Below are 55,900 nucleotides of genomic sequence, written 5' to 3' on the forward strand. Positions count from 1 at the left end.
CCCCCCCTGCCCCCCCGCGGGGGTGTGTTTTTTTCGGGGCAAAACCCCCAAACCCCCCCCCCCCCCCGGCGGCGGCGAAGGTAAAGGGCTTCCTAAAGGTCTTCGTCCCGGCGTTTGCGCTGCTGTTCGGCCAGCTGGCGCAGGAAGTCGGGGTCGTCGTCCGGGGCGAGGGGGGCGCGGCGCGGTGCCGAGGGCACCCCGATCCGCTGGCCGGCGAACGACCGCCACAGGAGCAGGGCGACGACCAGCGCGCCGACCGCCGCGAGCAGAGCGAGCATGCCGGATCCTTCCGTATGGCTGCCTGTCCCCCGAGGTTAACCTCTCCGGCCGTGTGGTGGGCCTGAAGCCGACCGGAAGAGCACGAAGGCCGTGTCGGGGACGGGGTGGTTCCCGTACCCGACACGGCCCTGGCGTCCGGATGGTTCAGGCGGTGCGCGCCGGTTCGCTGGCGTCGGTGGTCAGCTCGGCGAGGAGATCGTTCACCTCGGCCTCGCGGAACCGCCGGTGTCCGCCCGGCGTGCGGATCGAGCCGATCCGGCCTGCGGTCGCCCACCGGGTGACCGTCTTCGGGTCTACGCGGAACAGGGCTGCCACCTCGCCAGGGGTGAGCAGACGTCCGCCCATCGTCGCGGTCATTTTCCGCCTCCTTCACGAACTCACTGCTATACCGGAGGCGTCCGGGCCCTTCTGGACCGTCGCGCCGGGGTAGCCAACAAGGCAATCGTTGCACTTCACCCGCCAGGTACTCGAACGGTTGTCTTTGAGTAAAGAGCCCTTAAAGGTCAAAACGGACAGGTTGCGCACGCTCGGCAACTACCCGTCGGTGACCTGACGAGCCAAGATGTCGCTCCGCCGGGCTACCGGGCGCGAGGCGTGGTGCCAATGGGGGATTGTCCAACCGCATAGAGTGATCCCGTGGATCAGTTGGACCGGAAGATCATCGCAGCGTTGCGCATCAACGGACGGGCCACTTACGCCGACCTCGGCCGGGCCGTCGGGTTGTCCGCCTCGTCGGTGCACGAGCGCGTGGGCAAACTGGAAGCCGCCGGCGTGATCACCGGCTACCACGCGGTCGTCGACCCCAGCTCGGTCGGCCTCGGCGTCACCGCCCTCGTCGGCATCCATCCCACCGACACCGCGACCGAGGACGACGTCGCCGACGCGCTCGGCGAGCTCGACGAGGTCGAGAGCTGCTACGCGGTGGCCGGCGACGAAGCGTTCGTCGTCAAGGTGCGGGTGCCGACCGTCGACGAGCTGGAACGCACCCTCGGCCGGCTGCGCCGCATCCCCGGCGTCGGGCGGACGAACACCACCGTGGTGCTCTCGACGCGGTTCGAGGGCCGCCCGAACAACGCGGGCCTGCAGAAGGACCGCGCGGGCGGGGCGTAGCCTGCGTTGATGTGAGCGACGAGAAGGCCCCGCAGCTGGCCCGTGACCTGACGCTGTACCTGCTGGCGCGGTTCGTGCTGGTCGCGGTGATCGCGTGGGCACTGTCCCTGGCCGGGGTGCCGCTGCTGGTGGCCCTGCTCATCGGCCTGGTTGTCGGGCTGCCGCTCGGCCTGCTGCTGTTCCGCTCGCTCAACGCCCGCGTCACCGCCGGGCTGGCGAAGCGCAACGAGAAGCGGGCCCGCGCCCGTGCCGAGCTGCGCGCGCAGCTGCGCGGCGACACCGCCGGGCAGTCCGAGTGAGCCGCCCGCACAACCGCAGCTGGGTCCGCGAGGCCGTCCGGATCATCGAGGCCGACGCCAACCGCAGCGCCGACACGCACCTGCACGTCTTCCCGCTGCCCCCGGAGTGGGGCATCGACCTCTACCTCAAGGACGAGTCGGTCCACCCGACCGGCTCGCTGAAGCACCGGCTGGCCCGGTCGCTGTTCCTCTACGGGCTGGTCAACGGCCAGATCGGGCCGGACACCGTGCTCGTCGAGGCCTCCAGCGGCTCGACTGCGGTGTCCGAGGCCTATTTCGCCCGGATGCTGGGGCTGCGCTTCATCACCGTCGTGCCGCGGCGCACGTCGAAGGAGAAGATCGCGCTCATCGAGTTCTACGGCGGCGAGTGCCACTTCGTCGACCAGGCCCCGGCGATGTACCCCGAGGCCGAGCGGCTCGCGGCCGAGTGCGGCGGGCACTACCTCGACCAGTTCACCTACGCCGAGCGCGCGACGGACTGGCGCGGGAACAACAACATCGCGGAGTCGGTGTTCGCCCAGATGCGCTCGGAGCGCCACCCGATCCCGAAGTGGATCGTCGTCGGCGCCGGCACGGGCGGCACGAGTGCGACGTTCGGCCGGTACGTCCGCTACAAGCGCCACACGACGAAGATCTGCGTCGTCGACCCGGAGAACTCGTCGTTCTACGGCGCCTGGGAGACCGGCGCGCTGGACTACGGCACCGGCATGCCGTCGCGGATCGAGGGCATCGGGCGGCCGCGCTGCGAGCCGTCGTTCGTCCCCGGCGTCATCGACGAGATGTTCCAGATCCCCGACGCGGGGTCCCTGGCGGCCATCCGGCTGCTGCGCGAGCGCACCGGGCACTGGGCGGGCGGCTCGACGGGCACCAACCTCTACGGAGCGTTCCGGCTCATCTCCCGGATGGTCGAGGACGGCCAGGCGGGCAGCGTGGTGACGCTCCTGTGCGACGGCGGCGAGCGGTACGCGCACACCTACTACAACGACGAGTGGCTGGCCGAGCAGGGCTTGGACCTCGCGCCGCACACGGCGTTGTTCGAGGAGTTCCTGACGACGGGGAAGTTCGTTCCGGAGAGCTAGAGGTTCAGCGCGACCGCGGTGACCACGGACCACACCAGCATGGCCAGGCCGGTGTCCCGCAGGGCGGGGATCAGCTCGCGCCCGGTCTTCCCGCCGTGGACCGCGCCCACGGCCGGGAGCAGCAGGCCGATGGTCAGCACCGCCACCGGTGCCGTCGGATAGCCGATGAAGACGAACGACAGGCTGATCAGGTACGGCACCGCGATCAGCGCGAGGTAGAGCCGCCGGGTGCCCTTGTCGCCCAGGCGGGTGGCCAGGGTGCGCTTGCCGGACTCGATGTCCGTGGGGATGTCACGCAGGTTGTTGGCCGTCAGGACCGCCGTCGAGAAGCAGCCGACCGCGACCGCGCACGCCAGCGCCGCCCAGCTCACCCGCCCCGCCTGGACATACACCGTGCCCAGCACGCCGGCCAGGCCGAAGAACACGAAGACGGCGATCTCGCCGAAGCCGTAGTAGCCGTAGGGCTTCTTGCCGCCGGTGTAGAACCACGCGCCGAGGATGCACAGCGCGCCCATCCCCAGCAGCCACCAGCGCCCGCTGAGCGCCACCAGGAGCAGGCCCAGCACCCCGGCGAGGCCGAGGGAGACCAGCGCGGCGGTGAGCACGGCCTTCGGCGCGGCGACACCGGAGCCGACCAGCCGCAGCGGGCCGACGCGGTGCTCGTCCGTGCCGCGGATGCCGTCGGAGTAGTCGTTGGCGTAGTTGACGCCGACGATCAGCGAGAGGGAGACCAGCAGCGCCAGCGCCGAACGCCACCAGGAGAACGCGTCCAGCGCGATCGCCGCGCCGGCACCCGCCACCACCGGCGCCACCGCGTTGGGCAGCGTCCGCGGCCGGGCACCTTCGATCCACTCGCTCAAGCTCGCCATGGCGCCATTCAACGCCATGGTGATCTACGGGCGAGCCGGAACCCGGGAACTCAGTCGCCGCCGGGCAGCTGCCAGACGAGGGACCCGCTGCTGGGGTCCACGCCCTCGGCGAGTGCCGCTCCCGCGGGCAGCAATACGCCCAGCGTGACGGCCGTGGCCACGAGTGCAGTTCTGAACCAGCGCGTCATGGTGAGTAGCCAAGCGGGCGCACCCTGTATGTGTCAACGAAGTGCCACCATTCAGCCGGTCGGACGCGCCCCCAGCCGGGCCCGTACCGCCGCCCGGTCGACCTTGCCCGGCCCGCGCAGCGGCAGCTCGGGGCCGAATTCGATGCGCTTCGGGGTGGCCGCCGCGCCGAGTTCCGCGCGGACCGCCGCCCGCAGGTCGCCGTGCTCACCCCGTGGGACGACCAGCGCCACCACGGCCTCGCCCCACTCCGGGTCCGGCACGCCGACGACGCACGCGTCCCGCACCCCCGGCTGCGCGCAGAGGCACCGCTCGACCGCGGTCGCCGACACCTTCACGCCGCCGGTGTTGATCATGTCGTCGGCCCGGCCGAGGACCTCGACGCGGCCGTCGTCGTGGCGGACGCCCCGGTCGGACGTCGTGAACCAGCCGTTCGAGAAGGACTCCGCCGTCAGGTCCGGCCGCCGCCGGTAGCCGTGCGCGAGGACGTCGCCGGCGATCCGGATCCGGTCACCCGAGACGTCGACGCGGACGCCGTCGAGGGGGACTCCGTCGTAGACGCAGCCGCTGGCCGTCTCGCTCATCCCGTACGCCGGCACGATGCGCACCCCGGCGTCCGCGGCGCGCTCGCGCAGGGCCGGCGAGGTCGCCGCGGCGCCCACCACGATCGCGTCGAACGTCTTCGCCGCGGCCAGCCCCGCGCCGCCGTCGTCGAGCAGGCGGACCAGCTGGGTCGGCACCAGCGCCGTGTACCGCGGGCTGCCCTTCAGCCGGGCCGCCGCGGCGGCGAAGTCGTCCGGGCGGAAGCCGGTGCCGGGCAGCAGCGCCGGGGTCGTCCCGGCCAGCAGCGACCGGACCAGCACCTGCAGCCCGCCGATGTAGTGCGCCGGCGTGGCCAGCAGCCAGTGCCCCGGCCCGCCGAGCCGGGCGTGCGTGGCCTCGGCGGACGCGGTCAGCGCGCGGGCCGACAGCAGGACGCCCTTCGGTGCGCCGGTCGAGCCCGATGTGGCGATGACCACGGCGGTGCCCGGCTCGGCGGGCTCGTCCGGCGCCATCGCGTCGCGCAGCGCGGGATCGGTGAACGGCAGCACCGCCGGGCCGCCGCCCAGCGCGGCCGCGACGGCCGCCTTCAGCGTCTCGAGCGCTTCGGGCGAGCCGTCGAGGTGGACCGGGAGCAGCTCAGTAGTAATAGGGGACGTCCTTGAAGTCGGGGTCGCGCTTCTGGAGGAAGGCGTCACGGCCTTCGACGGCCTCGTCCTGCATGTAGGCCAACCGGGTGGTTTCGCCGGCGAACAGCTGCTGGCCGACCAGGCCGTCGTCGGTGAGGTTGAAGGCGTACTTCAGCATCCGCTGCGCCGTCGGCGACTTGCGCGTGATCTCCCAGGCCCAGGTCAGCGCCTCTTTTTCCAGGTCGGCGTGCGGGACGACCGCGTTGACGGCCCCCATCTGGTGCATCTGCTCGGCGGAGTACTCGCGGCCGAGGAAGAAGATCTCCCGGGCGAACTTCTGCCCGACCATCTTCGCCAGGTACGCCGAGCCGTAGCCGCCGTCGAACGAGCCGACGTCGGCGTCGGTCTGCTTGAACTTCGCGTGCTCGGCCGAGGCGAGGGTGAGATCGCACACGACGTGCAGCGAGTGCCCGCCGCCCGCGGCCCAGCCCGGCACCACCGCGATCACGGGTTTCGGCATGAAGCGGATGAGCCGCTGGCACTCGAGGATGTGCAGCCGGCCGGCCCGCGCCGGGTCCACCGTGTCGGAGGTCTCCCCGCTCGCGTACTGATACCCGGACCGTCCGCGAATACGCTGGTCACCACCGGAGCAGAACGCCCACCCGCCGTCCTTGGGCGACGGGCCGTTCCCGGTGAGCAGGACACAGCCGACGTCGGCGCTCATCCGGGCGTGGTCGAGGGCGCGGTAGAGCTCGTCGACGGAGTGCGGGCGGAAGGCGTTGCGGACCTCGGGGCGGTCGAACGCGATGCGCACCACGCGTTTGCCCCCGCGGCTCTCAGCGGAGCGGTGGTAAGTGATGTCGGTGAAGGCGAAACCTTCGACCTCGGTCCACGCGGCCGGATCGAACAGCTCGGAAACTCGGGCGTCATCCACGTTTGCGAGGATAGGACGTGTGGACATGAACGATCGCTACCCAGGGGCGTGCCGGTGAACCCTTCCACCGCGCAGGCCAGGGTGATCGTCGACGAGCTCGTCCGCAACACCGTTTCGCACGTCGTCCTCTGCCCGGGCTCCCGCAACGCGCCGCTGTCGATCGCGCTGTACGACGCCGCCGCCGCGGGCAAGCTCCGGCTGCACGTCCGCATCGACGAGCGCGGCGCCGCCTTCCTCGCCCTCGGCATCGCCGCGCGCACCGGCCGCCCGGTCGCCGTGCTCTGCACGTCCGGCACCGCGGCCGCGAACTTCCACCCGGCGGTCCTGGAGGCCGACCGGGCCGGCGTCCCGCTGATCGTCATGACCGCCGACCGGCCGCCCGAGCTGCGGGCCGCGGGGGCGTCGCAGGTCATCGACCAGCACCAGCTCTACGGCGACGCCGTCCGCTACTTCGACGAGCTGGCCGTCGCCGAGCGGCGGGCCGGCCAGAACTCGTACTGGCGGAGCCAGATCTGCCGGGCCTGGAACGCCGCCTACGGCGAGTGGCGCTGCGGGCCCGTGCACCTGAACATCCCGTTCCGCGAGCCCCTCGTGCCGGACCTCGACGACGACGGCGAGTGGTACGAATCGCTCGACGGCCGTCCCGACGGCTCCCGCTGGACCGAGCTGCCGGACTTCGGCGCGCTGCCGTCGTTCGTCGTGCCCTCGGCGCGGCACGGCCTGGTGATCGCGTGCGACACCGGCGTCCAGGCAGCCAGCGAGTGGGCCGAGCAGCACGGCTGGCCGGTGATCTCCGAAACCGGCGGGATCGGGCTGTCCGGCGGCACGGCGATCTCCTCCGGCGCGTGGCTGCTCGGCGTCGAGGAGTTCATCTCGCGGCACAAGCCGGAGCAGGTGCTCTGCCTCGGCCGTCCGACGGTGTTCCGGCAGATCCAGCAGGTGATCTCGGACCCCGGTGTCGAGGTGCTGCTGGTGCGCCCGGACTCGGACTGGCCGGCGCCCGCGCACAACGTCCGGCAGGTCGGGCAGTGGTTCGACGAGCCGACCAAGCCCGCCGACCCGGAGTGGCTGGCGAGCTGGCGCCGGGCCGACGCGGCGGCGGCGGCCGCGGTCGCCGACACGCTGGCTTCGGAGACGTGGCCGTCCGGGTTGCGGGTGGCGACCGAGCTGGTCGACGCGCTGCCGCCGGACTCGCTGCTGGTCGTCGGCTCGTCCAACCCGACCCGGGACGTCGCGCTGGCCGGCCGCCTGCGCCCGGACGTCCTCGTGCACCGCAACCGCGGTGTCGCGGGCATCGACGGCACGGTCTCGACGGCCATCGGAGCCGCGTACGTGCACCGAGGCCCGTCGTACGCGCTGCTGGGCGACCTGACGTTCCTGCACGACGCGTCCGGGCTGCTGACCGGGCCCGCCGAGCAGCGGCCCGACCTGACGATCGTGGTCCTCAACGACGACGGCGGCGGCATCTTCTCGCTGCTGGAGCAGGGGGCGCCGGAACACTCGGCCAGCTTCGAGCGCGTCTTCGGCACCCCGCACGGCGCCGACCTGGGCGCGCTGTGCGCGGGCTACCGCGTCCCGCACGTCGTCGCGGAGACGCTGACGGAGTTCCGGGCGGCCCTGGAACCCGCGCCGGGGCTGCGGGTCGTCGAGGTGCGGGTGGACCGCTCGCGGCACCGCGACCTGCACGGCCGCCTGCGGGCGGCGGTGTCCGCGGCTGTCTCCGCGGGGTGACGTCAACCGCTTTCCGGGTGTAATCCCAGTAGGCAAGAAACCTCCCTTCGGCTGTTCCTGGGGTGTGCCCGGCTGGCTACGTTCGAGCGCGCTGCTTCTCACTCCTTCAGGAGGAAAACGAATGCGTGCAAGAACGCGCACCGGCCTCGGTGCGCTCGCGGCCGGCGTCGTCTCGGTGCTGCTCGCCGGCACCGCGAGCGCGGCGCCCGCGCCCGGCGCTCCCGGCGTCGGCGACCCGTACTACCCGAACGCCGGCAACGGCGGCACGGACGTGCTGCACTACGACATCCGGCTCTCCTACCAGCCGGCGACCGACCTGCTCTCCGGCACCACCACGCTGCTGCTCACCGCGACGCAGGACCTCTCGCGGTTCGACCTCGACTTCGCGCTGAAGGCGTCGAGCGTGCGGGTGAACAACCGGCCGGCGCGGTTCGCGAACCAGAACGGCAACGGCGAGCTGGTCATCACGCCGGCGCAGCCGCTGCTCAAGGGCCAGACCGCGACCGTCGTCGTCGCCTACGCGGACACGCCGTCGACCGAGAAGGTGGACGGCCTCAACGCGTGGAAGAAGGGGTCCTTCGGGGCGCTGGGCATCGACGAGCCGCAGAGCTCCGCGTGGTGGTTCCCGGCCAACGACCACCCGACCGACAAGGCGACCTACGACGTCACGATCGAGGCGCCGGACGGCAACGCCGCCATCTCCAACGGCACGCTGGTCCGCAAGTCGAAGCAGCGCGCCGGCTGGACCCGCTGGCAGTGGCGCAGCACCAAGCCGCAGGCGACCTACCTGACGTCGTTCATCGTCGGCAAGTACGAGGTCGTCGAGTCGACCACGCCCGACGGCAAGCCGTTCATCAACGCTTACGGCGCCGACCTCGGCGACTCGCTGTACGCGGCGAAGGCCAGCGTCGAGCGGACGCCGGAGATCAACGAGTTCCTGGCGACGCAGTTCGGGCCGTACCCGTTCGAGGCCCAGGGCGGCGTCGTGACCAGCGGCATCGGGTTCTCCCTGGAGAACCAGACCCGCCCGACGTACGGGGCGCGCAACTTCCGCTTCGGCTCGAACACGACGTTGATCGCGCACGAGAACGCCCACCAGTGGTTCGGCGACGACGTCTCGCTGGGGCGCTGGAGCGACATCTGGCTCAACGAGGGCTTCGCGTCGTACGCGGAGTGGCTGTGGTCGGAGCACGAGGGCGAGGGCACGGTCGCCGAGCTGGCCCAGTACACGTACGACTCGAACCCGGCCGACGGTGACCTGTGGAAGCTCGTCCCGGCCGACCCGGGCGCGGACAACCAGTTCGACAACGCCGTGTACGACCGGGGCGCGCTGGCGCTGCAGGCGCTGCGGACGGCCGTGGGTGACCAGGCGTTCTTCGAGATTCTGAAGACGTGGCTGGCGCAGAAGGCCGGGTCGCACGGGCGGATCCTCGAGTTCATCGCGCTGGCGGAGAAGATCTCGGGCAAGCCGCTGCACGACCTGTTCCAGACGTGGCTGTACACGGCGGGGAAGCCTTCCGTGGGGCCGAACGGTGCTGCCGCCGCCGCCGCTCGTGTTGCCTCGGTGAAGCCACGCTCGTACGACCAGATCCAGCAGAACCACCGGTTCCTCCACGCCGAACACGCGGGTTGAGCGGGACCGCTACGCTCGCGGCGTGAGCACGAGAGGTGAGCGGGCGAGGCGCGTCGGGTGGTGGACCATCCTCGGCGTTGCCTCGCTGCTCACCGTGATGTGCGTTTGCCTGCTGTTCGCGGCTGTCCGGAACGACAGCGCCATCTCGGCTCAGCTGGGTACGGCTACGGCCACCGTGGACTCGGTGGCTTTCGATCGGACGATCATCCACTTCGAGACGCCGGACGGGATCGTGCACAGCCCGGCCAACGGGGTGCTGTATCCGGATGGGCTGGCTGCCGGGCAGCTGGTGCGGATCGAGTACGACGCGTCGGATCCTGAGCTGGCTCGGGTGGCTGGGCGGTCCGCTGCTTTGACGTTGCTGCCGCTGGGGAGTTTTGTGTTCTTCACCTGGGTGGTGGCTGGGCCGGCGCTTTGGTGGATTCGGCGGCAGAACAAGCGGGCGAAGGTTGCGGCCTGAGGTGTTTCCGCTCCTCGCCCTCGACCGACCGGACAGCTCCCCGCCACACCCTGGGGGCCGTGCCCTGTTCCAGTTTATCGGCGGCCGGCTTCACAACCGGGTGACGCGGCGAATCTGTGGACAGCCGGACCCGATGTGGACAACTCGGCCCGGGCTGCCGATCCAGCCGTAGCTCAGCCCGCCGTCTTCAGCCAGTGGCTCCGGGTGATCTCGTACTCCACCTCGCCCTGCTCGGCGCCCTCGATCGGGTCGTCGTACTCGGCCGCCGAGGTGAATGCCCTTGCGAACGTCAGTCCCGCCGAGGCCATCGTCGCCCGGGATGGCTTGTTGACCGCCATCGTCTGGGCGAAGATGCGATCCAACCCCAGCTCCTCGAAGCCGTACCGAAGCAGCTCAAGCGACCCTTCCCGGGCGTAGCCCTGCCGCCAGTGGCGGCGCAGCAGGCGGTAGCCCAGCTCTGCCTCGCCTTCGACGTCCGGCTGGTCCGGGCCGTGTGGTGGCCGCAACAGCCACCACCCCACGAAGTCCGCACCCGCGAATCCCATCCAAAACCCGAACCCGGGCGCGGTCGCCATCCGGCGGATGTGCGCCCGCTCGACTTCGGTGCGCGTCGAGGCGCGGCCGGTGAGATACCTCATCACCTCGGGGTCGGAGTCCAGCTCGTACTCCAGCTCCAGGTGCTCGTCGGCGAGGGGCACCAGCGTGAGCCGCGGGGTGTGGAGGGTCGGCATGCTTCGATCTTCACCCCACGCGCAACCCGATTAGCCCGCCGTCTCCTGCCACCAGCCGAGGACCTCGTCCGCCACCCCGGGGGCCGCCACCAGCAGGCCGTCCGTCGGCAGTGCCGTGTCCTCGCCGTGCTTGTCCAGGACCACCGCTCCCGCCTCGATGGCCATGGCCACCGAGCCCGCCACGTCCCACTCGTGATAACTGTGCAGCACCGCCGCCGCCGCGTGACCCAGTGCCACCTGGGCGATCGACAACGCCGCCGAGCCGAGCACGCGCACCCCCGCGTGGGCCGCCGCCGCTCGCTCGATGAAGCCGCCCATTCCCGGCCAGGGACCGGTGCGGGCCAGCTCCGTGCACACCAGTGCCCCCGCCGTCACGCAGCGGTCCGCCAGCTGGATCGGCTTGCCGTTCGCGCGGGCTCCCCGGCCGCGCGCCGCCGCGTAGATCTGGGCGCGGTACGGGTCCGCCACCACCCCGACCACCGGGCCCGCCGCGTCCACCAGCGCCAGGCTGTACGCGCACCACGGCACTCCGGCCACGTAGTTCGCCGTGCCGTCCACCGAATCCACCACCCAGCGGTACTCCGCGACGTCCGCTCCGTGATCCGCGCCGAACTCGTGGCCCACCACCGGGATGCCCGGGAACTCCGCCGTCAGGACGCGCCGCGTGTGGCGCTCCAGAATGCGATCCGTGTCGGTGACCCAGTCGAACGGCGAGTCCAGCGTGGACGGGTGGGCGCCGCGGCCGGCGGTCGCGGTGATCACGTCGGTGGCGTCGTTGGCCAGCCGCCCGGCCACTTCGAGCGCCCTCGACAGCAGGCCGGGCTCGACGGGCCGCGGCGGCCGGGAGGACAAGAGGGTCATGCCCGCCTAGTCTGGGCCACCCTGGTTTCCGGCACGCGACCTTGAGATGACATGTCGTAGCCGATCTGTTCCGGCAGCGTTGGCCCGCGTGTCACACCACCGCCAGGATCGGGTGCGATCGTCCAGGACGTGCGAGTCGCCATAGTCACCGAAAGTTTCCTGCCCCAGGTGAACGGCGTGACCAACTCCGTCCTGCGGGTCGTCGAGCACCTGCGCGAACGCGCGCACGACGTGCTGATCATCGCGCCCGGCCCCGGCCCGGACTCCTACCGCGGCGCCCCCGTCATCCGGATCCCCGCGCTCGACGTCCCCGGCGTCAGCTCCCTGCCGATCGGCCTGCCGACGCGCACGGTGCTCACCGCGCTGGCCGCGTTCGGTCCCGACGTCGTGCACCTGGCCTCGCCGTTCGTCGTCGGCGCGCGCGGGCTCGCCGCCGCGAGACGGCTGCGCGTCCCCGCGATCGCCGTCTACCAGACCGACATCGCCGGGTTCGCCGCCGCGTACGGCTTCGGCCTCGCCGCCCGCGCCGCGTGGCGGTGGGTGCGGCGGCTGCACTCGCGTGCCGACCGGACCCTCGCGCCCTCCAGCGACTCCGTCGAACAGCTGCGGCTCCACGGCGTCCCGCGGGTGCACCGCTGGGCGCGCGGGGTCGACATCGACCGGTTCTCGCCGTCGCACGCCGACCCGGCGCTGCGGGCCGAGCTGGCGCCGGACGGCGAGCTGCTCGTCGGGTTCGTCGGCCGCCTGGCGCCCGAAAAAGAGGTCGACCGGCTGGCCGCGCTCGCCGGGGTGCCGGGGATCCGGGTGGTCGTCGTCGGCGACGGGCCCGAACTCGAAAACCTCAGGGAACAGCTCCCCGGCGCGGCCTTCCTCGGCGCGAAGTACGGCGAGGACCTCTCGAAGGCGTACGCCAGCCTCGACGTCTTCGTCCACACAGGACCGCACGAGACGTTCTGCCAGGCGGTGCAGGAGGCGATGGCCTCCGGGCTGCCGGTGCTCGCCCCGGACGCCGGTGGCCCGAAGGACCTCGTCCTGCCCGGCCGCACCGGCTACCTGCTGCCCGCCGACCGCGAGCGGTTCGGTCCGGCGCTGGTCGAAAAGGTCGACGCCCTCCGCGACGCCGCGTTGCGCGCGAGGCTCGGCGAAAAGGCGCGCAAGGTCGTGCTGGGCCGGACCTGGCCCGCCGTCTGCCACGAGCTGCTCGGGCACTACGAAGCCGTGCGGGGCCGGGCCGCCCGCGCGGCCTGACGTGCACATCGTCCAGCTCGCGAACTTCTACGGGCCGCGCTCGGGCGGGCTGCGCACCGCGCTGCACCACCTCGGCGCCGGCTACGTCGCGAGCGGGCACGAGGTGACGCTCGTGGTGCCCGGCCGCCGGTACGCCGACGAGGTGCTGCCGACCGGCGTGCGCCGGTTTTCCCTGCCGGCGCCGCGGATCCCGGGCACCGGCGGCTATCGCGCCGTCGACCCGCACCGGGTCCGCGCGGTGCTGCGCAAGCTCGAACCGGACCGCCTGGAGGTGTCCGACCGGCTGACGCTGCGGGGGATGGGCGGCTGGGCGAGCCGCCACGGCGTCCCCAGCACGGTCATCTCCCACGAGCGCCTCGACCGCCTGCTGGAGCAGTTCCTGCTACCCGAGCCGGTGGCGCGCCGCGTCGCCGACGCCGCCAACCGGCGGATGGCCGCGAGCTACGACACGGTCGTCTGCACGACGGCGTTCGCGCGCGCGGAGTTCGACCGGATCGCGGCGCCGAACGTCCGCCGCGTCCCGCTCGGCGTCGACCTCACGACGTTCCGGCCCGCCCTGCGCGACGACGGCCGGCGCGCCGGCCTGGCCGCCGGCGCGGACGCCCTGCTCGTCCACTGTGGACGTTTGTCGCCGGAGAAGCACGTGGAGCGCAGTGTGGACACCGTCGCCGCGCTGACCGAGGCCGGGGTGAAGGTCCGGCTGGTGGTGGCCGGCGACGGGCCCCGGCGGCGGGCGCTGGAACGCCGGGCCCGCGGCCTGCCGGTGACGTTCCTCGGGTTCCTGTCCGGCCGCGGCGACGTCGCGCGGCTGCTGGCGAGCGCGGACGTGTCCCTGGCGCCCGGGCCGCACGAGACGTTCGGGCTCGCGGCGCTGGAGGCGCTGGCGTCCGGGACGCCGGTGGTGGTGTCGGCGTCGTCGGCGCTGCGGGAGATCGTGCGGCCGGGCTGCGGGGCGGCGGTGGCCGACCACGCGCCCGCGTTCGCCTCGGCCGTGACGGACCTGCTGGACCGCCCGGAGGAGGCCCGGCGGGCGGCGGCGCGCGCGAGGGCGGAGGAGTTCACCTGGCCGGCGGCCGTGGCCGGGATGCTGGCCACCTTCACCTGAGTCCGGTTTGCCCGTTTTCTGTACGCGATTTGTACGCCGGTTGATCATGATCCACTTCTCGACGCGAGAAGGGACTTTCCGGTGGAGTTCGAGGTGCTCGGTCCGATCACCCTGGTCTCCGGCGCACGGGCGATCCCCGTGCCCGGCCGGCTGCGGCGCATCCTGCTCGGCGTGCTCCTGGCCGACGCCAACCACTACGTCCGGGCCGACGTGCTGGCCGACGCGCTGTGGGACGGCGACCCCGACCGGCGCGCGGTGCCGAAGCTGCACTGGCACGTGCACAAGCTGAGGTCGGCGTTGCCGGAGCGCGAACGGCTGCACTCCGGGCACGGCGGCTACCGGCTCGTCGTCGGGCCGGGCGAGCTGGACGCCGAGCGCTTCGAAGTGCTCGCCGTGCGGGCGGCGGAGGAGCCGCGGCCCGCCGAGCGGACGGCGCTGATCCGCGAGGCGCTCGGGTTGTGGCACGGCACGCCGTACGGCGGCCTGGACGTCCCGGTCCTGGCGGACGAGGCCCTGCGGCTGACCGAACGCCGCCTGGTCCTGCTCGAACAGCTGCACCAGGCCGAACTCGACCAGGGCAGGCACGCCGCCGTCGTGGCCGAGCTGGCCGGGCTCGTGCGGCGGTACCCGTTGCGCGAGCGCCTGCACTACCTGCTGATGCTGGCCCTGTCGCTCGACGGGCGGCGGGCGGAGGCGCTGGACGCCTACCGCGGCGCCCGCCGGGTGCTGGTCCGGCAGCTCGGCCTGGAGCCGGGCCGCGCGCTGCGGGACCTCGAAAGCCGGATCCTGGCGGACGGGCCCGTGGTCCGCGCGGCCACGGGCCCGTCCGGCGTGGATCAGATGACGCGCAGGTAGAGGTACACGTGCGAGCCGGAGCGGGACTTGTTGAACTCCTTCTTCGTGCCCTCGCCGCCGGCGCGGACGGTGCCGAAGTTGGTGCCGTCACCCCAGGTGCCGTAGACCTCGGCGGCCTTGCCGTCGGCGTCGGTGTCCTTCACCCAGCCGTTGACCGAGACCTTGCCGGCGGTGCAGGTGATCGTCCACGCGGCGGAGCCACCGCCGACCGAGGGGCTGAACTTGTCACCGCAGGTGCCCTGGATCGTCACCACACCGTCGGTGCCCGCCAGCGCGGGAGCCGAGGTGATCAGGGAACCACCGACGACGGCGCCGGTCAGCGCGGCCACGGCCGCCGCCTTCTTGACGAAGCTCATCTCGTAGTGCCTTTCTCGGGGTTCGGCGGGCTGTTCGACCGCCGTGAGGAAGACACTGCCGAGGTCGGCTTTGCTGTTACTTTGCCACCGCTTTGCTCTGGCTTTGCCCGGCCACCGCCACCCTCAGCGGGCGGGCTTCGCCAGGCGTCTAGCCCACCCCGCCCCACCGCCACCCTCAATGGACGGGCTTCGCCCGGCTGTCTAGATTCGGGTCATGTCACGCGCAAGCCTGGACAAGGACCCGCACGAAGTCGCCGCGATGTTCGACGGCGTCGCGTCCGGGTACGACCGGGCGAACTCGTTCATGACGTTCGGCTTCGACCGGCGCTGGCGCACGACGACCGCCCGCGTCCTCGACGCCCGCCGCGGCGAAAAGGTCCTGGACCTGGCCGCCGGCACCGGGGTGTCGACCGTCGAGTACGCCCGCGGGGGCGCCTGGTGCCTGGCCGCGGACTTCTCCTTCGGCATGCTGCGCGCCGGCCTGCACCGCAAGGTCCCGATGGTCGCGGCCGACGCGCTCAACCTGCCGTTCGCGGACGAGAGCTTCGACGCCGTGACGATCTCCCTCGCGCTGCGCAACTTCGTCGACCCGAAGGCAGCGCTCGCCGAGATCGCCCGCGTGGTCAAGCCGGGCGGCCGGCTGGTGATCTGCGAGGTCTCGACGCCGCCGTTCGCGCCCATCCGGTTCGTCCACCGGCGGTTCGTCCTCAAGCTGCTGACCTGGGTCGGCAGCCGGACGTCGTCGAACCCCGAGGCCTACAAGTACCTGGCCGAATCCATGCTGACCTGGCCCGACCAGCGCACCCTCGGCGAGATCATCGCGAGCGCGGGCTGGACCGACGTCGAGTGGTTGAACCTCACATTCGGGGTCGTGGCGATCCACCGCGCGCGAAAGCCTGCCTAAACTCGCGTCCATGAGTCGACGCACCGCAGACCAGGACGCCGAAGTCATCGTCGTCGGCGCCGGACCCGCAGGGTCCACCGTGGCCACCTACCTGGCCCGCGCGGGCGTCGACGTCCTGCTGCTGGAGAAGACCGAGTTCCCCCGCGAGAAGGTCTGCGGCGACGGCCTGACCCCGCGCGGCGTCAAGCAGCTCATCGACCTGGGCATCGACACCAGCGAGGACGCGGGCTGGGTGCACAGCCGCGGCCTGCGGATCCTCACCGGCGACCTGACGCTGGAACTCGACTGGCCGGACCTGACGAGCTACCCGCCGTACGGCGTCTCCCGCATCCGCCACGACTTCGACGACCTCCTCGCGAAGCTCGCCGTGAAGGCGGGCGCGCGGCTGTACGAGCGCACCACCGTCACCGGCGCGATCACGAACGCGAGCGGCCGCGTGGTCGGCGTCGAGGCGAAGGTCGGCCCGGAGCGGACGCCGGTGCACTACCGCGCGCCGCTGGTCCTGGCCTGCGACGGCGTCTCCGCGCGGCTCGCGCTGAGCGTCGGCATCCAGAAGAACGAGAAGCGCCCGATGGGCGTGGCCGTGCGCCAGTACTACAAGAGCCCGCGCCACGACGACCCGTTCATCGAGGGCCACCTCGAGCTGTGGGACCGCTCCGACCCGCGGAACCCGAAGCTGCTGCCGGGTTACGGCTGGGCGTTCCCGCTCGGCGACGGCACGGTGAACGTCGGCCTCGGCATGCTCTCGACGTCGGCGTCGTTCCGGAACACCGACTACCGCGCGCTGCTGCGCCAGTGGCTCGACGGGACGCCGGAGGAGTGGGGCTACCGCGAGGAGAACGCGATCGGCAAGGTCGGCGGCGCCGGCCTCCCGATGGGCTTCAACCGCACCCCGCACTACCGCGACGGCCTGCTGCTGCTCGGCGACGCGGGCGGCATGGTCAGCCCGTTCAACGGCGAAGGCATCTCGGCCGCCATGGAGTCCGCGCAGATCGCCGCGGAGGTCGTCGTGCAAGCGCTTGCCCGGCGCGAAGGGCCTTCGCGGGAGCGGGCGCTGGCGGCGTACCCGCGCGCGGTCGGCGAGCTGATGGGCGGCTACTACGCGCTGGGCAACGTGTTCGCGAAGATCATCGGCAAGCCGAAGATCATGCACGCCTGCACCAAGTACGGGCTGCGGATCAACAAGCTCCTGCCGCTGGTCTACAAGGGCCTGTCGGGCTGCTACGACGCCAAGGGCGGCGACGGTGTCGACCGCCTCATCGCGGCCCTCGCCCGCGCCACCCCCTCCCCCCGCTGACCCCCGCTCCCAAGCGCCCCAATGTGGCCTTGGTTGCGTTGAACGCACCGAAGGCCGCCTTGGGTGCGTTGAACGCACCGAAGGCCACATTGGGGCGCTCTTGCGCGCGCGGACACACGAGTGGCCTAACAAGTTGGCCGTGCGGTCAGTGGGATAGATCACAGGTCAGCGCCCCGTTTTGTCCGTCCGGAACGTGATCTTGAGGCCTCTTCGCGCAGGTCGCGCGGGCGCCGTCGGCGCGTCGTGACAACGATGGCGATCGAAGTTAGGCGACCCTTATAACACGGGGTACTAGGGACAAGAGTGTGAGTCGCGTCCTAGACTCCCCCCATGCTTTGTGAATCCCTTCACATCCACGACGAGTGGCTTGTGAACTATTTCACAAGCAGATCCCGGTCCAGCCACGGGCCGTAAGGAGACCCTGACCCTCGGCGGTGTGACCCAGGTCCCTTAGGGTGCCGACGAGGCCCAGCGGTTCCCCACCACAAGCACAACCGCAGCGGCGCGGAAAGGATGGCGAAGACCCCGTGCTGACGTTGCTGACCCGGACCGACACGGTGCAGCTGGCGCAAGAGGCCCCGAGCCTGAAGCCCTACCTGCCCCTCGTCTTGTTGTTCGTGCTGGCGCTGGCGTTCGCCGTGCTGTCGGTCCTGCTGGGCCCGCTCGTCGGCCCCAGCCGGTACAACAAGGCCAAGCTCTCCGCCTACGAGTGCGGCATCGAACCGTCCCCGCAGCCGCTCGTCGGCGCCGGGCGGATGCCGGTCGCGTACTACATCACCGCGATGCTGTTCATCCTGTTCGACATCGAGATGGTCTTCCTCTACCCGTTCGCCGTGCAGGCGGACGCGCTGGGCACGTTCGGCCTGGTGGAGATCCTGCTGTTCATCGCGACGGTCGGCTTCGCGTACGCCTACGTGTGGCGGCGCGGCGGCCTGGATTGGAACTAGACCCATGGGCCTGGAAGAAAAACTCCCCAACGGCGTCCTGCTGGCCAGCCTCGAAGGCCTCGTCAACTGGTCGCGCAAGAACTCGCTGTGGCCCGCCACCTTCGGTCTCGCCTGCTGCGCGATCGAGATGATGACGGTCGGCGGTTCCCGCTACGACATCGCCCGCTTCGGCATGGAGCGCTTCAGCGCGACGCCGCGGCAGGCCGACCTGATGATCGTCGCCGGGCGCGTCACGCAGAAGATGGCCCCGGTCCTGCGCCAGATCTACGACCAGATGGCCGAGCCGCGCTGGGTGCTCGCGATGGGCGTCTGCGCCTCCTCCGGCGGCATGTTCAACAACTACGCCGTGGTCCAGGGCGTCGACCACATCGTGCCGGTCGACATGTACCTGCCCGGCTGCCCGCCGCGGCCGGAGATGCTCCTGGACGCGATCCTCAAGCTGCACGCCAAGATCCAGGACGAGCCGATCAACGCCCGCCGCGCCGCCCTCCGCGCCGCGAGCGGGGAGCGCACCGAGCTCGTCGCGTCGTCGATCAAGTACGCGAAGAAGTAAGCGATGACTGAAGAGAAGCCCCAACCCGGCGAAGAGCAGTCGAGCGCCGAGCGCGCCGAAACCGGTCTGACGGCGAAGGGACCCGGCTCGGCCGAAGCAGTCGTCACCGGCCGCGAACGCCGAGGCATGTTCGGCGTCCAGGGCTCAGGTGACACCTCCGGCTACGGCGGCGTCCGGCTCCCGGCGTACAGCCCGCCGCCGGCCGAGCGCCCGTACGGCGGCTGGTTCGACCAGTTCGCCGACGAGTTCTACGCCGCGCTGGCCGAGCGCAAGATCCCCGCCGAGGCGATCCTGCAGACGACCGTCGACCGCGGCGAGATCACCTTCTACGTCGCCCGCGAGCACCTGCCCGCCATCGCGCAGACCCTGCGCGACGACGGCGGCCTCCGCTTCGAGCTGCTGTCGTCGGTGTCCGGTGTGGACTACGGCGTCGACGTCCCGCAGCGGCTGCACGCGGTCTACCACTTCACGTCGCTGACCTACCGGCGCCGGATCCGGCTGGAAGTCACCCTCGACATCGAGGACGCGCACGTGCCGTCGCTGGTCGGGATCTACCCGACCGCCGACTGGCAGGAGCGCGAGACCTGGGACATGTTCGGGATCGTCTTCGACGGCCACCCGGCACTGACCCGGATCCTCATGCCGGACGACTGGGACGGCCACCCCCAGCGCAAGGACTACCCGCTCGGCGGGATCCCGGTCGAATACAAGGGCGCGGAGATCCCGCCGCCGGACCAGCGGAGGTCGTACTCGTGAGCACCGAGAACCTGTCCGACGTCACGACCGGTACTTCGACCACCGAGACCGGCAGCGACAGCACGGACAACGCGAACTACGCCGACTCCCGCGACACCACCGAAGGCCGCGTCTACACGGTCTCCGGCGGCGACTGGGACGACGTCGTCGCCGACGCCCAGCACGACGAGCGCATGGTCATCAACATGGGCCCGCAGCACCCGTCGACGCACGGCGTGCTCCGGCTCGTGCTGGAGATGGAGGGCGAGACCGTCACGCAGCTGCGGTCGGTCATCGGCTACCTCCACACCGGCATCGAGAAGAACTGCGAGTACCGGACCTGGACCCAGGGCGTCACCTTCGTGACGCGCATGGACTACCTGGCCCCGCTGTCGACGGAGATGGCGTACTGCCTCGGCGTCGAGAAGCTGCTGCAGATCGAGGCCCCGCGGCGCGCGCAGCTGCTGCGCGTCATGCTGCTGGAGATCAACCGGATCGGCTCGCACCTGGTCTACATCGCCACCGGCGGCATGGAGCTCGGCGCCACCACCGCGATGACGCTCGGCTTCCGCGAGCGCGAAGAGGTGCTGCACCTGCTGGAGCACCTGACCGGCCTGCGGATGAACCACGCGTTCATCCGCCCCGGCGGCCTCGCGCAGGACATGCCGGACGACTACGTCGAGGTCGTCAAGACCTTCATCAAGACGATGAAGGAACGCCTGCCGCTCTACGACAAGCTGTTCACCGGGCAGCCGATCTGGCGCAACCGGCTCAAGGGCGTCGGCTACCTGCCGGTCGACGCGTGCCTCGCACTCGGCGTCACCGGCCCGGTGCTGCGGTCCGCCGGCCTGCCGTGGGACCTGCGCAAGACCGAGCCGTACTCCTGCTACGACGAGTTCGACTTCGACGTCCCGGTCGACAACGGCGCCGACTGCTGGTCGCGGTACCTGATCCGCGTCCACGAGATGCACGAGAGCCTCAAGATCATCGAGCAGTGCCTCGAGAAGCTCGAGCCGGGCCCGGTCATGGTCGAGGACAAGAAGATCGCCTGGCCCGCCCAGCTGTCCATCGGCAGCGACGGCATGGGCAACTCGCTCGAGCACGTCAAGAAGATCATGGGCCAGTCGATGGAGTCCCTGATCCACCACTTCAAGCTGGTCACCGAGGGCTTCAAGGTCCCGCCGGGCCAGGTCTACGCGCCGGTCGAGTCCCCGCGCGGCGAGCTGGGCGTGCACCTGGTCTCCGACGGCGGCACCCGGCCGCTGCGGGTCCACGTGCGCGAACCGAGCTTCGTGAACCTGCAGTCGATGCCCGCAATGGCCGAAGGCGGCCTGGTCGCGGACGTGATCGCCGCGATCGCCTCGATCGACCCCGTCATGGGGGGAGTGGACCGATGACCACAGCAGTTCCCGAGCCGGGCCCGAACTACTCCGCGACGACGCACGCCGCGGCCGGGCCCGACGTCGACGTCGTCGCCATCGCGCCGGACCCGGAGATCGCCGCCGGCATCATCACCGAGACGCCGCTGGAAGACATCTTCGACGCCGACATCCACGCCAAGGCGCAGGAGCTGATCGCGCGTTACCCGATGTCCCGCTCGGCGCTCCTGCCGATGCTGCACCTCGTGCAGTCGGTGCAGGGCTACGTCAGCCAGGAGGGCATCGCGTTCTGCGCGAAGCAGCTCGACCTGTCCGACGCCGAGGTCAGCGCGGTCGCGACGTTCTACACGATGTACAAGCGCAAGCCGTGCGGCGAGCACCTGGTGAGCGTCTGCACCAACACGCTGTGCGCGGCCATGGGCGGCGACGCGATCTACAAGAAGCTCCAGACGCACCTCGGGTCCGAGGAGAAGCCGCTGGGGCACAACGAGACCGCGGGCACGCCGAACGAGCCGGGCTCGATCACCCTCGAGCACGCCGAGTGCCTCGCGGCCTGCGACCTCGCGCCGGTCATCCAGGTCAACTACGAGTACTTCGACAACCAGACCGAGGACAAGGCCGTCGCGCTGGTCGACGCGCTGCAGGCGGGCAAGAAGCCGGCCCCGACGCGCGGTGCCCCGCTGACGAACTTCAAGGGCGCCGAGCTGCAGCTCGCCGGGTTCTTCCCGGAGGACGAAGCGGCCTACCGCCGGGACGTCGACGGCCCGTCACAGGCCGTCGAGACGCTGCGGGGCGCGCAGCTCGCGCAGGAGCGCGGCTGGGTCGCCCCGGTCGCGCAGGACGTCCCCTTGCCGGAAGTGGAGAAGAAGTAATGGCCGATCCCATTACCCCGGTCCTCACGAAGCGCTGGCTGTCGCCGAACTCCTGGACGATCGGCCAGTACGAGGCCCTCGAGGGCTACACCGCGATCCGCAAGGCACTGGCCGGGACGCCGGAGCAGCTCGTCCAGCTGATCAAGGACTCCGGCCTGCGCGGCCGCGGCGGGGCGGGCTTCCCGGCCGGCATCAAGTGGTCCTTCATGCCGCCGAACTTCGACAAGCCGCACTACCTGGTGATCAACGCCGACGAGGGCGAGCCGGGGACCTGCAAGGACATCCCGCTGATGATGGCGGACCCGCACTCGCTCATCGAGGGCTGCATCATCGCCTCGTACGCGATGCGGTCCAACCACTGCTTCATCTACGTCCGCGGGGAAGCGCTGCACTGCATCCGCCGCCTCAACGCGGCCGTGCGCGAAGCCGAAGCGGCGGGCTACCTCGGCGAGAACATCCTCGGCTCCGGCTTCGACCTCAAGATCACCGTCCACGCGGGCGCGGGCGCGTACATCTGCGGCGAGGAGACGGCGCTGCTCGACTCGCTGGAAGGCCGTCGTGGCCAGCCGCGGCTCAAGCCGCCGTTCCCGGCTGCCGCGGGTCTCTACGCCGCGCCGACCACGGTCAACAACGTCGAGACCATCGCGAGCGCGCCGTTCATCGTCAACGGCGGGTCGAGCTGGTTCCGCGAGATGGGCCGCGAGAAGTCGCCCGGCCCGAAGATCTACTCGATCTCCGGCCACGTCGAGAAGCCCGGCCAGTACGAGTGCCCGCTGGGGACGACCCTGCGCGAGCTGCTCGACATGGCGGGCGGCATGAAGGACGGCATCCCGCTCAAGTTCTGGACCCCGGGCGGCTCGTCCACCCCGATGTTCACCGCCGAGCACCTCGACGTTCCCCTGGACTTCGAAGGCGCGGCGGAAGCCGGGTCCATGCTGGGCACCACCGCCGTCCAGGTCTTCAACGAGACCGTGTCGGTGCCGTGGGCCGTGATGAAGTGGACGCAGTTCTACGAGCACGAGTCCTGCGGCAAGTGCACGCCGTGCCGCGAAGGCACGTACTGGCTGGCGCAGATCCTCGAGCGCATGGTCGAAGGGCACGGCACCGAGGAGGACATCGACACCCTCCTCGACGTCTGCGACAACATCCTCGGCCGGTCGTTCTGCGCCCTCGGCGACGGCGCGGTGTCGCCGATCACCAGCGGCATCAAGTACTTCCGGGACGAATTCCTGGCTCTGTGTGAGAGCAACAAGCGCGAACTGGTGGGAGCGCAGGCATCATGACGATCGCCCCCGACAAGCCCGAGACCACCGAGACGCCGGTCCCCGAGGGCCACGTCAAGCTGGTCATCGACGGCGAAGAGGTCATCGCCCCCAAGGGCGAGCTCCTCATCCGCACGGCCGAACGCCTCGGCACGGTCATCCCGCGGTTCTGCGACCACCCCCTCCTCGATCCGGCGGGCGCCTGCCGCCAGTGCCTGGTCGAGGTCGAGATGGGCGGCCGGCCGATGCCGAAGCCGCAGGCGTCCTGCACGATGACCGTCGCCGACGGCATGGTCGTCAAGACGCAGCTGACGTCGCCGGTCGCGGACAAGGCCCAGCAGGGTGTGATGGAGCTGCTGCTCATCAACCACCCCCTGGACTGCCCGATCTGCGACAAGGGCGGCGAGTGCCCGCTGCAGAACCAGGCGATGGCGCACGGCCGCCCGGAGTCCCGGTTCGTCGACACCAAGCGGACGTTCCCGAAGCCGCTGCCGATCTCGACGCAGGTGCTGCTGGACCGCGAGCGCTGCGTGCTCTGCCAGCGCTGCACCCGGTTCTCCCGCGAGATCGCCGGCGACCCGTTCATCGAGCTCCTCGAACGCGGCGCCCACCAGCAGATCGGCACCGCGGAGACGGCGGACGTGCTCGACATGGCGTCGCGGACGACGTCCGGGCAGCCGTTCCAGAGCTACTTCTCCGGCAATGTCATCCAGATCTGCCCGGTCGGGGCCCTGACGAGTGCGGCGTACCGCTTCCGGTCGCGCCCGTTCGACCTGGTGTCCTCGCCGAGCGTCTGCGAGCACTGCTCGTCCGGCTGCGCCGAACGCACCGACTTCCGGCGCGGCAAGGTCCAGCGCAAGCTGGCCGGCGACGACCCGGACGTCAACGAGGAGTGGATCTGCGACAAGGGCCGGTTCGCCTTCCGCTACACGACGGCCGACGACCGCATCCGCCGCCCGCTCGTCCGGAACAAGACCACCGGTGAGCTGGAAGAGGCGTCCTGGACCGACGCGCTGCGCATCGCCGCCGAAGGTCTCGTCCAGGCCCGCTCGGCCGGTGTCGGCGTCCTGCCCGGTGGCCGGCTGACGGTCGAGGACGCCTACGCGTACTCGAAGTTCGCCCGCGTCGCCCTGCGGACCAACGACGTCGACTTCCGCGCCCGCCCGCACTCGGCCGAGGAACTCGCGTTCCTCACCTCGCACGTCGTGGGCGTGACGCCGGAGTCCGGCGTCACCTTCGGTGAGATCGAGCGGGCCCGCACGGTCCTGTGCGTCGCGTTCGAGCCCGAGGACGAAGCCCCGATCGTGTTCCTGCGGCTGCGCAAGGCGGCCCGCCGGAACAAGACTCGGATCGTCCACTTGGGACAGTGGACGACGTCGTCGGTGCGCAAGACCTTCGGCGAGCTGCTCGCCTGCGTCCCCGGCCAGGAGGCCGCCGCGGTCGACGGCATCGCCAAGCACGCGCCGGACCTCGACGAGGCCCTGCGCGGCGAAGGCGCCGTCGTCCTGGTCGGCGAGCGCGCCGCCGCGATCCCCGGCCTGTTCGCCGCCCTGCACGACCTGGTCGAGCGCACCGGCGTCCGGCTCGCGTGGATCCCGCGCCGCGCCGGCGACCGGGGTGCCCTCGAGACCGGCTGCGTGCCGTCGCTGCTGCCCGGCGGCCGCCGGGTCGGCGACGACGCCGCCCGCGTCGCCGTGGAAAACGCCTGGGGCGTCCCGCTCCCGGCCACCCCGGGCCGCGACGCGACCGACATCCTGCTGGCCGCTTCGGCCGGCGAGCTCGGCGGCCTGGTCGTCGGCGGGGTCGACCCGGACGACCTGCCGGACCCGGCCCTCGCGCTGCGCGCGCTGGACACCGCCGGGTTCGTCGTCAGCCTCGAACTGCGGCACAGCGCGGTGACCGAGCGCGCGGACGTCGTGCTCCCGGTGGCCGCGTCGGACGAGAAGGCGGGCAGCTACCTCAACTGGGAGGGCCGCACCCGCCCGTTCGACACGACGATCGAAGGCACCGGCGCCCTGCCGGACTGCCGGGTGCTCGACACCCTCGCCGTCGAGATGGACGCGGACCTGTTCACGCAGACGCCGGCCGCCGCGCGCGGCGACTTCGAGAAGCTCGGCCCGGCTTCGGCACTGCGCTGGAGCCACGTCGCCGCCGAGGTCGCGCCACCCGCGACGCCGGGCGACGGCCAGGCGGTCCTGTCGACCTGGCGCCAGCTGATCGACAACGGGTCGCTGCAGGACGGCGAGCCGCACCTGAAGGGCACCCAGCGCACGCCGGTCGCGCGGCTGTCCGCGAAGACCGCCGAAGGCCTGGGCGCCACCGTCAAGGTGAGCACCGAACGCGGTGCGATCACGCTGCCGGTGGAGATCGCCGACCTGCCCGACGGCGTCGTGTGGCTGCCGGGCAACTCCGACGGCTCCGCCGTGTTCAAGACGCTCGGTGCCGGGCACGGCGCCGTGGTGAACCTCGCTGGAGGTGGGCAATGACCCCGCTGCTGACCACGCTTCTGGGGGACACTGTCGCAAGCAGTGTGCCGGACGCGGCGACGCGGGCGGCGCTGCTGGCCGACGACCCGTTGTGGCTGATCCTGCTCAAGTGCGTGGTCATCCTGCTGATCGGGCCGATCATGACGATCTTCCTGATCGTCTGGGAGCGCAAGGCGGTCGGCCGGATGCAGAACCGGCCCGGCCCCAACCGGGTCGGCCCCGGCGGCTACCTGCAGTCCCTGGCGGACGCGATCAAGCTGCCGTTCAAGGAACAGATCATCCCGGACACCGCCGACCGCAAGGTGTACTTCCTCGCCCCGGTCGTCTGCGTGGTCCCGTCGCTGATCGCGCTGTCGGCCATCCCGTTCGGGCCGGTCGTGTCGATCTTCGGCGAGCGGACCGTGCTGCAGCTGCTCGACCTGCCGGTCAGCGCGCTGGTGATCCTGGCCTGCTCCTCGATCGGCGTCTACGGCATCGTGCTCGCCGGCTGGTCGTCCGGCTCGCCGTACCCGCTGCTCGGCGGCATGCGCAGCGCGGCGCAGGTGATCTCCTACGAGATCGCGATGGGCCTGTCGATCGTCGCGGTGATCCTGCAGGCCGGCACGCTCGACCTGGCCGACATCGTCGGCAAGCAGCAGCCGGCGTGGTTCCTGTACCTGATCCCGAGCTTCGTGATCTACCTGATCTCGATGGTCGGCGAGACCAACCGGGCGCCGTTCGACCTCCCCGAGGCCGAGTCGGAGCTGGTCGGCGGCTTCCACACCGAGTACAGCTCGATGAAGTTCGCGATGTTCTTCCTCGCCGAGTACGTCAACATGGTGATCGTCTCGGCGTTCGCGACGACGCTGTTCCTCGGCGGCTGGATGGCCCCGTGGCCGCTGTCGCTGATCGGGAACAACGTCCTCAACACCGGCTGGTGGCCGGTGCTGTGGTTCTTCGCGAAGATGTTCGTGCTGCTCTTCGGGTTCATCTGGCTGCGCGGCACGCTGCCCCGCTTGCGCTACGACCAGTTCATGCGCCTGGGCTGGAAGGTCCTGGTCCCGCTGAACCTCGTGTGGATCATCATGGTGACCTTCGCGAAGGTGATCACCTGGAACACCGCGACCATCATCATCGCCGCGGTCGCGATCTTCATCGTCGTCGCGCTGTTCTTCTACGTCCGCGCCGCGAGCCGTGAAGAGGAGAGCGAGTCGATCCCGGTGACCGGCGGCGGTTTCCCGGTCCCGCCGCTGGACCTCAAGGTCCCGCAGACCACCCCGCGTCAGAAGGCTTTGGCCAAGGCCGAGGCGAAGGCGGCCCGCCGCAAGCCGGCGGCCGTCGGTACCGCAAAGGAAGGGGCACAAGATGGGGTTTCTTGATCCCGTCAAGGGCTTCGGCGTCACCTTCGGGATGATGTTCAAGAAGGTCGCCACCGAGGAGTACCCGGAGGCCGGCGCGCCCGCCGCCCCGCGTTACCACGGGCGCCACCAGCTGAACCGCCACCCGGACGGCCTCGAGAAGTGCGTCGGCTGCGAGCTGTGCGCGTGGGCGTGCCCGGCGGACGCGATCTTCGTCGAGGGCGGTGACAACACCGAGGAGGCCCGGTACTCGCCGGGCGAGCGGTACGGCGCGGACTACCAGATCAACTACCTGCGCTGCATCGGCTGTGGCCTCTGCATCGAGGCGTGCCCGACCCGGTCGCTGACGATGATCAACTTCTACGAGCTGGCCGACGACGACCGCCAGCGGCTGATCTACACGAAGGAAGACCTGCTCGCCCCGCTGCTGCCCGGCATGGAGCAGCCGCCGCACCCGATGCGGCTCGGCGAAAACGAGCAGGACTACTACGTGAACGGCCCCGAGCTGGCTCGCGGGGAGGGCGTCAAGTGATCGCCGCCCTCCTGGCCCAGGCGCCTTCTCCCGCCGCGGGTGTCACCACCGGCGAGGCGATCGCGTTCTGGATCCTCGGCCCGCTGTCCCTGCTCGGCGCGCTCGGCATGATCTTCTCCCGCAACGCCGTCCACTCGGCGCTGTGGCTGGTGCTGACCATGCTGAGCCTGGGCGCGCTGTACATGATCCAGTCGGCGCCGTTCCTCGGCTTCACGCAGATCATCGTCTACACCGGCGCGATCATGATGCTGTTCCTGTTCGTGTTGATGCTGGTCGGCCGGGAAAGCTCGGACTCGGTCGTCGAAGTCCTCCGCGGCCAGCGGCTCGCGGCGACGGTGCTCGGCATCGGGATGGCGGCGCTGCTGGCCACCGGCATCTACCGGGCGATGGACAACGTCACCCCGGCCATCCCGCTCGACTCGGCGACGTCGGCCGGCGGCGGGCCCAAGGGGCTCGGCAAGCTGATCTTCACCGACTACCTGTTCCCGTTCGAGCTGACGTCGGCGCTGCTCATCACCGCCGCGATCGGCGCGATGGTGCTGGCCTTCACCGACCGGCACGCCAAGGGCGGGAAGCTGTCGCAGAAGGAACTGGTGCTCCTGCGCTTCCGCGGCGAGCACGACCGGCCGTCGCCGCTGCCCGGCCCGGGTGTCTTCGCCACCGCCAACTCGGTGGCCACCCCGGCGCTGCTGCCGGACGGCTCGGTCGCCCCGGAGTCGCTGTCGGCGATCATCGAGTCCACCTCGGCGATCGAGCTGGCGAAGGAACGCAAGCTCGTCGCCGACGACGTCGAACACCCGGACGCGCACGCGCTGGTCGGCTCCGAAGCTTCGGAAACCAAGGGGGAGAAGGAATGACCCCGACGTACTACCTGCTGCTGTCGGCGCTGCTGTTCGCGCTCGGCGCGGTCGGCGTGCTGGTGCGGCGCAACGCGATCGTCGTGTTCATGTGCATCGAGCTGATGCTCAACGCGGTCAACCTGTCGCTGGTCACCTTCGCCCGGATCAACGGCGGGCTCGACGGCCAGGTCATGGCGTTCTTCGTCATGGTCGTCGCGGCCGCCGAGGTCGTGGTCGGCCTGGCGATCATCATGGCCATCTTCCGCACCCGGCGCTCGGCCTCGGTCGACGACACCAACCTGCTGAAGTACTAGGAGACCCCCGAGTGACCGCATCATCGTGGCTGCTGGTGGCCCTTCCTGCGCTCGGCGCCCTGATCCTCCTGCTGGCAGGGCAGCGCGCCAAGGCGTGGGGGCATCTGCTCGGCTGTGCCACCGTCACCCTGGCATTCATCTACGGCGTCATCCTGTTCTTCACCGCCGACACGTCGTCCACTGTGGACACCAAGCTGTACTCGTGGATCCCGGCCGGCGCGCTGCAGATCGACTTCGGGCTGCGCGTCGACGCGCTGTCGCTGACGTTCGTGCTGCTCATCACCGGCGTCGGCATGCTGATCCACTTCTACTCGATCGGCTACATGGCCGACGACGAGGGCCGGTACCGCTTCTTCGCGTACCTCAACCTCTTCGTCGCGTCGATGCTGGTCCTGGTGCTGGGCAACAGCTTCGTGACGCTCTACATGGGCTGGGAGGGCGTGGGTCTCGCGTCCTACCTGCTCATCGGCTGGTACCAGGGCCGCCCGTCCGCCGCGACCGCGGCGAAGAAGGCGTTCCTGATGAACCGCGTCGGGGACGTCGGGCTCGCGCTGGCCATCTTCATCATGTTCAAGTACGCGGGCTCGACCGGCTACGCGCAGGTGTTCCAGGCGGTGGGCGACGGCAAGTTCTCGCCGGGCGCGATCACCGCGATGGCGATCCTGCTCCTGCTGGGTGCCTGCGGTAAGTCCGGCCAGTTCCCGCTGCAGGCGTGGCTCCCGGACGCGATGGAGGGCCCGACCCCGGTGTCGGCCCTCATCCACGCGGCGACGATGGTGACCGCGGGTGTCTACCTGGTGGCCCGCTCGAAGGACATCTTCAACGCCACCGAGGACGGCCGGCTGATCGTCACCCTGGTCGGCACGGTGACGCTGCTGATCGGGTGCATCATCGGCTGCGCGTACGACGACATCAAGAAGGTCCTCGCGTACTCCACGGTCAGCCAGATCGGCTACATGATGCTGGCGGTCGGCCTCGGGCCGATCGCGTACGCGCTGGGGATCATGCACCTGGTCGCGCACGGCTTCTTCAAGGCCGGGCTGTTCCTCGGGGCCGGGTCGGTCATGCACGCCATGAACGACGAGGTCGACATGCGGAAGTTCGGCGGGCTGCGCAAGCACATGCCGATCACCTTCCTCACCTTCGGCCTCGGCTACCTGGCCCTGATCGGCATCCCGCCGCTGTCGGGCTTCTTCACCAAGGACGCGATCATCGAGGCGGCGTTCGGCCAGGGCGGCTGGCGCGGCTGGGTGATGGGCGGCGCGGCGCTGCTGGGTGCCGGGCTGACCGCGTTCTACATGACGCGCCTGATGATGATGACGTTCTTCGGCAAGGAACGCTGGAAGGACCTCAAGTCCGCGGACGGCCGGGACTTCCACCCGCACGAGTCCAAGTCCGTCATGTGGATCCCGATGGCGATCCTGGCGATCGGCTCGGTCGGCGCCGGCGCGTTCTTCGCACTCGGTCACCGCTTCAGCGACTGGCTGGCCCCGTCGGTCGGCGAGCTGGAGGAGGCGCACCACGCGCCGTTCGACGCCTGGGTGATCTCGGTGGCGGCGGTCGCGCTTTCGGTGCTCGGCGTGGTGATCGCGTACCTGATCTTCCGCCGTGACGTCCCGGTCGAGCAGCCCCAGCGGGTCTCGTTCGTCACCCGGGCGGCGCGCAAGGACCTGTACGGCAACACGCTCAACGAGACGCTGGTCGCCCGCCCGGGCACCTGGCTCTCGCGGGCGCTGGTGTTCGTCGACAACCGCGGCGTCGACGGCGCGGTCAACGGCCTGGCCGCCTCGCTCGGCGGCGGGTCCGGCCGGCTGAGGCGGCTGCAGACCGGGTTCGTCCGGTCGTACGCGCTGTCGATGCTGGGCGGCACGTTCCTGCTTCTGGCGGCTCTCCTGCTGGTGAGGTTCTCCTGATGACCTGGTTGCTCATCCTCATCCTGGTGCCGCTGGCCGGCGCCCTGGTGCTGGCGTTCCTCAAGGGGAACGACCGCGCCGCGGTGCTGACCGCGCTCGGGTTCTCGATCCTCGAGTTCCTGCTGGTGATCCCGTTCTGGCTCAGCTACAACGCGTCCGGGCCCCGGCTCCAGATGACGTCGAGCTTCGACTGGATCCCGAGCTTCGGCGTGCACATCGCGTTCGGCGTCGACGGCATCGCGCTGATCATGATCGCGGTGATCGCGCTGCTGGTCCCGATCGTCGTCGGCGGCCTCGGCACGATGGACAAGCTGCCGCCGGGGCGCAGCGCGGGCGGGTTCCTGTCGCTGATCCTGCTGCAGGAGGCACTGACGATCGGCGTGTTCGCCGCGACCGACGTCTTCCTGTTCTACGTGCTGTTCGAGATCATGCTGATCCCGATGTACTTCCTCATCGGCGGCTACGGCGGCGCGAACCGGCAGTACGCGGCGGTGAAGTTCTTCCTGTACTCGTTCCTCGGCGGCCTGATCATGCTGGCGTCGGCGATCGGGGCGTACTCGCTGGCGGCGGACAAGCTCGGCAAGGGCACGTTCGACTGGGCCACGCTGGTGACGGTGGTGCGCGACGCGCCGCTGTCCACGCAGATCTGGCTGTTCCTCGGGTTCTTCCTGGCGTTCGCGATCAAGGCGCCGCTGGTGCCGTTCCACACCTGGCTGCCGGACGCGGCGGGGGAGGCGCCGATCGGCGTCGCCGTCCTGCTGGTCGGCATCCTGGACAAGGTCGGCACGTTCGGGTTCCTGCGCTACTGCCTGCCGATGTTCCCGGACGCGAGCAAGACCCTGGCACCGCTGGTGCTGGTGCTCTCGGTGATCGGCGTCCTCTATGGATCCATCCTCGCCGCGGGTCAGCGGGACATGAAGCGGTTCATCGCGTACGTCTCCATCGCGCACTTCGGCTTCATCTCGCTGGGCATCTTCGCGTTCAACGAGCAGGCGATGGTCGGCTCGGCGACGTACATGCTCAACCACAGCCTGGCGACCGGCATGCTGATCGTGGTGATCGGCCTGGTGATCGCGCGCGGCGGGTCGTCCCGCATTTCGGACTACGGCGGCATGGCGAAGGTGACGCCGCTGCTGGCCGGGCTGTTCCTGCTCGCTGGTCTGTCCACGCTTTCGCTGCCGGGCACCAACTCGTTCGTTTCGGAGTTCCTGGTGCTCATCGGGTCCTATGTGGACCAGCCGGTGTACACGATCCTCGCCACGGTGGGCATGGTCCTGGCCGCGGCGTACGTCCTGTGGCTCTACCAGCGGGTGTTCCAGGGCCCGGTGCGCGGGGACGCTTTGATCGGCGCCGGCGGCGGCCCGGGTACCGCTCTTGCGCCGGAGCTGGGCGCCAAGAAGGCCATCCGCGACCTCGGTGGTAGGGAGATCGCGATCCTCGCGCCGCTGGTCGTGCTGATCATCTTCCTCGGCTTCTACCCGAAGCCGGTGCTCGACACAGTCACCCCGACGGTGCAGCAGACGCTGTCCGCGGTCCAGGGAGGCAAGTAAAAGTGCTCGACATCCTCCTGACCCAGGCACCGGAGCCGCCGGTGCAGGTGCCGTCGATCGACTATCCGGCGGTGCTGCCGGTGCTGATCGTCTTCGGCGCGGCGTGCGTCAGCGTGCTGGTCGAGGCGTTCGCCGCCAAGCGTTCGCGGTTCGGCATCCAGGTGGGCCTGAGCCTGACGTCGATCGTCGCGGCCGGGGTCAGCCTGATCGTCTACGCGACGGGCAGCGCCCCGGCGGGCGGCGTCAAGACGTTCAGCGGCGCGATCTCGATTGACCGGCCGGCGCTGTTCCTCTGGGGCACGCTACTGGCCCTGGCGGTCGGCGCGGTGCTGCTGATTTCGGACCGCGTGGTCGAGCCGGGCGGCGCCCTGGTCGCCCAGGCGGGCATCCGCCCGGGCACGGTCCAGGACCGCGCCCAGACGGCGACGGTCATGCAGACCGAGGTGTTCCCGCTGACGCTGTTCGCACTCGGCGGCATGATGGCGTTCACCGCGGCGAACGACCTGCTGACGATGTTCATCGCGCTGGAAGTGCTGTCCCTGCCGCTGTACCTGATGTGCGGCCTGGCCCGCCGGCGGCGGTTGCTGTCCCAGGAAGCGGCGGTCAAGTACTTCCTGCTCGGGGCGTTCTCCTCGGCGTTCTTCCTGTATGGATTGGCGCTGCTGTACGGCTACGCGAATTCGGTGAAGCTGGGCGACATCGCGGCCGCGGCGGCGGGCACGGACCGCTCGGACACGCTGCTGTTCGCGGGACTCGGCTTGCTGGTGGTCGGCCTCCTGTTCAAGGGCTCGGTGGGCCCGTTCCACACGTGGACCCCGGACGTGTACCAGGGCGCGCCAACCCCGGTGACGGCGTTCATGGCGGCGTGCACGAAGGTCGCGGCGTTCGGCGCGATCCTGCGGGTGCTGTCGGTGGCGTTCTCGTCGACGTCGTGGGAGTGGCGCGGGGTTCTCTGGGGAGTGGCGATCATTTCGATGGTGATCGGCGCGGTGCTGGGCCTGACGCAGACGGACGTCAAGCGCATGGTGGCGTACTCGTCGATCGCCCACGCGGGGTTCCTGCTGGTGGGCGCGATCGCGATGACGCGCGACGGGCTGTCGAGCACGCTGTTTTATTTGTTGGCGTACGGCTTCACGACGCTGGCGGCGTTCGGCGTGATCAGCCTGGTGCGGGATTCCTCGGGCGAGGCAACGCACCTCTCGGCGTGGGCGGGGCTGGCGAAGCGGTCGCCGTTGCTGGCGGGCGTCTTCACGTTCCTGTTGCTGGCACTGGCGGGCATCCCGTTGACGTCGGGCTTCGTGGGCAAGTTCGTGGTGTTCTCGGCGGCGCTGTCGGACGGAATGGCCCCACTGGTGGTGGTTGCACTGGTGTTCAGCGCGGTGGCGGCGTTCTTCTACCTGCGGGTGATCGTCCTGATGTACTTCTCCGAGCCGGCCCCGGACGGCCCATCGGTATCGGTCCCGGGCTTCGGCACCGGAACGGCGATCTTCCTGGGCACGGCGGTGACGCTGGTGCTGGGCCTGGTCCCGGCCTTCGCCCTCGGCTGGGCCGGTTCGGGCGGGTTCGCTTTCTGAGGTCTTGTGGTCAGTGAAGGCCGCCTTGAGGAACTCCTTGTTTCTCAAGGCGGCCTTCTCCTTCGGGTGTGCCAGGCTTGATGGGCTGGTCCGAGTCGACCCTGAGCCGAATCGAAACCGGCCAGCGAAACATTTCGAGCGAAGAAGCCGCCGCATTGCTCGCCATCTACCAGGTAACCGGTGCCCGGCGGGACAACTGCTCGAGATGTCGCGTGAGGTCGATCGCCCGGTCTCGACGAGGCGGCGCTCCACCGCGTGATAGGCGACCCGAAGATCATGGCGGACCAGCTGAGGCATTTGGCCGTGATGACCGCACGCGCACTGGTCGAGGTCCGCGTCATCCCGTGGGTGTGGGTGGACATGCCGCGCTGAACGGCGCCTCCGAGCTGCTCGACTTCGCTGGCGCGCGTCCGTTGGTGTATCTCGAACAGCTCGGTTCCGGTCTGTTCCTCGACCAAGGCGCCGATGTGGCTCCCTACGTCCGCACTGTCGCCACGTTGGACTCGGTCGCGCTCGCCCCCGCGAAGTTGTTGCAGCTGATCGAGCACCTCGCCGAGCAATACGAGTCAGTGGTCGAGGCCGGTCCGCAGCGCGGCGACCTTCTGCGCCATCAGTCCCGGCTCGCCGGGCAGCACGGTGATGTACCGGTTGCCCGGTGAGCCGGTGAGCGTCGTGGCGACGCGCCCGGAGTCGACGTCGAGGTAGCTCATCGAATCCCGGGTCATCGTCCGCGACCCGCCCGGACTGCGCTTGGCGGCGTAGAACTCGCCGACGCCGTAGTAGGGCTGACCGAAGATCTCGTCGAGTTGCCGGGCGCCGCGGCTACGCGCCGGACCGCTGTCGTAAATGTCGTCGGCTTCTTCTTCGCGCCGGAATTCCTCCTGTGGAAAGGAGAACGGCGTGAAGCGCGCCGGAGCGTACGGCGGCAGACTGGCGATCAGTGCGTCCACCGGGTCGTTGTCCGGCGAAAGGGTCTTCAACCACACGCGGCCGCCCTGACACAGCGCGGTGACGGCAAACCGTCCTTGGACGGCGACGAGCATCCCCAGCTGTTCCTGCCTGTCGCGCGCGTAAGCGAAGTACTCGGTCGCCGGACGGTCGAGCAGGTGCAGGACTTCCTCGAATTCAGGGGTGAACCCGTCGCCCTGGGTGAACCCGTACTGGCTCAATTCCTCAAATGCTTCACGATTCACCTGCTTCACCGAGGACGGTGGAATGTACCGCAGGCCACCGGCAAAAATCTGGTGCGGCTCACCGCACCCTGCCCGCCGCATTGCGGTCAGCAACGTGTTCAGCGAAAGTTCGACATGTTTGTGCACCACGTGTTCCTCCCCTTTGGTGTGGTGCTAGCGCTGCGCGCGCTTCTCGCCGATCACGGGTGGCATCGGCTTTTCGATATCGCCGCCGAAAGTGGCGTCCGGGTCGGGATTGCGGAGGTAGGCCGCGGCCTTTTTCTCCGTGTCCTCCTCCTTCTTGCCTTGTCCGGCACCGAGAGCGCCCATGGGTATCCCGCCGGCACCTCGTCCACCCGCGACACCAGGAGCGCCAGGACGTCCACCGGCGACGCTCGCGCCGGGCAGGCCACGCCCGGAGCCGGAGCCGGGTCCCAGCCCGCGCGCACCCGGTTCGTTCACGGCCCCGCTGCCCGTGCCGCGGTAGCCGCCGGTACCCGAGCCGGGACCGTAGCCGGTCCCGGAGCCGTAGCCGGTCCCGGGACCGAACTCGCCGCTACCGTACGGACCGAGCGAGTTGATCGGTTGCCCGGTCGGTCCGAACTGGTATCCCGTACTCGCGGCGGGTGGAATAACGGGCTTGGGGACGTAGCTGTTCGCGTGAGTACCGTCCGACGGAATCCCCGGCGGACGGCCGCTGATCTGGTTCTGCTCAGTCGTGCCTTGCCCCGCCTGGTTCTGCCCGGTCTGACTTTGTCCCGTCTGGTTCTGCGCGGTTCGGTCTTGCCCGGTCTGCGTGCCGGGCCGGTACTGAGACCGCTCCGGGATACCGGGCTGCCGGGTCTGCCGCTGGTCCTGTGTGCTCTGCCCGGTGTCGGTGCCGGTCGGCTTGTCCGTGGGCGGTGGCGTCCCGGTGTCCATCGTGATCGAGGCGCCGGAGTCGGACAGCTGTGCGTACTGGGCGGGCATCTGCGTGCCGTTGGTGGTACTGGCGGAGTGGTACACGCGAAAGGCATCGATGTTGGCCTGGCTGTCAGCCTGCCATCCGGCAACCTTGGTCTGGTACGACTTGCCATCACCGGCGAGCGTGTTGTAGAGATCATTGGCGGTGATGTCAGGAGGCCGAGCCGCGACGGGCTTTACGGAGTTCTTGGCCGTGCCGAAAGCACCGATCTGCGCTTCGACGGCGGTCTGCGCGTTCTTGAGATGAATGGCATCGTCCATCGCGGCTTGGATGAGCGGTGCTGTCGAGTCCGCGGCGGCACTGCCGGCGCCGCCTTGCCAGCCGCTCATGGTTTTGGCCCGGAGGGCAGCGATCCGCTCGGCCCGCTCGATCATCCGCTGGGTGAGGTTGTTGGAGCTGTCCTGCGCGTCGGCCAGTGACTGGGTTCCTTCGCCGCCGGTGATTTGCTCGTAGATCTGCGCGGCAGTTAGGGGACCTTCGGTTACCATCACTTACCCGCCTTGAGGTTGCCCAGCACCTTGGTCGCGACATCATGCGCGGCTGCGCAAGGATCCTTGTGCCCGATGTTCTCTTCGGACTGGGCGATCGAGACATCGATGATGTCATGATCGCTGGTTGCAAGCGCTATCGCGCAACGTCCCCGAGTGTTCCGTTCGTCGGTCATGCCGTAGGCGACCATGGGATGGCCGCTGACTGCTTCCATGGGCATGAAGAATTGAAAGGTCGTATCTTTCTTCGCATATATGGCGGTCAGGCCGATCTTGTCAACGTTGTTGTAGATAACGGATACACCGGCCTGTGACACGTTTGGCACATCCCAGCTGCAGCTCGGTCCACCCTGGCCGTTGAGGTCGGGTTTGGCGGTTACGCTCGTACCGAGGAGGCCTACGATTTGATCGGCTGTGAGTGAGTCGCAGGGTGCCTGCTTGAAATGTGTCGTGTCGAGGGAATCACCCACCTTTGGCACCCCTGGGCCAGGCACCCCGTCACCTCCGTTGGATGGTGAAGTCTGCGATGTGGTGCCGCCGGACGGCATGGGGTTGCCTTGGTTCGTGGGCGTACACGCGGCGAGTGCCAGCAGTGATGCGCTGATCACGACAGTCACGCGGCGCATCAGAGGCTGCCTCCGGTCTGCTTGATCTCGGTGCTGTGGTTGTCTTCGGCCTTGGCGTATTTGCCGAGTGCGGCTTCGAATTTGGTTGCCATGGCCCGGCAGTAATCCTCGCGGGCGACGAGCGTCTCATAGAGTGCGCGGCCAGATCCTTGTATCTGGTTCGCGTTGCCCCCGCTGGCGTATTCCAGGCCGGGCCCGCTGGTTGTTGCAATCGTCCTGGCTCGGCTCTGGTCGAGTTTGAACTCGTTCGCCATGTCGTTCCAGTCCTTGGCCAGCTGCTCCAGCGTCGCCCGGTCGTACTTGAAGCCCGCACCGCTCGCACCGGTGCCCGACGGGGCGCCGTAGGTGCCGGCGTGCGGGGTGATGGGCGTCAGTGGCGCCCGGCGCGTGTTCGGGTCGTAGACCGGTGGCTGGCCGTCAGGCATCGTCTTGCGTCCCTGTCGTCTCGTCGCGACCGGGTGTGACAGAGCTGAAGCGCCCCGAAGTCGTCGTCGTCACTGGTGCTCTCCCCTTGGCTGCAGGGCGCTCCTACCCCGGCACCCTGCGTAGTTCGACGCGTCGGAGATTACCAGGGTTCCAGCCTGTCGGTTCCCCCCTGCAAGAAGATGCGTTCCGCCCGGAATGACAGCTGGATACGGAGTGACAATACGTGATAATCACTTCGGTTGAAGATCCTCCGATAAGGAGAAGTCTGCTGGTCAAGCGCAGAATCCGTAGGCACACTCTGCGTAATGCGGCACTGTTCGGCAACTCACCGTCGTCCTCTTCGTGTGTCTTCTGGTCTCGTCCGGCTGTACCGGCGAGACCTCGGAGACGACGTGTCACGCACCGCTGTCGCTTCCTTGGCATCCGAAACAACCCCGTCCGGCGAATCGGGACGAGAACGCCGTCTACGCTGCGCTCGCTGATCGACCTCGGCGTCTACGGCCGCCGGGAAGGCGCCCGGTGCTGCGCCGGCCACTCGGCAAGCGAGGGGCTTCGATGGCCGGCGCCAGTGTGACCTCGTGCGCGATGTTCTCCCGTTGATCACCGTTCGTGACGAGCCGCCGGAGAGTGCTCCGCTGCGACCAGACAGAACGCCACATGAAAGGCCGGACCGTCGGTTGCAGTGTGCTGATCCGGTCAGTTTCGTCCGGGCAGTGCGGTTCGAGATCGCCTACGGTGAGCGGCAAGACAACGCCCATTGTGAAATCGTGCGTGACTTTGCCGATGCCGGTGCCAACCCCTGCCGAAGGAGCTTGTTTACCCGTCTGGCGGTCAGGACTCCGGCCGCGTCGGGGCCTGCGCGAACATGGTCGTCAACACCGACGGCACCGACTGCGATCCTGCCGTCGACCTCGACGTGCCGAACGGCGGTGTGGACGTGGTGCTGAACGCCGCGCCTTCGAGCCGGTGGTGACGCCGGGTGCCTGCTGGTTCGTCGAACCGCAGCATCGTCTGCAGATCGAGGTGGGGGCGACGGGGCTGGGAGACCACCCGGGGATCTTCGGCTCGGATCCGAACCTCGGGAAGGATCGGCAGGTCGTCCCCTCGGACAGAAGCCGGCGGTGGTTTCGCAATCTGACCGGAAACGAGGTCGCCGAGCGGGAGCGCGGCATCGACGCGGACGTCCAGCCGGCTTTGCCGATGGATGTCACGCTGAAGGCAAAGGCTGTCATCGCGTCAGTGCTGGAGCACGATTTCGGACCAGATCGCTGGCTCGAGGCCGCGCAAGCTGGCGAAGGCGCCGCGGCCACCCTCTCGGCTCGTCCCATGCCGCGGCCCTCGTGACGGCTATGGGGTCGGGGTGCAGCTCGTCCGGCCCAGCGAAACCGCTCCGCTGATGCCCGACGCCGGCAGGAACTCGATACGCAGCATCGTCAAGCCGATGCTTCCGTCGCCCGGCAGGCTCTGGATGTTGAACACCGCGTTCGCCAGCGCCGTTCCGTCCGCTTTCCGGATCGGCGACACGTACCCGACCGGGACCGGGTTCGGCGGGTTCGTGATCCCCGACATTCCGCCGTACGACCAGTTCGCGCTCGTCTGGCTCTGCGTCCCCGAGCACGTCACCGTGAAACTCGCCAGCTTCACCCGCGGCCCACCCGCACTCACCAGTGCCGACAGCTCGAAGTTCTTCCCCGTCGCCGTCGAGGAGGTCGACGTCGGGTTCGGTGAAGTGCACGATGACGTTCCGCCGCCGAATGTCACTCCCGGTTTTGCGACCACCTGGGCCGTTGCGCTCGTCGGGCCGTTGATCGAACAGTGACCCTGGGCCGGCACCTCGACCGTCGAACCCGCCTTCGTGAACGACGCCGAGCCGATGTCAGCCGAAGCCGTCGTAGCCGCCGAAGCAGGCGCAGCAGCTGAAGCGGCCAGGCCCGCAACCACCAGAGCTGTGACGATCGTGCTGCGCATCTGTCTCCTCCTCGACGAGCGGCGAGCGGCGAGCGGCCGGGGCCGGCCGCTCTTCCACGCTTGAATATCCGCCCGCCGGAGACGTCCGTTGCGCCCGGAAACTCCGATCACCCTTTCGGGGATCGTGAACCACCCGGTGGGTGACCGCGGCCGGTGTCATGTTCGTCACCGTTTCCGCAGGACAGCGGGTAAACGACCGCGCGGTGTAGCCACTACGCTCAAGGGGCAACCGACCGGTGCACGAGTAGAGCGGAGCCGACGTGTCTGTGCCTTCCCCAGCCCCCGGGGCGGGATCCCTCCCCGCTGCGCCGGGCGGCGCCCTCGACGACCTGCGGGCGTCGGTCGGGCTGCAGATCGCCGACGAAACCCTCCTTCGATCCATCGCCGGCGGGCTGGCCGAGGTCGAGAAGCTGCTGCGCGAGGTCGTCCGCAGTGACGTCCAGGCCGTCAACGACGCCGCGTTGCACCTGGTCGAAGCCGGTGGCAAACGCTTCCGTCCGCTGTTCACCCTGCTCTCCGCGCAGTTCGGGCCGAAGCAGGACGACCACGTCGTCATCGCCGCCGCCGCGGTCGAGCTGGTGCACCTCGCCACGCTCTACCACGACGATGTCATGGACGAGGCCGACATGCGGCGCGGCGCCGAGAGCGTCAACGCGCGCTGGGACAACACCATCGCCATCCTCACCGGCGACTTCCTCTTCGCGCACGCGTCGCGCCTGGTCGCCGACCTCGGCACGGACGCCGCGCGGATCATCGCCGAGACCTTCGGCGAGCTGGTCACCGGCCAGATGCGGGAGACCGTCGGCCCCGGCCCTGGTGACGACGCCGTCGCGCACTACCTCACCGTCATCGCCCAGAAGACCGGCTCGCTGATCGCCACCTCCGGCCGGTTCGGCGGCATGATGTCCGGCGCCGCCGAGGAGCACATCCAGGCGCTGCGCCGGTTCGGCGACATCATCGGCACCGCGTTCCAGATCTCCGACGACATCATCGACATCGCCTCGCCGTCCGACGAGCTCGGCAAGGCGCAGGGCACCGACCTGCGCGAAGGCGTCCGGACGCTGCCCATGCTGTACGCGCTGGCCGACCCGGAGACCGACCCGCGGCTCGTCGAGCTGCTGTCCGGTCCGATCGCCGACGACGCCCTCGTGCAGGAGGCGCTGGACCTCCTCCGGGTGAGTAGCGGACTCGATCGAGCACGCGCCACCCTTTCCGACTACGCTCAGCGCGCGCGAGCCGAGCTCGCCGCGCTGCCCGCGTCACCCGCTCGGGACGCGTGCGAGTCGGTCGCCGACTACCTGGTCGCGCGCACGCGCTAAGCACTTAACAGGGGCAGGAAAAGATGTCCATATTCGGACAGGTCTGGCTGTGGAGCCTCGCCGCGTTCTTCGTCGGGGTCATCCTCACCTGGCTGGTGCTCGTGCTGCCGCTCCGCAAGAGCGTCCGCCGGCTGGAGAGCTCGCTGGCGCAGGCCCACGCCGACGCCGCGCGCACCCCCGCGAACGCCGGGTCGGTGCGCGGCACCAGCGGCACCGAGGCGTTCCGCCGGTCCGAGCCCGAGCCGTCGCGCCAGGAGACGTCCTACCCCGGCACGCTGGTCGCCGCGCCGCCGATCCACCGCGACGACGTCCACGACGACATCGACGAGGACTTCGCCGAGCTCGACGCCCAGGTGCCGCTGCGGATGCCGCCGCCGGAGACCGAGCCCGTCCACGTGCCGGAGCCGGAATCCGCGGAGGACGACCCGTACCGGAGCGCGGCCGCCCAGTTCCTGACGCCGGAGGACGAGCCGGAGCGCGCCACCCCGACCCAGTACCTCACCCCGGTCGGGGATTCGTTCGACGACGCCGAGCCGGAGTCGCCCGCCCTGTCGCGGCTCGAGCAGAAGCTCGACTCCGACGCCGCGGGCTCGCTGTTCACGCCACCATCCGGCGAGGCCGCGCCGGCGCCGGACTGGTTCGACCGCGAGGCGCCGGCCGAGCAGCGGTCGGCGTTCGAAGAGCCGGTGGAGCGCACGCGGTACCTCGGCTCGGTGAGCAAGGACGAGCCCGAAGAGGCCGAGCCGCCGCAGTACGCGTTCGGCGGCGACATCGCCGAAACCGAGCTGGACGTGCCTCCGGAGACCCCCGCCGAAGCCACGCAGGTGCTGCCGAAGCGGCAGCCGCGGGAGGCGGTGCGCGGCGGGTTCGACGCGCCCCAGCCGATCCAGCCGTCGATGCGCACGGTCGAGCGCCGCGAGCCCGACCTGTCCGGCGCGCACAGCGGCTCGCTGTTCGAGCCGTCGGTCCAGCCGAACCAGGCGGCCGCCGGTGTCGTGGCGCCGGAACCACCGCCGGCCCGCCAGTCGGCGGGCGACTCGGTCCCGCCGGGTCCGTTCGGCCCCGGTTCGGCGATGCCGCGCCCGGGTGGCGGGGCGCCCAGCGACAGCTTCGCCGTGAAGGCCAGCGTCACGGCGCTGCGGTACTGCACCGAGGAGTCGGCGCAGTTCCCGAAGATGGTGGCCGAGGTCTGGTTCCGGACGGCGGAAGACGCCGAGCGCGTCGGGTTCCGGCCGCTCAGCTGACGTTCGGACGCGCGACCTGAAGTTCCGGACGGCTGTCCGGCCCTGAATGCTTCGAAGGCCGCCATGCACCGGCATGGCGGCCTTCGGGAAGCAGCGGGTTACGCGACCGTCCAGGTGTCCTTGCCGCGCAGCAGGCCCTGCAGGTCCGGCTTGCGCGCCGCGCGGGCCTCCTCGACCTGGGCGCGGGCGCCGTCGTCGTACGTCGGGCGCTCGACCTGGCGGAGGATGCCCGTCGGGACGTGGTTGAGGTTCTGGTCGCCCAGGCGCGACAGCGCGAACGCGTACGACGTGTCCGCGATCGACGGGTCGTGCACCACGACGTTGTCTTCGCCGATGTCGGCGACCTTGGCGACGTCCAGCCCGCCCCAGTCGCCGCGCTTGACGCCGAACTCCTGGTTCGGGCCGAAGCGGATCGGCTCGCCCGCCCGCAGCGGGATCAGGCGCGTCGCGGCCTCGTCGGCGTCCTTGAGGACGTCGAACGCGCCGTCGTTGAAGATCGGGCAGTTCTGGTAGATCTCGACCAGCGCCGAGCCGCGGTGCTGCGCCGCCGCCTGCAGGACCTCGGTCAGGCCCTTGCGATCGGAGTCCAGCGCCCGGCCCACGAACGACGCCTCCGCGCCGATCGCCAGCGACAGCGGGTTGAACGGCGTGTCCACCGACCCCATCGGCGTCGACTTCGTGACCATGCCCTGCCCGGACGTCGGGGAGTACTGGCCCTTGGTCAGCCCGTAGATCCGGTTGTTGAACAGCAGGATCTTGATGTTCACGTTGCGGCGCAGCGCGTGGATCAGGTGGTTGCCGCCGATGGACAGCGCGTCGCCGTCACCGGTGACGACCCACACCGACAGGTCCGGCCGCGTGGTGGCCAGCCCGGTCGCGATCGACGGCGCGCGGCCGTGGATCGAGTGCATGCCGTAGGTGTTCAGGTAGTACGGGAAGCGCGACGAGCAGCCGATGCCCGAGATGAACACGATGTTCTCGCGCTTGAGGCCCAGCGTCGGGAGGAACGACTGGACGGCGTTGAGGACGACGTAGTCGCCGCAGCCCGGGCACCAGCGGACTTCCTGGTCGGACTTGTAGTCCTTGGCCTTCTGCGGCTCGTCGGTGGTGGGCACGAGGTCCAGGCCGCCGAGGTTGGGTATCCCCAGATCGATCGCGGTCATTTCGCCGCCTCCGTCGTGACGCTGGTGATGATCTCCGAGAACAGGTTCTGCAGCTCTTCGGCCTTGAACGCCATCCCGGCGACCTTGGTGTGCGAGTGGACGTCGACCAGGTACTTCGCCCGCAGCAGCAGCGACAGCTGGCCGAGGTTCATCTCCGGCACCACGACCTTGTCGTAGCTGCGCAGGATGTCGCCGAGGTTGGCCGGCAGCGGGTTGAGGTGCCGCAGGTGCGCCTGCGCGATCGGCAGGCCCAGCTTGCGCACGCGACGGCAGGCCGCGCCGATCGGGCCGAACGACGAGCCCCAGCCCAGTGCCAGGACGCGCGCCTTGCCGCCGGAGGGATCGTCGACGACGAGGTCGGGGACGTCGATGCCGTCGATCTTCGCCTGCCGCAGCCGGACCATCTTGTCGTGGTTGTCCGGGTCGTAGGAGATGTGGCCGGTCTTGTCGGCCTTCTCCAGCCCGCCGATGCGGTGCTGCAGGCCGGGCGTGCCCGGCACCGCCCAGGCGCGGGCGAGCGTCTCGGGATCGCGGACGTAGGGCCAGAACTCGCCGGAGTCGTTGTCCGCGTTGGGTTCGGTGGCGAACTCGACCCGCAGGTCGGGCAGCTCGTCGACGTCCGGGATCAGCCACGGCTCGGAGCCGTTCGCGATCGCGCCGTCGGAAAGCAGCAGCACCGGCGTGCGGTACTTCAGCGCGATCCGGGTCGCCTCGACGGCCGCGTCGAAGCAGTCGGCCGGCGACAGCGGCGCGACGATCGGGACCGGCGATTCGCCGTTGCGGCCGAACATCGCCTGCAGCAGGTCGGCCTGCTCGGTCTTGGTCGGCAGGCCGGTGGACGGGCCGCCGCGCTGGACGTCGATGACGACCAGCGGCAGCTCCACCATCACGCCGAGGCCGACGGCTTCGGACTTCAGCGCGACACCCGGCCCGGACGTCGAGGTGACGCCGAGCGCGCCGCCGTAGGACGCGCCGAGCGCGGCGCCGATGCCGGCGATCTCGTCTTCGGCCTGGAAGGTGATGATGCCGAAGTGCTTGTGCTTGGACAGCTCGTGGAGGATGTCCGACGCCGGGGTGATCGGGTACGTGCCGAGCAGGATCTGGAGGCCGGAGCGCTGCCCGGCGGCCACGAGCCCGTAGGCCAGTGCGGTGTTGCCGGTGATCTGCCGGTAGGTGCCCTGCTTCAGCTTCGCCGGCGCGACCTGGAACGTCGTCGCGAACGACTCGGTGGTCTCGCCGTAGTTCCAGCCCGCGCGGAAGGCGAGGATGTTGGCCTCGGCGATGTCGGGCTTCTTCGCGAACTTCTCGCGCAGGAACCGCTCGGTGCCCTCGGTCGGCCGGTGGTACATCCACGACAGCAGGCCGAGCGCGAACATGTTCTTGCAGCGCTCGGCGTCCTTCTTGCCGAGGCCGGTGTCGGCGAGCGCGCCCTGGGTCAGCGTCGACATGGCGACCCGGTGCACCTGGTACGGCGCGAGCGTGTCGTCGTCCAGCGGGTCCGTCGCGTAGCCGACCTTGGTCAGGTTGCGCTTGATGAACTCGTCGGTGTTGAGGATGATCGTGCCGCCGTGCGGGACGTCGCCGAGGTTCGCCTTCAGCGCGGCCGGGTTCATCGCCACCAGCACGTCCGGCCGGTCGCCGGGGGTGAGGATGTCGTAGTCGGCGAAGTGCACCTGGAAGCTCGAGACGCCGGGGATGGTGCCCTGTGGCGCGCGGATCTCGGCGGGGAAGTTCGGCATCGTCGACAGGTCGTTGCCGAACGCGGCGGCTTCGGACGTGAAGCGGTCGCCGGTCAGCTGCATGCCGTCACCGGAGTCGCCCGCGAACCGGATGACCACCCGGTCCAGCTTGCTGACCTCGGTCGGCCTGGTTGCGGCGAGCGAGCCGTGGCCAGCGCCGTTGCCGTTCGCACTCGTGCTCATGGGTCAGGGATTCCCTCTCTCCCGACGGTACGGCTTCCGTTCGCCTGCCGGTGCCGCGGCTGCGTCCACCAGGTCTACTCTCGAGGTTAGCTCGCCCTCAACACCGATGTTGGTAGTGTCCCGCGTGCTGGGCGACCTCATCGGTGCGGGTTCCCTGTCTTTCCTCGCAGCTCCAGCGGATACCTGTAACCGATGGTAAAGGGTAACCACTGTGGGACGTTGTGACGCGCGTCTCCCGCAAGGATAGGGGCCCCTGCTCGAGTCACGGCTGAGCGTGGATCCGGGCCCGCATCAGGGAAAGCCGTTCGGCGAACTCCGGTGACGCCAGCGAAGCCAGCTGCGGCTCGATCTCGACGTCGACGGCGTCGCCGTGCCGCGCCAGGACCGCGGTGGCGCGCAGGCTGCGCTTGGTGGCGATCAGGACTTCGCGCGGAGCCGCGACGGCGGCGTGAGCGAGGTCACGCGCGGCCGTCAGCAGTTCGTCGTGGCCGCCGTCGACCACGCGCAGCGCCAGCCCCGCCCGCACCGCCGCTTCGGCGTCCAAGGGCTGCCCGAACAACGTCATCGCGGCGGCCTGCTGCGGGCCCACGAGCCGCTGCGTCATCCAGGTCATCCCACCGCCGGGATGCAGCCCGAGCTCGAGGAACCGGGCGACGAACTTCGCGCGCGGCCCGGCCAGCCGGACATCGGCGGCGAGGGCGAGGTTCAGCCCGGCCCCGACGGCCGCCCCGCCGACGGCCGCGATCGTCGGCAGCGTGCACCGCGCGACGGCCAGGAAGCCTTCGTAGATGGCGCGCAGGCCGGCTTCGCCGGCTTCGGCCAGGGCGGCGAGATCGGCCCCGGCGCAGAAGGCGGGCGGCGTCCCGGTGACGACGACGGCGTGCACGGAGGCGTCCCGTTCGGCGGCCTCGACGGCGGCGGCGAGCTGCGCGGAGAGGTCGAGGGTCAGCGCGTTCCGGCTGCCGGGAGCGTCGACGGTGACGAGGGCGACGCCGCCGGAGTGCTCGCTGACGATGCTGTCGGTCATCGGCTCAGGGTATTGGTGGTGTGTGGTGGAACTGCTGGTGGTGCTGGTCGGCAACCTGCTGACGATGATCGACATGTCGGAGCTGTTCGGCGGACGGCGCCGTCGGTCCCGCGCGGCGGCCTTCGCGCGTGGCGAGCGGGTGGAGTTCCCGTGTGTGCTGCGCTCCGAAGAGGTGACCGACGGCCGCGAACGGCGTGGCTGGATCGCGGTGGGCGAGGGGCCGGCGACGTGGCGGACCCCGGGCGCGGAGCCGGTGCCGTTCGACCCGGGCGAGCTGACGATGCAGGCGGTGGACCGGCAGGCGGTGACGTTCCAGTCGGCGGGCGGCCGGACGGAGCTGCGGCTGCACCCGGACGAGGCGCCGGCGGTCCTGCGCGCCCTGGGCGGCTGAGCGGCCGAAACTGTCGGACCCCGCCGGTAAGCTGGAAACCGGGGGCCGGAGGCCTCACTGCTCCGGTGTGGGCGGCCGCTCGAGCAGCCGCGACAGCACCACGGTCGACACGGTCCGGTCCACGATTTCCAGCCCCCGCAGCCGCTCCAGCGCCGTCTCCAGGTGGTGGATGTCCGCCGCCCGCAGGTGGACGATCGCGTCCGCCGCGCCGGACACCGTGTACGCCGCCACCACCTCCGGGAGGGGCTCCAGCCGCGCGCGGATGCGGGCCGGCGTGATGTTGCCCTGGCACGTGACCTCGACGAACGCCTCCGTTCCCCAGCCCAGCGCCTCCGGGTCGACCACCGCCGTGAAGCCCCGCAGGATGCCCGTCTCCAGCAGGCGGTCGACCCTCCTCTTGACCGCCGGGGCCGACAGGCCGACCACCTTGCCGATCTCCGCGTAGCTTGATCGCGCGTTTGCCACGAGACACGAAACGATTCGCTGGTCGATGGTGTTCACACGCAACACTTAGCACAGATATGCGCAGCGAACAGCGATTGATTGCGATATTAGGCACGCCTTACCCTGCACTCATGCAGGCGATGCGCGTACCGACCACTCGTCGATACCTCATGTGCCCGCCGCGCTTCTTCGCGGTGGACTACGTGATCAACCCCTGGATGGACCCGACCCAGCCGGTCAGCGCCGACGTCGCCGTCGCGCAGTGGACCGAACTGCGCGACACCTACCGCCGGCTCGGCCACACCGTCGAGGAGATCGACCCGCAGCCCGGCCTGCCCGACATGGTCTTCGCCGCCAACTCCGGCACCGTCGTCGACGGCCGCGTGCTCGGCTCGCGGTTCCGCGCCCCGCAGCGCGCCGCGGAGGCCGAGCACTTCCGGCGCTGGTTCGTCGAGCACGGCTACCGCGACATCACCATGCCGGAGAAGATCAACGAGGCCGAGGGCGACTTCGCCTGGACCGGCTCCCTGCTGCTCGCCGGCACCGGCTTCCGGACCGACCCGGCCGCGCACGCCGAAGCCCAGGAGGTCCTCGGCGTCCCTGTCGTCTCGCTGCAGCTGGTCGACCCGCGCTACTACCACCTCGACACCGCCCTGTTCGTGCTCGCCGAGGCGACGGACACGACGCGCGCGCAGATCGTCTACTACCCGGACGCCTTCTCGGCCGGCTCGCGCCGCGTGCTCGAGCGGGTGTTCCCGGACGCCGTGCTCGCCACGAAGGAAGACGCGGAGTGCTTCGGCCTCAACGGCGTGTCCGACGGCCGCAACGTCGTCCTCCCGGTGGAGGCCACCCGTCTGGGTGAAATTCTGCTCGCACGGGGGTACGAACCGGTCTACGTCGACATCTCCGAGCTGCGGAAAGCCGGCGGCGGCCCGAAGTGCTGCACGCTGGAGATCCGCAAGGGCTGATCGGCACCCGAAAACGTGTAACTCACCCGTTTGCCACGGCGATTAATCGAAGTAACAAATCGACTACTCGCAGTGGCAGGCGGTGGGAGGGATGACGGTGATCCTCGCCGTGCACGGGGTGGGCCGACCGGCGCGCCCGCTCGACCCGGGCGAGGACGAGCGCTGGCTGACCGTCGAGCAGTTCGAGCGCGTCCTCGACGTCGCCGCGGACCGCGAAGACGTCCACCTCACCTTCGACGACGGCAACGAGTCCGACGTCGACATCGTGCTGCCCCGGCTCGCCGACCGCGGGCTGACGGCGGAGTTCTTCCCGCTGGCCGGCCGGCTCGGGCAGCGCGGCTACCTCGACCGCGGGGGCCTGCGCGAACTCGCGGACGCCGGGATGGAGATCGGCTCGCACGGCTGGGAGCCGCGAGACTGGCGGCGCCTCGACGACCGGCACGCCACCCGCGAGCTGAAGGACGCCCCGAAGCTGCTCGGCGACCTGTGCGGCCGGCCGGTGCGGCGGTACTCGCTGCCGTTCGGCGCCTACGACCGGCGGGTGCTCGCACGGCTGCGCCAGGCCGGCGCGACCCGCGTCTACTCCAGCGACGGCGGGGCCGCCCGCCGGGACGGCTGGCTGCAGGCGCGCACCGAGCTCCCGCACGACCTCGACGGCGACTGGCTCGACGAAGTCCTCGCCGGCTCCCGGCGGCGGGCCGTGCGCTGGGCGAACCGCCTGTGGCGCCGCACCCGGAGGTCTTAACCCGCTCAACCCCGAGGTGCGGGCGGGTGCCCCGCCGCTAAAAGGAAAGTTTCCTAACTAAAGAGGCGTCAGGAGCACAACTGACACCTCTTCACGCACCGGCGGCGAATCGCGGTTCCCGGCCACGGTCCGCCCCGGGATCGAAACCCGATTCTTACCTGAATCCCTTGCGTCTCACCGCAGTCTCACGCTTCCCCCGTCCGCCGCAGCCGCGGTAACGATCCAGGGGCGCCCGCCGACCAACTTGAGGGTCGCGCGGAATAGCGGAGGTTTGGCGTGAAGATCAGTGTCTTCGGGCTCGGTTACGTCGGTTGTGTCTCCGCCGCGTGCCTGGCGGGGCAGGGACACCGGGTGGTCGGCGTGGACGTCAACCCGGTGAAGATCGACCTCATCACGCAGGGCAACGCCCCGGTGGTCGAGGAGCGGATCGGCGAGCTGACCGCCGAGGTCGTCGCGAGCGGCGCGCTGAGAGCCACGACCGACGTCGCGGAAGCCGTCGCCGACAGCGAGATTTCGCTGGTCTGCGTCGGGACGCCGTCGGCGCCGAACGGCAGCCTCTCGACCGTTTACCTCGAGCGCGTGGCGGAGGAAATCGGCGAGGCGCTCGCGAAGAAGAGCGAGCGGCACACCGTCGTCTTCCGCAGCACCATGCTTCCCGGCACCTGCCTCGACCTGCTGGTCCCGATCCTGGAGAAGGCGTCGGGCCGCACGGCCGGCGTCGATTTCGGCGTCGCGGTGAACCCCGAGTTCCTGCGCGAGGGCACCAGCGTCCGCGACTTCTTCGACCCGCCGAAGACGGTGATCGGCGAGATCGACGCGGCCAGCGGCGACGCCGTCGCGGCGCTCTACGAGGGCCTGCCCGGCCCGGTTTTCCGGGTGCCGATCCCGGTCGCGGAGATGACGAAGTACGCCGACAACTCCTTCCACGGCCTGAAGATCGGCTTCGCCAACGAGCTCGGCGCGATCTGCCGGGCCCTCGGGCTCGACTCGCACCAGGTGATCGACGTCTTCCTCGCCGACACCAAGCTCAACATCAGCCCCGCCTACCTCAAGCCCGGGTTCGCCTTCGGCGGCTCGTGCCTGCCGAAGGACCTGCGCGGGCTCGTCTACGCCGCGCACCGGGCCGACGTCAGCGTGCCGATCCTGTCGCACGTGCTCGCGTCGAACGACGAACACCTGCAGCGCGCGTTCGACCTGGTCGCGCGTACCGGCAAGCGCAAGGTCGGGCTGTTCGGCCTGTCGTTCAAGCCGGGCACCGACGACCTGCGCGAGTCCCCGCTGGTCGAGCTGGCCGAGAAGCTGCTCGGCAAGGGGTACGACCTGAAGATCTACGACGCCAACGTCAGCCTCTCGCGGCTGATGGGCGCCAACCGCGAGTACATCGAGAGCCGGCTGCCGCACCTCGGGCAGCTGCTGGCCGGGTCCGTCGGCGAGGTCGTGAACCACGCCGACGTCCTGCTCGTGGGCACCAAGGACCCGGACGTGCTGGCGGCGCTGCCGCACGACCGGGAGATCGTCGACCTCGTCCGCCTGCCCGACGCCGCCGAGCGTCGCCTTGAAGAGGGATATGCCGGCCTTGCCTGGTAAAGCGCTCATCCTCGTCGAAAACCTCTCCGTCCCCTTCGACCGGCGGGTGTGGCAGGAGTCCACGACCCTGCGCGACGCCGGGTGGGAAGTCCACGTGATCTGTCCGCAGGGCACGAAACGCGACACCGAGGCCGAAGCCGTCGTCGACGGCGTCCACATCCACCGCTACCCGCTGAAGGCGGCGACCGGCGGCCCCGCGGGCTACCTGCAGGAGTACGGCACCGCGTTGTGGCACACACTGCGGCTGGCCCGCAAGGTCGGACCGGTCGACGTCGTGCACGCCTGCAACCCACCGGACCTGCTGTACCTGGTCGCGAAGGTGCTGAAGCGCCAGGGCGCGAAGTTCATCTTCGATCAGCACGACCTGTGCCCCGAGCTGTACCTCTCGCGGTTCGACCGCGGGCAGGACCTCCTCTACCGCGGGGTGTGCGCGCTCGAACGCGCCACCTACCGCGCCGCCGACGTCGTGATTTCGACGAACGAGAGCTACAAGCAGGTCGCCCGGATCCGCGGCGGCAAGCGGCCCGAGGACGTCTTCGTGGTGCGCAGCGCCCCGGTCGTCGAGCGGTTCCACGAGGTGCCCGCCGAGCCCGAGCTGAAGAAGGGCAAGCCCTTCATGCTGGCCTACCTCGGCGTGATGGGCCCGCAGGACGGCGTCGACTACGCGCTGCGCGCGCTCGCGAAGCTGCGTGACGAGGTCGGCCGCACCGACTGGCACGCGGTGTTCGTCGGCTCCGGCGACGCGTTCGACGACATGGTCGCGCTCTCGGCGAAGCTCGGGCTGGCCAACCAGGTCGAGTTCACCGGCCGGATCTCCGACGAGGACCTCGTCCGCTACCTGTCCACCGCGGACGTCTGCCTGTCGCCGGACCCGCTCAACCCGCTCAACGACGTCTCCACGATGAACAAGGTCATGGAGTACATGGCGATGAGCAAGCCGATCGTCTCGTTCGAGCTGCGGGAGGCGCGGGTTTCCGCCGGCGACGCCGCGGTCTACGCCCCGGCGAACGACGAGACGGAGTTCGCGGCGCTGGTGTCCCGGCTGCTCGACGACCCCGAAGAGCGGATCCGGATGGGCAAGCTCGGCCAGGCCAGGGTGGCGGGTCCGCTCTCGTGGGAGAACTCGGCGAAGAACCTGCTCGCCGCGTATGAGCACGCTGTGAAGTCCTGATCGCCGTTAGATCAAGAACCCACCGGACGTGTAACCAATGCTTCCGGTCCGACGACGGTTGGGGTAACCGGCCGATCAACTGAACCCGTTCGGCGTACCCGGCTCAGGAATGGAGATCCCGCCGTTGACTGACGACACGGTGCGCCTGGCCCTGGTCGGGCAGGTCCTGCGACGGCGATGGCGGCTGCTGGCCGCCTTCGCCGTCCTGGGTGCGCTGGTCGGCGCGGGAGCGTCGCTCCTGTTCTCGCCCGGCTACAAGACGACGTCGAGCGTGCTGCTCCAGGGCCCGCGCCAGGCCGACGAGCTGCTGACGCAGGCCGACATCGCGAAGGCGTCGGTCGTCCTCGACCGCGCCGCGGCCGTGCTGCCGTGGCACCCCAGCGGCGCCGACCTGAAGGACCAGGTCACCACGTCGGTGGCGCAGAGCAACGTCGTGACGATCACCGTCTCCGCCGACACCGCCGAGCACGCCCAGCAGCTCGCCGACCAGGTCGCCCAGCAGTACGTCAAGTTCGCCGGGCAGCTGGCGAGCAACTCCGCCGACGCTTCGGTGCAGCTGGCCCAGGAGCAGCGCGAGTCGCTGCGCCAGCAGGTCAAGCTGACCACGGAGAAGATCAGCGACCTCGCCAAGAACGTCGGCGGCGAGCTGACCGTGGAAAGCGTGCAGGTCCGCACCCAGCTCGAAGGCCTGAAGACGTCGCTGGAGCAGGCGATCAACGACCTGAACGAGGCCGACCTCGCGACCGGCGTCGGCAACACCGTGGTGCTCGGGCCGGCCCAGCGCCCGACGTCGCCGGCGGCGCCGACGCTGACGCAGTTCGTCGCCGGGGGCGCGGTGCTGTTCTTCCTCGCCGGCGTGTTCGGCCACCTGTTCACCGCCCGCACCGACCGGCGGCTGCGCGGCGAGCCGGAGATCGCTTCCGCGCTCGGCGCGCCGATCCTCGCCGGCGTCGACGTCACCACGCCGCAGGGCGACCGCGCGCCGGCCACCGGCCTCCTCGGCAAGGTCCGGCACCTGCTCGGCGGCGACCGGCCGTGGGTGCTGCCGCCGATCGCGACGTCGGCCGACGAGGTCAACCGCGACATCCGCTACCGCCGCGTGCTGGCCCGGGTGGCCGCCGGTCCCGCCGACGTCCTGCTGCTGGTGGCCGACGACGACCGCACCGGCCGCCTGGCCGCCGCGCAGCTCGCCGAGCTGGCCGACCGGCTGTCCGTGCCGCTGCGGATCTTCGAGTTCTCGCCCGACCGGCCGACGGTGCCGGACGCCACGGCGAGCTCCGGGGTCCTGGTCGTGCTGGGCGCCGGCACGCGCACCGCGTGGCAGCTCGTCCGGCTCGCCGAGGCCTGCGCGGACGGCGGCCAGGAGATCGTCGGCGCCGTCCTCACCCACCCCGTCCGGCCGAGCGAGCCGGAGCAGCCCGGACCCGCGGCGGAAGCCCCCGAGAAAGCCATGGCAGGTTCGGCGTGACGACTTCCTCTTCGCAGGCTCCGGCCGCTCCGCTGATCGATCTGCAGCGGCTGTTCATCGCCATCCGCCGCCGCAAGCGCGTCTGGCTGGCCACGGCGCTGCTCGGGCTCGTCGCCGGCACGGCGCTCGCGATCCTGCTGCCGGCGCCGCCGACCGCGGTCGCCAAGGTCATCGTGGTCCACCAGGACGACTCGCCGACCGACAGCGGCACGTTGATGCGCACCGACGTCGCCGTGCTGCAGACGACCCAGATCGCCGAAGCCGCGCTGAAGAAGCTGGGCAGCACCGACTCGCCCGAAGAGTTCATGAAGAACTACGCGGGCCTCGGGCTGACGAACAACATCCTGCAGATCACCGTCAAGGCCAAAACCGACGGGGAGGCCGCGGCGCGGGCGCAGGCGCTGGCCGACACGTTCATCGCCGACCACGTCCGGCGCAGCCAGGCCGCCGCGGCCGCCCAGTCGCAGGCCATCCTCGACCAGCGCAAGAACGCCCAGGACGAGCTGGGCCAGGTCGAGCAGCAGATCGTCGAGGAGGAGGGCAAGGGCCGCCAGGCCAGCCAGCCCACCCTCGAGAACCTCTACAGCCGCCGCGCCGCGCTCACCGCGCAGATCTCGGACTTCACCACGCGCGCCCAGCAAGCCGGCATCGGCAGCCCGCAGGTCGCCGCGGGCACCCAGGTCGTCGACGCGGCCCGCGTGCTGCCCAAGGCGTTCCTCAGGACCACGGCGACCAACGCCGGCATCGGGTTCGCGCTCGGCCTGGCCCTCGGGCTCGCGCTCGTCGCCGTCGGCGCGGTCTCGCGCGACAAGCCGGTGCTGCGCCGCGAGATCTCGACGCACCTCGGCGCGTCCGTGATCGCGCAGCTGCCGTCGAAGCCGCGCGGGCCCGCCCGGCTGTGGCGGCGGTCGCGCGCGGTCTCCGAACGCAAGCGCGTCGCCACCACGCTGGTCCGGCTGATCAAGCAGGACCCGCGCGAGGTGTCGCTGCTGGAGCTCGGTGCCCCGAAGGTCGCCGCCGCGCTCGGCCTGGACATCGCGGCGGAGCTGGGCACCGCGAGCGTCCTCGACGACCTGCCGGGGGAGGACGTCCGCAAGCTGGCGCGGGAGACGAAGAGCGACGTCTCCGTGGTCGGCGCCGGCGACCCGCCCGCGAAGCCGGAGGAGCGCCGCGTCGGCGTCGGCACGGTGTCGCCGGGCACGGCGTGGACCGACCTGGAGCACCTCGGCAAGGAGACCGTGCTGGTCGTGAAGGCCGGGCACGCGAACACGCTGTGGCTGCACACCGTCGCCCGGCAGCTGGCCGACCAGGAGATCCCGATCCTCGGCGTCGTGCTGGTCGACCCGGACCCGCGCGACAAGTCCGACGGCACGCTGTGGGACGGCCTGCACACGGCCCTGCGCGGCCGCGGCCGCCCGGCGGCGCAGCCGGCCTCGGCCGAGCGCGAAGACCGCCTGGACGAGCTGGTCGCCCGCGTCGCCGAGCGCGTCGCGGCCACCGAGCATCCGACGCGCCGGTTCACCCCGGTCCGGCCGGTGCTCCCGCCGGCGCTCGCCACCCCCCGGCCACCGGCGTCGCCGCTGCCGCCACCGGGCGGCGTGAGCGTCCCGGACCACCTGAACGCCCCGACGAAGAAATTCGCCCCGGTCAAGCCCACGAAGCGGCCGACGCCGTTCAAGCGCGACCACGGCGAGCCGAGCCACAAGGGCGAACTCGACGCCGACCTCGAGCCCGAAAAGAGCGCTGTGACAACCGGGGCTTTGCCCCGGGCCGGGGGCTCCGCCACCCAGACCCCCGAAAAAAGTGCGTGAGTCTCCTGACCCGCGCCGCGACCGAAGGGGAGCGCACTCCAGATGTGCGGCATCGCAGGCACCTACCTCTGGCCGGACGGCGGGCCGCTCACCGACCGGCTGACGAAGACGCTGGCCCACCGCGGCCCGGACGGCTCCGGCCGCTACGAGCACCGGGCCGGCCCCGGCGCCGTGCACCTCGGCCACCGGCGGCTTTCGATCATCGACCTGTCCGAGACCGGCGCCCAGCCGATGGTCCTCGACGGGCTCGCGCTGAGCTACAACGGCGAGCTGTACAACGCGCCCGAGCTGCGGGCCGAGCTTTCCGCGGCGGGGGTGCGCTTCCGCGGCACGTCCGACACCGAGGTGCTGCTGCAGGCGTGGCGGCGCTGGGGCACCGGCTGCCTGCCCAAGCTGCGCGGCATGTTCGCCTTCGCGCTGTTCGAGGAGGGCACCGGCGAGCTGTTCCTGGTCCGCGACCAGCTGGGCATCAAACCGCTGTTCTTCGTCCAGCGCGCCGGCGGCGTCGCCTTCGCGTCCGAGCTGAAGGCGCTCGCGGGTGAACTGGGCGGGTCGCTGCAGGTCGACAACGCGGCGCTGATCGCGTCGCTGCTCTACTACTGGGTGCCGGACAGCCGGTGCGCCTACCAGGGCGCCGAGAAGCTGCAGCCGGGCACGTGGCTGCGCTGCCGCCCGGACGGCCAGGTCGACCGGGGCCGGTTCTGGTCGTTGCGGGAGGTCGCCGAGGAGGGCGCGGCCTTCGACGGCGAGGTCGACCTGCACGCCGTGATCGCCGAGTCGACGGCCAAGCACCTGCTGTCCGACGTCCCGGTGGCGACCTTCCTGTCGGGCGGGCTGGACTCCAGCTACCTGACGGCGCTTGCCGCGCGGTCGCAGCCCGGGATTTCGGCCTACACCATCGGGTTCCGGGCCGAGGACGCGAAGTTCGAGGCGATGCCGGACGACCTCCGCTATGCCCGGATCGTCGCCGGGAAGTTCGGCGTCGACCTGCACGAGATCGAGATCGCGCCGCAGGTGCTCGACCTGCTGCCGAAGATGACCTACCACCTCGACGAGCCGATCGGCGACCCGGCGGCGATCAACTCGTTCCTCATCTGCTCGGCCGCGCGCGAGGCCGGCGTCAAGGTGATGCTGTCCGGGATGGGCGCCGACGAGCTGTTCGCCGGCTACCGCAAGCACCTCGCGAACCTGATCGCCCTGCGCTACCACAAGGTGCCGGGCGCGGTCCGGCGGCCAGTAGAGTCCATTGTGGATCGAATGCCGGTGGCGTCGGCCAAGCGCGGCTACCGGTCGGTGCGGTTCGCCAAGCGGTTCCTGTCGTTCGCGGGCCTGCCCGAGGAGACGGCGTTCCGGCGCAGCTACACGATGTACGACCGCGCGGAGCTGGTTTCGCTGCTGAACCCGGACTTCGCGCCGCTGGTCGACGACGTCCTCACCGAGCACGCGGACACCTACCACGACCAGGCGCTCGACGACTTCGTCAACCGCATGTGCCTGGCCGACTCGCGGCTGTTCCTGCCGGGGCTGAACCTGACCTACACCGACCGCTCGACGATGGCGGCGTCCACCGAGGTGCGGACGCCGTTCGTCGACGTCG

General features: G+C 70.3%; 54 protein-coding genes and 2 pseudogenes (1 of these 56 only partly in view). 39 read left to right on the forward strand and 17 right to left on the reverse strand.

The window, feature by feature from the left end; genetic code table 11:
* Window positions 1-92: 92 nt before the first annotated feature.
* Together I4Q55_RS24710 and I4Q55_RS24715 are read right to left on the reverse strand one after the other, a co-directional pair.
* The gene (locus tag I4Q55_RS24710; RefSeq protein ID WP_043783873.1) at window positions 93-278 is read right to left on the reverse strand and encodes a hypothetical protein; all 186 of its coding nucleotides are present in this window, start codon (window positions 276-278) and stop codon (window positions 93-95) included.
* 145 nt (window positions 279-423) lie between these two features.
* Complete coding sequence (locus I4Q55_RS24715; RefSeq protein ID WP_206790896.1) at window positions 424-636, reverse strand: BldC family transcriptional regulator; 213 nt, start codon at window positions 634-636, stop codon at window positions 424-426.
* 279 nt (window positions 637-915) lie between these two features.
* Between I4Q55_RS24715 and I4Q55_RS24720 the strand changes: the two genes are divergently transcribed.
* The 3 genes from I4Q55_RS24720 to I4Q55_RS24730 are packed head-to-tail and all read left to right on the forward strand — an operon-like array spanning window position 916 to window position 2,767.
* The gene (locus I4Q55_RS24720) at window positions 916-1,389 is read left to right on the forward strand and encodes an Lrp/AsnC family transcriptional regulator (RefSeq protein ID WP_167384413.1); all 474 of its coding nucleotides are present in this window, start codon (window positions 916-918) and stop codon (window positions 1,387-1,389) included.
* An 11-nt stretch (window positions 1,390-1,400) separates the two neighbouring features.
* Window positions 1,401-1,688, forward strand: coding sequence for a DUF4229 domain-containing protein (locus tag I4Q55_RS24725; protein ID WP_206790897.1), 288 nt, complete (start codon window positions 1,401-1,403; stop codon window positions 1,686-1,688).
* Entirely contained in the window at window positions 1,685-2,767 is a 1,083-nt protein-coding gene (locus I4Q55_RS24730) for a PLP-dependent cysteine synthase family protein (RefSeq protein WP_206790898.1), read from the forward strand. The genes I4Q55_RS24725 and I4Q55_RS24730 overlap by 4 nt, the downstream gene beginning before the upstream one ends.
* On the opposite strand, the gene I4Q55_RS24735 is transcribed toward I4Q55_RS24730, so the two are convergent.
* From I4Q55_RS24735 to I4Q55_RS24750, 4 genes are read right to left on the reverse strand one after another with little or no spacing between them, the layout of a single operon-like run.
* Window positions 2,764-3,636, reverse strand: a complete 873-nt coding sequence (locus I4Q55_RS24735) for a 1,4-dihydroxy-2-naphthoate polyprenyltransferase (RefSeq protein ID WP_206790899.1) — start codon at window positions 3,634-3,636, stop codon at window positions 2,764-2,766. The two genes, I4Q55_RS24730 and I4Q55_RS24735, sit on opposite strands and share 4 nt — an antisense overlap.
* Window positions 3,637-3,686: 50 nt before the next feature.
* Window positions 3,687-3,824 carry a hypothetical protein gene (locus I4Q55_RS24740; RefSeq protein ID WP_206790900.1) on the reverse strand — a complete coding sequence of 46 codons (138 nt, stop codon included), beginning with the start codon at window positions 3,822-3,824 and terminating at the stop codon, window positions 3,687-3,689.
* A 51-nt stretch (window positions 3,825-3,875) separates the two neighbouring features.
* Complete coding sequence (gene menE, locus I4Q55_RS24745) at window positions 3,876-5,000, reverse strand: o-succinylbenzoate--CoA ligase (RefSeq protein WP_206791096.1); 1,125 nt, start codon at window positions 4,998-5,000, stop codon at window positions 3,876-3,878.
* Between the two features lies 1 nt (window position 5,001).
* Window positions 5,002-5,925 (reverse strand): 1,4-dihydroxy-2-naphthoyl-CoA synthase, encoded by a 924-nt coding sequence (locus I4Q55_RS24750; protein ID WP_206790901.1) that lies wholly within the window; start codon window positions 5,923-5,925, stop codon window positions 5,002-5,004.
* Between the two features lie 54 nt (window positions 5,926-5,979).
* Between I4Q55_RS24750 and menD the strand changes: the two genes are divergently transcribed.
* The 3 genes from menD to I4Q55_RS24765 all read left to right on the forward strand — a co-directional run bounded on the left by menD (window position 5,980) and on the right by I4Q55_RS24765 (window position 9,749).
* Window positions 5,980-7,656, forward strand: coding sequence for a 2-succinyl-5-enolpyruvyl-6-hydroxy-3-cyclohexene-1-carboxylic-acid synthase (menD, locus tag I4Q55_RS24755; protein WP_206790903.1), 1,677 nt, complete (start codon window positions 5,980-5,982; stop codon window positions 7,654-7,656).
* Window positions 7,657-7,777: 121 nt separating this feature from the next.
* Complete coding sequence (locus I4Q55_RS24760) at window positions 7,778-9,289, forward strand: M1 family metallopeptidase (RefSeq protein ID WP_206790904.1); 1,512 nt, start codon at window positions 7,778-7,780, stop codon at window positions 9,287-9,289.
* A gap of 22 nt (window positions 9,290-9,311) precedes the next feature.
* Window positions 9,312-9,749, forward strand: a complete 438-nt coding sequence (locus tag I4Q55_RS24765) for a DUF3592 domain-containing protein (protein ID WP_206790906.1) — start codon at window positions 9,312-9,314, stop codon at window positions 9,747-9,749.
* Between the two features lie 173 nt (window positions 9,750-9,922).
* On the opposite strand, the gene I4Q55_RS24770 is transcribed toward I4Q55_RS24765, so the two are convergent.
* Window positions 9,923-10,480, reverse strand: a complete 558-nt coding sequence (locus I4Q55_RS24770) for a GNAT family N-acetyltransferase (protein WP_206790908.1) — start codon at window positions 10,478-10,480, stop codon at window positions 9,923-9,925.
* A gap of 30 nt (window positions 10,481-10,510) precedes the next feature.
* On the reverse strand, window positions 10,511-11,341 hold the full coding sequence (locus tag I4Q55_RS24775) for an inositol monophosphatase (RefSeq protein ID WP_206790910.1): 831 nt from the start codon (window positions 11,339-11,341) through the stop codon (window positions 10,511-10,513).
* A gap of 177 nt (window positions 11,342-11,518) precedes the next feature.
* On the opposite strand from I4Q55_RS24775, the gene I4Q55_RS24780 reads away from it, so the two are divergent.
* The 3 genes from I4Q55_RS24780 to I4Q55_RS24790 all read left to right on the forward strand — a co-directional run bounded on the left by I4Q55_RS24780 (window position 11,519) and on the right by I4Q55_RS24790 (window position 14,549).
* Window positions 11,519-12,589 (forward strand): glycosyltransferase family 1 protein, encoded by a 1,071-nt coding sequence (locus I4Q55_RS24780; RefSeq protein ID WP_307793294.1) that lies wholly within the window; start codon window positions 11,519-11,521, stop codon window positions 12,587-12,589.
* Window position 12,590: 1 nt separating this feature from the next.
* Window positions 12,591-13,694: a glycosyltransferase gene (locus tag I4Q55_RS24785; protein ID WP_206790912.1), complete on the forward strand. Its 1,104-nt coding sequence runs from the start codon at window positions 12,591-12,593 to the stop codon at window positions 13,692-13,694.
* Window positions 13,695-13,775: 81 nt separating this feature from the next.
* On the forward strand, window positions 13,776-14,549 hold the full coding sequence (locus I4Q55_RS24790) for an AfsR/SARP family transcriptional regulator (protein ID WP_206790913.1): 774 nt from the start codon (window positions 13,776-13,778) through the stop codon (window positions 14,547-14,549).
* Here I4Q55_RS24790 and I4Q55_RS24795 read toward each other — a convergent pair.
* On the reverse strand, window positions 14,531-14,905 hold the full coding sequence (locus tag I4Q55_RS24795) for a hypothetical protein (RefSeq protein WP_206790914.1): 375 nt from the start codon (window positions 14,903-14,905) through the stop codon (window positions 14,531-14,533). The two genes, I4Q55_RS24790 and I4Q55_RS24795, sit on opposite strands and share 19 nt — an antisense overlap.
* Before the next feature lie 214 nt (window positions 14,906-15,119).
* On the opposite strand from I4Q55_RS24795, the gene I4Q55_RS24800 reads away from it, so the two are divergent.
* The 18 genes and pseudogenes from I4Q55_RS24800 (at window position 15,120) to I4Q55_RS50995 (ending at window position 34,058) form a co-directional block, all read left to right on the forward strand.
* The gene (locus I4Q55_RS24800; RefSeq protein ID WP_206790915.1) at window positions 15,120-15,809 is read left to right on the forward strand and encodes a class I SAM-dependent methyltransferase; all 690 of its coding nucleotides are present in this window, start codon (window positions 15,120-15,122) and stop codon (window positions 15,807-15,809) included.
* Window positions 15,810-15,819: 10 nt separating this feature from the next.
* A complete protein-coding gene (locus I4Q55_RS24805; protein WP_206790916.1) occupies window positions 15,820-17,106 on the forward strand; it encodes a geranylgeranyl reductase family protein in 1,287 nt (428 codons plus the stop codon).
* Window positions 17,107-17,633: 527 nt separating this feature from the next.
* Window positions 17,634-18,053 carry an NADH-quinone oxidoreductase subunit A gene (locus I4Q55_RS24810; RefSeq protein ID WP_206790918.1) on the forward strand — a complete coding sequence of 140 codons (420 nt, stop codon included), beginning with the start codon at window positions 17,634-17,636 and terminating at the stop codon, window positions 18,051-18,053.
* A gap of 4 nt (window positions 18,054-18,057) precedes the next feature.
* Window positions 18,058-18,606: an NADH-quinone oxidoreductase subunit B family protein gene (locus I4Q55_RS24815; protein ID WP_206790920.1), complete on the forward strand. Its 549-nt coding sequence runs from the start codon at window positions 18,058-18,060 to the stop codon at window positions 18,604-18,606.
* A gap of 3 nt (window positions 18,607-18,609) precedes the next feature.
* On the forward strand, window positions 18,610-19,362 hold the full coding sequence (locus tag I4Q55_RS24820; RefSeq protein ID WP_206790922.1) for an NADH-quinone oxidoreductase subunit C: 753 nt from the start codon (window positions 18,610-18,612) through the stop codon (window positions 19,360-19,362).
* A complete protein-coding gene (locus I4Q55_RS24825; protein ID WP_206790925.1) occupies window positions 19,359-20,738 on the forward strand; it encodes an NADH-quinone oxidoreductase subunit D in 1,380 nt (459 codons plus the stop codon). The genes I4Q55_RS24820 and I4Q55_RS24825 overlap by 4 nt, the downstream gene beginning before the upstream one ends.
* The gene (gene nuoE / locus I4Q55_RS24830) at window positions 20,735-21,592 is read left to right on the forward strand and encodes an NADH-quinone oxidoreductase subunit NuoE (protein WP_206790927.1); all 858 of its coding nucleotides are present in this window, start codon (window positions 20,735-20,737) and stop codon (window positions 21,590-21,592) included. The genes I4Q55_RS24825 and nuoE overlap by 4 nt, the downstream gene beginning before the upstream one ends.
* Window positions 21,592-22,875: an NADH-quinone oxidoreductase subunit NuoF gene (nuoF, locus tag I4Q55_RS24835; RefSeq protein ID WP_206790928.1), complete on the forward strand. Its 1,284-nt coding sequence runs from the start codon at window positions 21,592-21,594 to the stop codon at window positions 22,873-22,875. Before nuoE ends, nuoF begins: the two co-directional genes overlap by 1 nt.
* Window positions 22,872-25,340, forward strand: a complete 2,469-nt coding sequence (locus I4Q55_RS24840; protein WP_206790930.1) for an NADH-quinone oxidoreductase subunit G — start codon at window positions 22,872-22,874, stop codon at window positions 25,338-25,340. The genes nuoF and I4Q55_RS24840 overlap by 4 nt, the downstream gene beginning before the upstream one ends.
* A complete protein-coding gene (gene nuoH, locus I4Q55_RS24845) occupies window positions 25,337-26,698 on the forward strand; it encodes an NADH-quinone oxidoreductase subunit NuoH (protein WP_206790932.1) in 1,362 nt (453 codons plus the stop codon). Before I4Q55_RS24840 ends, nuoH begins: the two co-directional genes overlap by 4 nt.
* Window positions 26,685-27,209 carry an NADH-quinone oxidoreductase subunit NuoI gene (nuoI, locus tag I4Q55_RS24850; protein ID WP_003081846.1) on the forward strand — a complete coding sequence of 175 codons (525 nt, stop codon included), beginning with the start codon at window positions 26,685-26,687 and terminating at the stop codon, window positions 27,207-27,209. The genes nuoH and nuoI overlap by 14 nt, the downstream gene beginning before the upstream one ends.
* Window positions 27,206-28,066: an NADH-quinone oxidoreductase subunit J gene (locus tag I4Q55_RS24855; protein ID WP_206790934.1), complete on the forward strand. Its 861-nt coding sequence runs from the start codon at window positions 27,206-27,208 to the stop codon at window positions 28,064-28,066. The genes nuoI and I4Q55_RS24855 overlap by 4 nt, the downstream gene beginning before the upstream one ends.
* Complete coding sequence (gene nuoK / locus I4Q55_RS24860; RefSeq protein WP_091303926.1) at window positions 28,063-28,362, forward strand: NADH-quinone oxidoreductase subunit NuoK; 300 nt, start codon at window positions 28,063-28,065, stop codon at window positions 28,360-28,362. Before I4Q55_RS24855 ends, nuoK begins: the two co-directional genes overlap by 4 nt.
* 11 nt (window positions 28,363-28,373) lie before the next feature.
* The gene (gene nuoL / locus I4Q55_RS24865) at window positions 28,374-30,275 is read left to right on the forward strand and encodes an NADH-quinone oxidoreductase subunit L (RefSeq protein ID WP_206790937.1); all 1,902 of its coding nucleotides are present in this window, start codon (window positions 28,374-28,376) and stop codon (window positions 30,273-30,275) included.
* Entirely contained in the window at window positions 30,275-31,825 is a 1,551-nt protein-coding gene (locus I4Q55_RS24870; protein WP_206790939.1) for an NADH-quinone oxidoreductase subunit M, read from the forward strand. The genes nuoL and I4Q55_RS24870 overlap by 1 nt, the downstream gene beginning before the upstream one ends.
* 2 nt (window positions 31,826-31,827) lie before the next feature.
* Window positions 31,828-33,399, forward strand: coding sequence for an NADH-quinone oxidoreductase subunit NuoN (nuoN, locus tag I4Q55_RS24875; RefSeq protein WP_206790941.1), 1,572 nt, complete (start codon window positions 31,828-31,830; stop codon window positions 33,397-33,399).
* Between the two features lie 68 nt (window positions 33,400-33,467).
* Window positions 33,468-33,581 (forward strand): annotated as a pseudogene (locus tag I4Q55_RS50990) (helix-turn-helix domain-containing protein); the annotation flags it as partial.
* 94 nt (window positions 33,582-33,675) lie between these two features.
* Window positions 33,676-34,058 (forward strand): annotated as a pseudogene (locus tag I4Q55_RS50995) (Scr1 family TA system antitoxin-like transcriptional regulator).
* On the opposite strand, the gene I4Q55_RS24885 reads toward I4Q55_RS50995, so the two are convergent.
* The 4 genes from I4Q55_RS24885 to I4Q55_RS24900 are packed head-to-tail and all read right to left on the reverse strand — an operon-like array spanning window position 33,966 to window position 37,074.
* The gene (locus I4Q55_RS24885) at window positions 33,966-34,721 is read right to left on the reverse strand and encodes an ESX secretion-associated protein EspG (protein ID WP_206790944.1); all 756 of its coding nucleotides are present in this window, start codon (window positions 34,719-34,721) and stop codon (window positions 33,966-33,968) included. The pseudogene I4Q55_RS50995 and the gene I4Q55_RS24885 overlap by 93 nt on opposite strands.
* Before the next feature lie 24 nt (window positions 34,722-34,745).
* Window positions 34,746-36,023, reverse strand: coding sequence for a hypothetical protein (locus tag I4Q55_RS24890; RefSeq protein ID WP_206791098.1), 1,278 nt, complete (start codon window positions 36,021-36,023; stop codon window positions 34,746-34,748).
* Window positions 36,023-36,640, reverse strand: coding sequence for a DUF3558 domain-containing protein (locus tag I4Q55_RS24895; protein ID WP_307793295.1), 618 nt, complete (start codon window positions 36,638-36,640; stop codon window positions 36,023-36,025). Before I4Q55_RS24895 ends, I4Q55_RS24890 begins: the two co-directional genes overlap by 1 nt.
* Before the next feature lie 8 nt (window positions 36,641-36,648).
* Window positions 36,649-37,074, reverse strand: a complete 426-nt coding sequence (locus I4Q55_RS24900; RefSeq protein ID WP_206790948.1) for a hypothetical protein — start codon at window positions 37,072-37,074, stop codon at window positions 36,649-36,651.
* 967 nt (window positions 37,075-38,041) lie between these two features.
* On the opposite strand from I4Q55_RS24900, the gene I4Q55_RS24905 reads away from it, so the two are divergent.
* The 4 genes from I4Q55_RS24905 to I4Q55_RS24920 all read left to right on the forward strand — a co-directional run bounded on the left by I4Q55_RS24905 (window position 38,042) and on the right by I4Q55_RS24920 (window position 41,606).
* Window positions 38,042-38,419, forward strand: coding sequence for a hypothetical protein (locus I4Q55_RS24905; RefSeq protein ID WP_206790950.1), 378 nt, complete (start codon window positions 38,042-38,044; stop codon window positions 38,417-38,419).
* A gap of 52 nt (window positions 38,420-38,471) precedes the next feature.
* Entirely contained in the window at window positions 38,472-38,894 is a 423-nt protein-coding gene (locus I4Q55_RS24910) for a hypothetical protein (RefSeq protein ID WP_206790951.1), read from the forward strand.
* A 415-nt stretch (window positions 38,895-39,309) separates the two neighbouring features.
* The gene (locus I4Q55_RS24915) at window positions 39,310-40,362 is read left to right on the forward strand and encodes a polyprenyl synthetase family protein (protein WP_307793298.1); all 1,053 of its coding nucleotides are present in this window, start codon (window positions 39,310-39,312) and stop codon (window positions 40,360-40,362) included.
* 23 nt (window positions 40,363-40,385) lie between these two features.
* A complete protein-coding gene (locus tag I4Q55_RS24920; protein WP_206790952.1) occupies window positions 40,386-41,606 on the forward strand; it encodes a hypothetical protein in 1,221 nt (406 codons plus the stop codon).
* 98 nt (window positions 41,607-41,704) lie between these two features.
* Here the strand turns inward: I4Q55_RS24920 and I4Q55_RS24925 are convergent, their stop codons facing one another.
* From I4Q55_RS24925 to I4Q55_RS24935, 3 genes are all read right to left on the reverse strand, one after another.
* Window positions 41,705-42,769, reverse strand: coding sequence for a 2-oxoacid:ferredoxin oxidoreductase subunit beta (locus tag I4Q55_RS24925; RefSeq protein WP_206790953.1), 1,065 nt, complete (start codon window positions 42,767-42,769; stop codon window positions 41,705-41,707).
* Window positions 42,766-44,691: a 2-oxoacid:acceptor oxidoreductase subunit alpha gene (locus I4Q55_RS24930; RefSeq protein ID WP_206790954.1), complete on the reverse strand. Its 1,926-nt coding sequence runs from the start codon at window positions 44,689-44,691 to the stop codon at window positions 42,766-42,768. The genes I4Q55_RS24925 and I4Q55_RS24930 overlap by 4 nt, the downstream gene beginning before the upstream one ends.
* A 262-nt stretch (window positions 44,692-44,953) precedes the next feature.
* Window positions 44,954-45,718, reverse strand: coding sequence for an enoyl-CoA hydratase (locus I4Q55_RS24935; protein ID WP_206790955.1), 765 nt, complete (start codon window positions 45,716-45,718; stop codon window positions 44,954-44,956).
* Between the two features lie 25 nt (window positions 45,719-45,743).
* Between I4Q55_RS24935 and I4Q55_RS24940 the strand changes: the two genes are divergently transcribed.
* A complete protein-coding gene (locus I4Q55_RS24940) occupies window positions 45,744-46,109 on the forward strand; it encodes a hypothetical protein (protein ID WP_206790956.1) in 366 nt (121 codons plus the stop codon).
* Window positions 46,110-46,163: 54 nt separating this feature from the next.
* On the opposite strand, the gene I4Q55_RS24945 is transcribed toward I4Q55_RS24940, so the two are convergent.
* Window positions 46,164-46,610, reverse strand: a complete 447-nt coding sequence (locus I4Q55_RS24945; RefSeq protein ID WP_033261465.1) for an Lrp/AsnC family transcriptional regulator — start codon at window positions 46,608-46,610, stop codon at window positions 46,164-46,166.
* A 74-nt stretch (window positions 46,611-46,684) separates the two neighbouring features.
* On the opposite strand from I4Q55_RS24945, the gene ddaH reads away from it, so the two are divergent.
* The 7 genes from ddaH to asnB form a co-directional block, all read left to right on the forward strand.
* Window positions 46,685-47,521: a dimethylargininase gene (gene ddaH, locus I4Q55_RS24950; RefSeq protein ID WP_349256870.1), complete on the forward strand. Its 837-nt coding sequence runs from the start codon at window positions 46,685-46,687 to the stop codon at window positions 47,519-47,521.
* Between the two features lie 91 nt (window positions 47,522-47,612).
* On the forward strand, window positions 47,613-48,266 hold the full coding sequence (locus tag I4Q55_RS24955) for a polysaccharide deacetylase family protein (RefSeq protein WP_242546670.1): 654 nt from the start codon (window positions 47,613-47,615) through the stop codon (window positions 48,264-48,266).
* A 276-nt stretch (window positions 48,267-48,542) separates the two neighbouring features.
* Window positions 48,543-49,853, forward strand: coding sequence for a nucleotide sugar dehydrogenase (locus I4Q55_RS24960; RefSeq protein ID WP_206790966.1), 1,311 nt, complete (start codon window positions 48,543-48,545; stop codon window positions 49,851-49,853).
* Window positions 49,834-51,024: a glycosyltransferase family 4 protein gene (locus I4Q55_RS24965; protein ID WP_206790968.1), complete on the forward strand. Its 1,191-nt coding sequence runs from the start codon at window positions 49,834-49,836 to the stop codon at window positions 51,022-51,024. Before I4Q55_RS24960 ends, I4Q55_RS24965 begins: the two co-directional genes overlap by 20 nt.
* Window positions 51,025-51,133: 109 nt before the next feature.
* Window positions 51,134-52,492, forward strand: a complete 1,359-nt coding sequence (locus I4Q55_RS24970; RefSeq protein WP_206790970.1) for an exopolysaccharide biosynthesis protein — start codon at window positions 51,134-51,136, stop codon at window positions 52,490-52,492.
* A complete protein-coding gene (locus I4Q55_RS24975; RefSeq protein ID WP_206790972.1) occupies window positions 52,489-54,303 on the forward strand; it encodes a Wzz/FepE/Etk N-terminal domain-containing protein in 1,815 nt (604 codons plus the stop codon). Before I4Q55_RS24970 ends, I4Q55_RS24975 begins: the two co-directional genes overlap by 4 nt.
* Window positions 54,304-54,345: 42 nt before the next feature.
* Window positions 54,346-55,900 carry the 5' portion of an asparagine synthase (glutamine-hydrolyzing) gene (gene asnB, locus I4Q55_RS24980; protein WP_206790974.1) on the forward strand. The gene runs 356 nt beyond the window's last position, so only the first 1,555 of its 1,911 coding nucleotides appear in the window; its start codon is at window positions 54,346-54,348; its stop codon lies beyond the right edge, outside the window.

It is taken from the genome of Amycolatopsis sp. MtRt-6 (assembly GCF_017308975.1).
GTDB lineage: Bacteria > Actinomycetota > Actinomycetes > Mycobacteriales > Pseudonocardiaceae > Amycolatopsis.

Excerpts from the sequence above, each read along its gene's own strand:
- nuoK (WP_091303926.1), top strand. The coding sequence starts at position 28,063 with ATGACCCCGACGTACTACCTGCTGCTGTCGGCGCTGCTGTTCGCGCTC.
- I4Q55_RS24715 (WP_206790896.1), bottom strand. The coding sequence starts at position 636 with ATGACCGCGACGATGGGCGGACGTCTGCTCACCCCTGGCGAGGTGGCA.
- nuoE (WP_206790927.1), top strand. The coding sequence starts at position 20,735 with ATGACCACAGCAGTTCCCGAGCCGGGCCCGAACTACTCCGCGACGACG.
- I4Q55_RS24930 (WP_206790954.1), bottom strand. The coding sequence starts at position 44,691 with ATGAGCACGAGTGCGAACGGCAACGGCGCTGGCCACGGCTCGCTCGCC.
- I4Q55_RS24840 (WP_206790930.1), top strand. The coding sequence starts at position 22,872 with ATGACGATCGCCCCCGACAAGCCCGAGACCACCGAGACGCCGGTCCCC.
- I4Q55_RS24890 (WP_206791098.1), bottom strand. The coding sequence starts at position 36,023 with ATGGTAACCGAAGGTCCCCTAACTGCCGCGCAGATCTACGAGCAAATC.
- I4Q55_RS24900 (WP_206790948.1), bottom strand. The coding sequence starts at position 37,074 with ATGCCTGACGGCCAGCCACCGGTCTACGACCCGAACACGCGCCGGGCG.
- I4Q55_RS24910 (WP_206790951.1), top strand. The coding sequence starts at position 38,472 with ATGCCCGACGCCGGCAGGAACTCGATACGCAGCATCGTCAAGCCGATG.
- ddaH (WP_349256870.1), top strand. The coding sequence starts at position 46,685 with ATGCAGGCGATGCGCGTACCGACCACTCGTCGATACCTCATGTGCCCG.
- I4Q55_RS24770 (WP_206790908.1), bottom strand. The coding sequence starts at position 10,480 with ATGCCGACCCTCCACACCCCGCGGCTCACGCTGGTGCCCCTCGCCGAC.
- I4Q55_RS24970 (WP_206790970.1), top strand. The coding sequence starts at position 51,134 with ATGGAGATCCCGCCGTTGACTGACGACACGGTGCGCCTGGCCCTGGTC.
- I4Q55_RS24815 (WP_206790920.1), top strand. The coding sequence starts at position 18,058 with ATGGGCCTGGAAGAAAAACTCCCCAACGGCGTCCTGCTGGCCAGCCTC.
- I4Q55_RS24965 (WP_206790968.1), top strand. The coding sequence starts at position 49,834 with ATGCCGGCCTTGCCTGGTAAAGCGCTCATCCTCGTCGAAAACCTCTCC.
- I4Q55_RS24775 (WP_206790910.1), bottom strand. The coding sequence starts at position 11,341 with ATGACCCTCTTGTCCTCCCGGCCGCCGCGGCCCGTCGAGCCCGGCCTG.
- I4Q55_RS24955 (WP_242546670.1), top strand. The coding sequence starts at position 47,613 with ATGACGGTGATCCTCGCCGTGCACGGGGTGGGCCGACCGGCGCGCCCG.
- I4Q55_RS24935 (WP_206790955.1), bottom strand. The coding sequence starts at position 45,718 with ATGACCGACAGCATCGTCAGCGAGCACTCCGGCGGCGTCGCCCTCGTC.
- I4Q55_RS24740 (WP_206790900.1), bottom strand. The coding sequence starts at position 3,824 with ATGACGCGCTGGTTCAGAACTGCACTCGTGGCCACGGCCGTCACGCTG.
- nuoF (WP_206790928.1), top strand. The coding sequence starts at position 21,592 with ATGGCCGATCCCATTACCCCGGTCCTCACGAAGCGCTGGCTGTCGCCG.
- I4Q55_RS24760 (WP_206790904.1), top strand. The coding sequence starts at position 7,778 with ATGCGTGCAAGAACGCGCACCGGCCTCGGTGCGCTCGCGGCCGGCGTC.
- I4Q55_RS24710 (WP_043783873.1), bottom strand. The coding sequence starts at position 278 with ATGCTCGCTCTGCTCGCGGCGGTCGGCGCGCTGGTCGTCGCCCTGCTC.
- nuoH (WP_206790932.1), top strand. The coding sequence starts at position 25,337 with ATGACCCCGCTGCTGACCACGCTTCTGGGGGACACTGTCGCAAGCAGT.
- I4Q55_RS24800 (WP_206790915.1), top strand. The coding sequence starts at position 15,120 with ATGTCACGCGCAAGCCTGGACAAGGACCCGCACGAAGTCGCCGCGATG.
- I4Q55_RS24925 (WP_206790953.1), bottom strand. The coding sequence starts at position 42,769 with ATGACCGCGATCGATCTGGGGATACCCAACCTCGGCGGCCTGGACCTC.
- I4Q55_RS24920 (WP_206790952.1), top strand. The coding sequence starts at position 40,386 with ATGTCCATATTCGGACAGGTCTGGCTGTGGAGCCTCGCCGCGTTCTTC.
- nuoI (WP_003081846.1), top strand. The coding sequence starts at position 26,685 with ATGGGGTTTCTTGATCCCGTCAAGGGCTTCGGCGTCACCTTCGGGATG.
- I4Q55_RS24820 (WP_206790922.1), top strand. The coding sequence starts at position 18,610 with ATGACTGAAGAGAAGCCCCAACCCGGCGAAGAGCAGTCGAGCGCCGAG.
- I4Q55_RS24870 (WP_206790939.1), top strand. The coding sequence starts at position 30,275 with ATGACCTGGTTGCTCATCCTCATCCTGGTGCCGCTGGCCGGCGCCCTG.
- I4Q55_RS24795 (WP_206790914.1), bottom strand. The coding sequence starts at position 14,905 with ATGAGCTTCGTCAAGAAGGCGGCGGCCGTGGCCGCGCTGACCGGCGCC.
- I4Q55_RS24805 (WP_206790916.1), top strand. The coding sequence starts at position 15,820 with ATGAGTCGACGCACCGCAGACCAGGACGCCGAAGTCATCGTCGTCGGC.
- I4Q55_RS24735 (WP_206790899.1), bottom strand. The coding sequence starts at position 3,636 with ATGGCGAGCTTGAGCGAGTGGATCGAAGGTGCCCGGCCGCGGACGCTG.